At 65.7% G+C, this 57,671-nt stretch carries 49 protein-coding genes, 6 tRNA genes, 3 rRNA genes and 1 pseudogene (2 of these 59 only partly in view); 47 read left to right on the top strand and 12 right to left on the bottom strand.

All coding sequences use genetic code 11. The annotated features are described in order from the left end of the window. The 4 genes from FB459_RS16210 to FB459_RS16195 form a co-directional block, all read left to right on the top strand. A protein-coding gene (locus FB459_RS16210; RefSeq protein ID WP_275578163.1) for an amino acid permease crosses the window boundary here: on the top strand, nt 1–750 show its 3' portion. Its footprint begins 735 nt before the window's first position; only the last 750 of its 1,485 coding nucleotides appear in the window; its start codon lies beyond the left edge, outside the window; the stop codon is at nt 748–750. Between the two features lie 162 nt (nt 751–912). Beyond that, nucleotides 913–996: transfer RNA gene (locus FB459_RS16205), tRNA-Tyr, on the top strand. Between the two features lie 64 nt (nt 997–1,060). Continuing rightward, nucleotides 1,061–2,317, top strand: a complete 1,257-nt coding sequence (locus tag FB459_RS16200) for a multidrug effflux MFS transporter (protein WP_141929224.1) — start codon at nt 1,061–1,063, stop codon at nt 2,315–2,317. Then, a complete protein-coding gene (locus tag FB459_RS16195; protein ID WP_211345216.1) occupies nt 2,314–2,940 on the top strand; it encodes an IMPACT family protein in 627 nt (208 codons plus the stop codon). Before FB459_RS16200 ends, FB459_RS16195 begins: the two co-directional genes overlap by 4 nt. 7 nt (nt 2,941–2,947) lie before the next feature. Here the strand turns inward: FB459_RS16195 and FB459_RS16190 are convergent, their stop codons facing one another. Further along, complete coding sequence (locus tag FB459_RS16190; protein ID WP_141929223.1) at nt 2,948–3,316, bottom strand: VOC family protein; 369 nt, start codon at nt 3,314–3,316, stop codon at nt 2,948–2,950. Nucleotides 3,317–3,636: 320 nt separating this feature from the next. Between FB459_RS16190 and FB459_RS16185 the strand changes: the two genes are divergently transcribed. After that, nucleotides 3,637–5,016: an MFS transporter gene (locus FB459_RS16185; protein ID WP_170221976.1), complete on the top strand. Its 1,380-nt coding sequence runs from the start codon at nt 3,637–3,639 to the stop codon at nt 5,014–5,016. A 47-nt stretch (nt 5,017–5,063) separates the two neighbouring features. On the opposite strand, the gene FB459_RS16180 is transcribed toward FB459_RS16185, so the two are convergent. From FB459_RS16180 to FB459_RS16170, 3 genes are all read right to left on the bottom strand, one after another. Continuing rightward, complete coding sequence (locus FB459_RS16180) at nt 5,064–6,581, bottom strand: AAA family ATPase (protein ID WP_141929221.1); 1,518 nt, start codon at nt 6,579–6,581, stop codon at nt 5,064–5,066. A gap of 106 nt (nt 6,582–6,687) precedes the next feature. Continuing rightward, nucleotides 6,688–8,637 carry an acyl-CoA dehydrogenase family protein gene (locus FB459_RS16175; protein WP_141929220.1) on the bottom strand — a complete coding sequence of 650 codons (1,950 nt, stop codon included), beginning with the start codon at nt 8,635–8,637 and terminating at the stop codon, nt 6,688–6,690. Nucleotides 8,638–8,665: 28 nt separating this feature from the next. Next, the gene (locus tag FB459_RS16170; protein ID WP_129624549.1) at nt 8,666–9,361 is read right to left on the bottom strand and encodes a TetR/AcrR family transcriptional regulator; all 696 of its coding nucleotides are present in this window, start codon (nt 9,359–9,361) and stop codon (nt 8,666–8,668) included. A 107-nt stretch (nt 9,362–9,468) separates the two neighbouring features. On the opposite strand from FB459_RS16170, the gene FB459_RS16165 reads away from it, so the two are divergent. From FB459_RS16165 to FB459_RS16125, 9 genes are all read left to right on the top strand, one after another. Next, nucleotides 9,469–10,761, top strand: coding sequence for an acetyl-CoA C-acetyltransferase (locus FB459_RS16165; protein WP_141929219.1), 1,293 nt, complete (start codon nt 9,469–9,471; stop codon nt 10,759–10,761). Beyond that, on the top strand, nt 10,758–12,122 hold the full coding sequence (locus tag FB459_RS16160) for a 3-oxoacyl-ACP reductase (protein ID WP_211345215.1): 1,365 nt from the start codon (nt 10,758–10,760) through the stop codon (nt 12,120–12,122). The genes FB459_RS16165 and FB459_RS16160 overlap by 4 nt, the downstream gene beginning before the upstream one ends. Before the next feature lie 4 nt (nt 12,123–12,126). Beyond that, nucleotides 12,127–13,014 carry a MaoC family dehydratase gene (locus FB459_RS16155; RefSeq protein ID WP_141929218.1) on the top strand — a complete coding sequence of 296 codons (888 nt, stop codon included), beginning with the start codon at nt 12,127–12,129 and terminating at the stop codon, nt 13,012–13,014. 80 nt (nt 13,015–13,094) lie between these two features. Further along, nucleotides 13,095–13,167 (top strand) — tRNA-Thr (locus FB459_RS16150). 51 nt (nt 13,168–13,218) lie between these two features. Further along, nucleotides 13,219–13,295 (top strand) — tRNA-Met (locus FB459_RS16145). Between the two features lie 46 nt (nt 13,296–13,341). Beyond that, nucleotides 13,342–13,512, top strand: a complete 171-nt coding sequence (rpmG, locus tag FB459_RS16140) for a 50S ribosomal protein L33 (RefSeq protein ID WP_141929217.1) — start codon at nt 13,342–13,344, stop codon at nt 13,510–13,512. A gap of 225 nt (nt 13,513–13,737) precedes the next feature. After that, on the top strand, nt 13,738–14,184 hold the full coding sequence (locus FB459_RS16135) for an FAS1-like dehydratase domain-containing protein (RefSeq protein WP_141929216.1): 447 nt from the start codon (nt 13,738–13,740) through the stop codon (nt 14,182–14,184). Then, entirely contained in the window at nt 14,184–14,603 is a 420-nt protein-coding gene (locus tag FB459_RS16130; RefSeq protein WP_141929215.1) for a MaoC/PaaZ C-terminal domain-containing protein, read from the top strand. The genes FB459_RS16135 and FB459_RS16130 overlap by 1 nt, the downstream gene beginning before the upstream one ends. After that, entirely contained in the window at nt 14,603–15,676 is a 1,074-nt protein-coding gene (locus tag FB459_RS16125) for a UDP-N-acetylmuramate dehydrogenase (protein WP_141929214.1), read from the top strand. Before FB459_RS16130 ends, FB459_RS16125 begins: the two co-directional genes overlap by 1 nt. 87 nt (nt 15,677–15,763) lie before the next feature. On the opposite strand, the gene FB459_RS16120 is transcribed toward FB459_RS16125, so the two are convergent. Then, entirely contained in the window at nt 15,764–16,825 is a 1,062-nt protein-coding gene (locus FB459_RS16120) for an adenosine deaminase (protein ID WP_141929213.1), read from the bottom strand. A 137-nt stretch (nt 16,826–16,962) separates the two neighbouring features. Between FB459_RS16120 and FB459_RS16115 the strand changes: the two genes are divergently transcribed. The 5 genes from FB459_RS16115 (at nt 16,963) to rplA (ending at nt 19,693) form a co-directional block, all read left to right on the top strand. Further along, nucleotides 16,963–17,035, top strand: a tRNA-Trp gene (locus FB459_RS16115). 34 nt (nt 17,036–17,069) lie between these two features. Further along, the gene (secE, locus tag FB459_RS16110; RefSeq protein WP_170221975.1) at nt 17,070–17,315 is read left to right on the top strand and encodes a preprotein translocase subunit SecE; all 246 of its coding nucleotides are present in this window, start codon (nt 17,070–17,072) and stop codon (nt 17,313–17,315) included. A gap of 54 nt (nt 17,316–17,369) precedes the next feature. After that, nucleotides 17,370–18,281 carry a transcription termination/antitermination protein NusG gene (gene nusG, locus FB459_RS16105; protein ID WP_168990126.1) on the top strand — a complete coding sequence of 304 codons (912 nt, stop codon included), beginning with the start codon at nt 17,370–17,372 and terminating at the stop codon, nt 18,279–18,281. A gap of 97 nt (nt 18,282–18,378) precedes the next feature. Continuing rightward, nucleotides 18,379–18,810, top strand: coding sequence for a 50S ribosomal protein L11 (gene rplK / locus FB459_RS16100; protein ID WP_129624539.1), 432 nt, complete (start codon nt 18,379–18,381; stop codon nt 18,808–18,810). A 157-nt stretch (nt 18,811–18,967) separates the two neighbouring features. Then, nucleotides 18,968–19,693, top strand: coding sequence for a 50S ribosomal protein L1 (rplA, locus tag FB459_RS16095; protein ID WP_129624538.1), 726 nt, complete (start codon nt 18,968–18,970; stop codon nt 19,691–19,693). Between the two features lie 228 nt (nt 19,694–19,921). On the opposite strand, the gene FB459_RS16090 is transcribed toward rplA, so the two are convergent. After that, nucleotides 19,922–20,422: a MarR family winged helix-turn-helix transcriptional regulator gene (locus tag FB459_RS16090; RefSeq protein ID WP_141929211.1), complete on the bottom strand. Its 501-nt coding sequence runs from the start codon at nt 20,420–20,422 to the stop codon at nt 19,922–19,924. Nucleotides 20,423–20,486: 64 nt separating this feature from the next. Here FB459_RS16090 and FB459_RS16085 point away from each other — a divergent pair, with 64 nt between their 5' ends. The 3 genes from FB459_RS16085 (at nt 20,487) to FB459_RS16075 (ending at nt 21,757) form a co-directional block, all read left to right on the top strand. Then, nucleotides 20,487–21,281 (top strand): methyltransferase domain-containing protein, encoded by a 795-nt coding sequence (locus FB459_RS16085; protein ID WP_141929210.1) that lies wholly within the window; start codon nt 20,487–20,489, stop codon nt 21,279–21,281. Continuing rightward, nucleotides 21,278–21,637, top strand: coding sequence for a VOC family protein (locus FB459_RS16080; RefSeq protein ID WP_141929209.1), 360 nt, complete (start codon nt 21,278–21,280; stop codon nt 21,635–21,637). The genes FB459_RS16085 and FB459_RS16080 overlap by 4 nt, the downstream gene beginning before the upstream one ends. Nucleotides 21,638–21,678: 41 nt before the next feature. Next, nucleotides 21,679–21,757 (top strand) — tRNA-Gln (locus tag FB459_RS16075). Between the two features lie 120 nt (nt 21,758–21,877). Here FB459_RS16075 and FB459_RS16070 read toward each other — a convergent pair. After that, complete coding sequence (locus FB459_RS16070) at nt 21,878–22,894, bottom strand: SPFH domain-containing protein (RefSeq protein WP_141929208.1); 1,017 nt, start codon at nt 22,892–22,894, stop codon at nt 21,878–21,880. A 57-nt stretch (nt 22,895–22,951) separates the two neighbouring features. Continuing rightward, nucleotides 22,952–24,121, bottom strand: coding sequence for a CaiB/BaiF CoA transferase family protein (locus FB459_RS16065; protein ID WP_141929207.1), 1,170 nt, complete (start codon nt 24,119–24,121; stop codon nt 22,952–22,954). Between the two features lie 208 nt (nt 24,122–24,329). Between FB459_RS16065 and FB459_RS16060 the strand changes: the two genes are divergently transcribed. The 19 genes from FB459_RS16060 to FB459_RS15980 all read left to right on the top strand — a co-directional run bounded on the left by FB459_RS16060 (nt 24,330) and on the right by FB459_RS15980 (nt 41,867). After that, a complete protein-coding gene (locus FB459_RS16060; RefSeq protein WP_141929206.1) occupies nt 24,330–25,061 on the top strand; it encodes a hypothetical protein in 732 nt (243 codons plus the stop codon). 48 nt (nt 25,062–25,109) lie between these two features. Further along, nucleotides 25,110–25,340 carry a hypothetical protein gene (locus FB459_RS16055; protein ID WP_342771358.1) on the top strand — a complete coding sequence of 77 codons (231 nt, stop codon included), beginning with the start codon at nt 25,110–25,112 and terminating at the stop codon, nt 25,338–25,340. Beyond that, a complete protein-coding gene (locus tag FB459_RS17470) occupies nt 25,279–25,551 on the top strand; it encodes a hypothetical protein (protein WP_170221974.1) in 273 nt (90 codons plus the stop codon). Before FB459_RS16055 ends, FB459_RS17470 begins: the two co-directional genes overlap by 62 nt. Before the next feature lie 66 nt (nt 25,552–25,617). Then, a complete protein-coding gene (locus tag FB459_RS17465; RefSeq protein ID WP_170221973.1) occupies nt 25,618–25,776 on the top strand; it encodes a hypothetical protein in 159 nt (52 codons plus the stop codon). A gap of 178 nt (nt 25,777–25,954) precedes the next feature. Next, the gene (locus FB459_RS16050) at nt 25,955–26,200 is read left to right on the top strand and encodes a hypothetical protein (RefSeq protein ID WP_141929205.1); all 246 of its coding nucleotides are present in this window, start codon (nt 25,955–25,957) and stop codon (nt 26,198–26,200) included. 23 nt (nt 26,201–26,223) lie between these two features. Then, nucleotides 26,224–27,246: a hypothetical protein gene (locus FB459_RS17955; RefSeq protein ID WP_246092498.1), complete on the top strand. Its 1,023-nt coding sequence runs from the start codon at nt 26,224–26,226 to the stop codon at nt 27,244–27,246. Between the two features lie 509 nt (nt 27,247–27,755). Then, nucleotides 27,756–29,204 carry a bifunctional UDP-N-acetylglucosamine diphosphorylase/glucosamine-1-phosphate N-acetyltransferase GlmU gene (gene glmU, locus FB459_RS16040; RefSeq protein ID WP_141929204.1) on the top strand — a complete coding sequence of 483 codons (1,449 nt, stop codon included), beginning with the start codon at nt 27,756–27,758 and terminating at the stop codon, nt 29,202–29,204. A 4-nt stretch (nt 29,205–29,208) separates the two neighbouring features. Continuing rightward, the gene (locus FB459_RS16035) at nt 29,209–30,189 is read left to right on the top strand and encodes a ribose-phosphate diphosphokinase (RefSeq protein WP_141929203.1); all 981 of its coding nucleotides are present in this window, start codon (nt 29,209–29,211) and stop codon (nt 30,187–30,189) included. 245 nt (nt 30,190–30,434) lie between these two features. Continuing rightward, nucleotides 30,435–31,136 (top strand): 50S ribosomal protein L25/general stress protein Ctc, encoded by a 702-nt coding sequence (locus tag FB459_RS16030; protein ID WP_141929202.1) that lies wholly within the window; start codon nt 30,435–30,437, stop codon nt 31,134–31,136. Nucleotides 31,137–31,236: 100 nt separating this feature from the next. Further along, nucleotides 31,237–31,833: an aminoacyl-tRNA hydrolase gene (pth, locus tag FB459_RS16025; RefSeq protein WP_141929201.1), complete on the top strand. Its 597-nt coding sequence runs from the start codon at nt 31,237–31,239 to the stop codon at nt 31,831–31,833. A 135-nt stretch (nt 31,834–31,968) separates the two neighbouring features. Further along, nucleotides 31,969–35,520: a transcription-repair coupling factor gene (mfd, locus tag FB459_RS16020; protein ID WP_141929583.1), complete on the top strand. Its 3,552-nt coding sequence runs from the start codon at nt 31,969–31,971 to the stop codon at nt 35,518–35,520. 60 nt (nt 35,521–35,580) lie between these two features. Continuing rightward, nucleotides 35,581–36,093 carry a hypothetical protein gene (locus tag FB459_RS16015; RefSeq protein ID WP_141929200.1) on the top strand — a complete coding sequence of 171 codons (513 nt, stop codon included), beginning with the start codon at nt 35,581–35,583 and terminating at the stop codon, nt 36,091–36,093. A 12-nt stretch (nt 36,094–36,105) separates the two neighbouring features. Continuing rightward, nucleotides 36,106–37,071 carry a nucleoside triphosphate pyrophosphohydrolase gene (locus FB459_RS16010; protein WP_141929199.1) on the top strand — a complete coding sequence of 322 codons (966 nt, stop codon included), beginning with the start codon at nt 36,106–36,108 and terminating at the stop codon, nt 37,069–37,071. A gap of 101 nt (nt 37,072–37,172) precedes the next feature. Continuing rightward, nucleotides 37,173–38,459 (top strand): phosphopyruvate hydratase, encoded by a 1,287-nt coding sequence (gene eno / locus FB459_RS16005; protein ID WP_141929198.1) that lies wholly within the window; start codon nt 37,173–37,175, stop codon nt 38,457–38,459. A gap of 278 nt (nt 38,460–38,737) precedes the next feature. Continuing rightward, nucleotides 38,738–39,100 (top strand): FtsB family cell division protein, encoded by a 363-nt coding sequence (locus FB459_RS16000; protein ID WP_211345214.1) that lies wholly within the window; start codon nt 38,738–38,740, stop codon nt 39,098–39,100. Continuing rightward, the gene (locus FB459_RS15995; protein ID WP_246092497.1) at nt 39,097–39,621 is read left to right on the top strand and encodes a DUF501 domain-containing protein; all 525 of its coding nucleotides are present in this window, start codon (nt 39,097–39,099) and stop codon (nt 39,619–39,621) included. Before FB459_RS16000 ends, FB459_RS15995 begins: the two co-directional genes overlap by 4 nt. Further along, nucleotides 39,618–40,559 carry a Ppx/GppA phosphatase family protein gene (locus FB459_RS15990; protein ID WP_141929195.1) on the top strand — a complete coding sequence of 314 codons (942 nt, stop codon included), beginning with the start codon at nt 39,618–39,620 and terminating at the stop codon, nt 40,557–40,559. Before FB459_RS15995 ends, FB459_RS15990 begins: the two co-directional genes overlap by 4 nt. A gap of 180 nt (nt 40,560–40,739) precedes the next feature. Next, nucleotides 40,740–40,812: transfer RNA gene (locus FB459_RS15985), tRNA-Leu, on the top strand. Between the two features lie 128 nt (nt 40,813–40,940). After that, nucleotides 40,941–41,867: a Bax inhibitor-1/YccA family protein gene (locus FB459_RS15980; protein WP_141929194.1), complete on the top strand. Its 927-nt coding sequence runs from the start codon at nt 40,941–40,943 to the stop codon at nt 41,865–41,867. 59 nt (nt 41,868–41,926) lie between these two features. On the opposite strand, the gene FB459_RS15975 is transcribed toward FB459_RS15980, so the two are convergent. From FB459_RS15975 to FB459_RS15965, 3 genes are all read right to left on the bottom strand, one after another. Further along, nucleotides 41,927–42,160: a hypothetical protein gene (locus FB459_RS15975; RefSeq protein ID WP_141929193.1), complete on the bottom strand. Its 234-nt coding sequence runs from the start codon at nt 42,158–42,160 to the stop codon at nt 41,927–41,929. 41 nt (nt 42,161–42,201) lie between these two features. After that, the gene (locus FB459_RS15970; RefSeq protein ID WP_129624517.1) at nt 42,202–43,425 is read right to left on the bottom strand and encodes an acetyl-CoA C-acetyltransferase; all 1,224 of its coding nucleotides are present in this window, start codon (nt 43,423–43,425) and stop codon (nt 42,202–42,204) included. A 69-nt stretch (nt 43,426–43,494) separates the two neighbouring features. Further along, complete coding sequence (locus tag FB459_RS15965; RefSeq protein ID WP_129624516.1) at nt 43,495–44,565, bottom strand: SGNH/GDSL hydrolase family protein; 1,071 nt, start codon at nt 44,563–44,565, stop codon at nt 43,495–43,497. Nucleotides 44,566–44,711: 146 nt separating this feature from the next. Between FB459_RS15965 and FB459_RS15960 the strand changes: the two genes are divergently transcribed. From FB459_RS15960 to lysX, 6 genes and pseudogenes are all read left to right on the top strand, one after another. Next, a complete protein-coding gene (locus tag FB459_RS15960) occupies nt 44,712–46,088 on the top strand; it encodes a cystathionine beta-synthase (RefSeq protein ID WP_141929192.1) in 1,377 nt (458 codons plus the stop codon). 437 nt (nt 46,089–46,525) lie between these two features. Continuing rightward, a 16S ribosomal RNA gene (locus FB459_RS15955) occupies nt 46,526–48,048 on the top strand. A 426-nt stretch (nt 48,049–48,474) separates the two neighbouring features. Then, nucleotides 48,475–51,600, top strand: a 23S ribosomal RNA gene (locus tag FB459_RS15950). A gap of 103 nt (nt 51,601–51,703) precedes the next feature. Then, nucleotides 51,704–51,821: ribosomal RNA gene (gene rrf, locus FB459_RS15945) — 5S ribosomal RNA — on the top strand. Together the 16S, 23S and 5S rRNA genes form the textbook arrangement of a ribosomal RNA operon. A gap of 356 nt (nt 51,822–52,177) precedes the next feature. Further along, the gene (locus FB459_RS15940) at nt 52,178–53,719 is read left to right on the top strand and encodes an IS1634 family transposase (protein WP_246092496.1); all 1,542 of its coding nucleotides are present in this window, start codon (nt 52,178–52,180) and stop codon (nt 53,717–53,719) included. A gap of 27 nt (nt 53,720–53,746) precedes the next feature. Continuing rightward, nucleotides 53,747–56,146: pseudogene (gene lysX, locus FB459_RS15935) on the top strand (bifunctional lysylphosphatidylglycerol synthetase/lysine--tRNA ligase LysX); the annotation flags it as partial. Between the two features lie 6 nt (nt 56,147–56,152). On the opposite strand, the gene FB459_RS15930 reads toward lysX, so the two are convergent. Further along, a protein-coding gene (locus FB459_RS15930; protein WP_129625990.1) for an error-prone DNA polymerase crosses the window boundary here: on the bottom strand, nt 56,153–57,671 show its 3' end. It continues 1,904 nt past the right edge of the window; only the last 1,519 of its 3,423 coding nucleotides appear in the window; its start codon lies off the right edge, out of view; its stop codon occupies nt 56,153–56,155.

Raw genomic sequence — 57,671 nt, 5'->3', positions numbered from 1 at the left:
CCGAAGGCGATCCGCGCGGTGTTCTGGCGGATCCTGCTGTTCTACATCGGTGCGATCGCGATCATCGGCTTCCTCATTCCCTACACCGACAAGCGACTGCTGTCGGCGTCGGAGAACGAGGACATCACCATCGCCCCGTTCACGCTCGTCTTCGACCAGGCCGGCATCGCGTTCGCGGCCGCCGTGATGAACGCGGTAATCCTCACCGCGATCCTGTCCGCCGGTAACTCCGGTCTCTACGTCTCCAGCCGCATGCTGTTCGGCCTGGCGCGCGACGGCAAAGCACCGGCAATCTTCGGTCGGCTCAACAAGCGGGGCATCCCGATGCCGGCTCTGCTCGCGACCACGGCGATCGGTGGACTCTGTTTCATCACCAGTCTCGCCGGTGACGGCGTCGCCTACACCTGGCTGGTGAACGCGTCCGGACTCGCGGGCTTCATCACCTGGTGCGGAATCGCCTGGAGCCACTACAAGTTCCGCCGTGCGTACGTGGCCCAGGGTGGCGACGTGAACGACCTGCCGTTCAAGGCGCTGTGGTTCCCGCTCGGCCCGGTGCTCGCCCTCGGCATGTGTGTGCTCGTCATCATCGGTCAGAACTACGAGGCCTGGCTGACCTCGACGCCCGACATGAAGGGACTGCTGTCCTCCTACCTGGGCCTGCCGTTGTTCCTGGCTCTCTGGTGGGGGCACAAGCTGGCCACCAAGGCACCCAAGGTGAAGCCGGAAGATGCGGATCTCTCCCGCCACTGACCTGGACGGGTTGGTGGCTGAGTGCGGAGTTGGTGGCCGAATCGGGAGTTGGAACTGCGCCGATGGCCACCGACTCAGGCGGTGGCCACCAACTGCTCACCACGACGTCCGGATCCGATTGGCTCGGACGCGGGCGGATTGCTACCCTTACACGCGCACTACGCCAGGTTGCCCGAGCGGCCAATGGGAGCGGACTGTAAATCCGTCGCGAAAGCTTCGAAGGTTCGAATCCTTCACCTGGCACCACGTGCAGAAGGCCCCGGCTCCGTCCGGGGCCTTCGCCTTTTTCGAACCAGCATTGGGAGTGGACGTGGAGCGGGCGACGAAGGGCAGCATCTGGTTGCTGCTGGTCGTGTTGGCGGCGTTGTCGATGCTCGGCCCGTTCTCGATCGACACCCCTTTCCCGGCGTTCAGCAGGATGGGGCGCGAGTTCTCCGTCAGCACCGACGACATGCAGTTGGTCGTGACCGCCTACATGCTCGCTTTCGCATTGATGAGTCCCTTCCACGGGCCCATCTCGGACGCGGTCGGTCGCCGCCCGGTCATGCTCGCCGGCCTGTCGATGTACGCCGTCGCGTCGGTCGGTTGTGCCCTCTCGACCAGCTTGCCGATGCTGCTCGGTTTCCGTGTGTTGCAAGGGCTTTCGGCCGGTGGGGGAGTGATCGTCTCTCGTGCCGTGATCCGCGACATGTTCGAGGGCGCCGAGGCGCAGCGGCTGATGAGCCGAGTCACGATGATCTTCGGTGTGGCCCCGGCCGTCGCGCCGATCGTGGGTGGCTGGTTGCTGACGATGGGGTCGTGGCGCGCGATCTTCTACTTCCTGGTGGGCGTCGCTGTCGTGCTGATGGCGTTGGTGATCTTCATACTGCCGGAGTCGCACCCGCGTGAGCGGCGGACGGCGTTCACCCCCTCGGCGATCTTCGGCGGGCTGGTGGAAGCCGGACGTTCGCCTGCCTTTCACCGGGTGTCCTGGGCCGCATCGCTGAGCTTCGCCGGCCAGTTCCTCTACATCGGCGCCGCGCCGATCTTCGTGATGGACCTGCTCGGCAAGGGCGAGCAGGACTTCTGGATGTTCTTCGTGCCGATGATCTCAGGGGTCGTGCTCGGTTCGTGGATCAGTTCGCGAACGAGTGGCCACGTCACGATCAACCGATTGGTCAGTGCCGCAATGGCATTCGCGTTGTTCGGCGCACTCGTGAACCTGGCGTTCGCGGTCATCCCGGCGACCCAGGGTCTGCCCTACGCGGTCATCGGCCCGGCCCTGATCGCAGTGGGAACCGGCGCGTCCTACCCGGCACTGCAACTGACCCTGCTCGACATGTTTCCCGGCAGCCGCGGGGCGACGGTGTCCCTGTTCACTTTCTTCACCCTGGTGCTGAACGGCTCCATGGCGGGGTTCGTCGCACCACACGTCACGGGCTCGTTCGCGCAGATGGCCCTCATGGCGCTCGCTCTGGAGATCGTCGCGGTCTTGTTCTGGATGAGCCACCTGCGCCACAGGCCGGGCGCGGGAGGCAAGCTGATGCGCCCCAAGGTGCATCCCGTTCCGACTCCGTCGGGCCAGTGAGCAGCTACCTGACTCTCCCCTCGCGCACCGACCGGGTGGCCGAGATCGAGATCAAGCGCTCCCGCTTCCTCGCGGTGGTCCGCCGGGTGGGCGACGAGGACGCCGCCCGCGCATTGGTGGCCGACCTGCGCAGGAAGCACCACGACGCCCGACATCACTGCAGCGCATTCATCCTCGGGCCGACACCCTCTATCGAGCGGTCGAACGACGACGGCGAGCCTGCCGGTACTGCGGGTGGCCCGATGCTCGACGTGCTGCGTGGACGCGAACTCAGCGACGTCGCAGCGGTTGTCGTCCGATGGTTCGGCGGCACGCTGCTCGGAGCCGGCGGTCTCGTCCGCGCGTACGGCGATGCGGTCGCGGCGGCGCTCGACGGTGCACCGCTCGTCCGGCGGGCTCAGGACGACCTTTTCGACCTGTCGGTCTCCCATGCGGACGCCGGCAAGGTCGAGTCGGATCTGCGGGCCCGGGGCGTCGGTGTTCTCGGCGTCGACTACCTCGACCGGGCGTTGCTGCACCTGGCCGGAGACCTCGACGACCTGGCTCCCGCGGTCGCCGAGATCACCTCGGGCGCAGGCATATTGCAACCGGCCGGCACACGTTGGGTGGACCGCCCGACGTGACAGGCACTCAGCTGCCGGCGTCGGTGACACCCTCGTAGAGTCCGACATCGTTGCCGTCGGGGTCACGGAAGATCGCCCACCAACTCGTGTCGGAGATGGGGTTCTTCTCCATCACGACCTCGCCGCCGGTCTCCTTCACCTTCGCGAGGGTCTGCTCGATCGAGTCGACCTCGACGTACGAGCGCGGCTGGGTGAAACCGTCACTGCGAGGCGCGAGGCCGCCGCCGCTGATCTTGTTGGGTGCCTGCCACATCGGGTAGCCCTCGTAGCCGGGCACTTCCGCGATCTGCCAGCCGAAGAGGTTGCCGTAGAACTCCGAGGCCTTCTTCGTGTCGGCCACCGGGATGTCGATGTGCGTGATGTCGCCGTGGGGCATGTCGATCCCTCCGCTGAATGGACGCGCCGGTCGGCGACGCCCGAGCCTGCCGGTCCAAGGGTACGCGCTCCTTGCTGCGCCCGCTCTCATCATCGGTTCGTCGGTGATGCTGTTGTCCGGCGCGGACGCAGACGGTCAGGGCGGGAGCGTCCGGAACGCCTGGATGGTGCCGGTGGAAGTTCGCGTTCGGCTGCCCGCTCTCGATCTACCTTTGCGCGTGTGCCCTGCGCGCACTGCTTCACCAAGACCGTCCGCTATATCCGTAGTCGATGAAGGCGGTCGCACTGACGGCCGCTGCACGGCCGGTCTACGGTGCTTCGGTGTCCACCTCGCTGCGCCTGACCGATCGCGCCGGACGACGGCTGCTCGCGACCGCTGTGACTGGTTCCGGGCTCGTGTTCCTCGACGGCACGGTCGCCAATGTCGCGCTCCCGCGGATCGGCACCGAGCTCGACGCCGAACTCGCCGGACTGCAGTGGGTGGTCAACGGCTACACGCTGGCGCTCGCCTCGCTCATCCTGGTCGGCGGGTCGCTGGGTGACCGACTCGGACGCAAACGTGTCTTCGGCTGGGGCACAGTCGGATTCGCGCTGGCGTCCGTCCTGGTGGCTGTTGCGCCGACGATCGAACTGCTGGTTGCCGCGCGCGTACTCCAAGGCGTGGCCGCAGCGCTTCTGACGCCCGGGAGTCTGGCGCTGCTGCAAGCCGGCTTCCATCCGGACGATCGGATGAAAGCCATCGGCGCCTGGACCGGGATGCTCGGCGTCGCCACCGCGGGCGGTCCGGTGCTCGGCGGCTGGCTGGTCGGGATCGACTGGCGCATCGCCTTCTGGATCAACCTGCCGATCGCGGCGCTCGTGCTCTGGCTGCTACGTACTGCTCCGGAATCCAGGGACGCCGAAGCCGCCGGCCGGTACGACGTCGCCGGTCTGCTGCTGGCACCGATCGCGCTCGCCGGAATCACCTGGGCGCTGACGGCATGGCCGGGGCAGGGCGCTCCCGCCGCAGCGGTGGTGGGTGTGGTCGCGGGGGTCGCGTTCGTGGTGGCGCAGCGGCACGCGTCCCACCCGATGACGCCGCCGAAGTTGTTCGCCAGTCGGGTGTTCACGGTGATCAACCTCGTCACGTTGTTCGTCTACGCGGCGCTCGCGGGAAGCATGTTCTTCCTCGCCGTCTACCTGCAGGTGACCGCCGGGTGGACGCCGCTCGAAGCCGGGGCCGCGACCGTTCCGGTGTCGGTCGTGATGCTGTTCCTCGCCTCCTGGTTCGGCGGGTACGCCACCAGGCACGGAGCTCGGACGCCGATGGTCGCCGGCGCCCTGGTGCTCGCCGCCGGACTCGCACTGCTCGCCCTCGCCCCCGACCGACCGAACTTTCTGCTGCACATCCTCCCCGGCGTCCTGCTGCAGGGCTTCGGACTGTCGATGTTGGTCGCGCCACTCACCGGCACGGTGCTCGCCGCCGTTCCCGACAGCCGGTCCGGGGTCGCGTCCGGCATCAACAACGCGGTCTCGCGGACCGCGGGGCTCCTCGCGATCGCGGCGCTGCCACTCCTGGTCGGACTGTCCGGGGACGATTACCGCATCCCGCACCAGGTGGCGGACGCCTACCGCGCGTCGATGTGGTGGTGCGCCGGGTGGGTGCTCGTCGGCGCTGCACTGACGTTCGTCGGCTTGCGTCCGGACAGGCAGCGCCGATGACGGATCCCGGCCGCTGTTGCGACCGGGATCCTTTACTACGGGTGTAGTCAGCAGTCACTGTCGGGCGCGTAGGCGAACCAACCTGCACCGCCCGGCTCTCCACCGAACCGTGCACGACCGTCGAGGTTCTGGACGCCGGGGAAGTGCTCCTCCTGGACCTCGTCGTCGGAGTCGCGGATGTGCTCGTCACCGGCTCCGAGCAACGCACGGGTGACACCCTGGGAGGAGTCGAGCAGATCCGCCAGCGCGGATCGGACGTCGTCGGCAGAGACGGACGGCAAGGACGAATCCCGCTGTGCTGCAGTCAGAACACTGCGGCGAACGAGCTCCTTCAGGAAAGAAGCGGTGACGCCCTCGGTCGCTTCGCTGACCTCGTCCGCAAGTTTCGTCGTCACTTCCAGCGGTGCGTTCGCGGCATACAGGCGGAACAGTTGGGCGCGGGCCTGCGCGTCCGGACGGTCGATGTGCACCGCCACGTCGATACGTCCGGGACGCGCGACAAGCGCTTCTTCGAGAACTTCCACGCGGTTGGTCGTGAGCAGGAACATCAGGTCGCTGTCCGCGGCGGCGCCGTCCATCGCGTCGAGGAGTTCGAACAGGATGGGATTGTCGCCCGAGCCGAACGAGCGGTCCCTCGCGACCAGGTCGACGTCCTCCAGGACGACGACCGCCGGGGCGAGTTTGCGGGCCATTTCCGTCGCCGGGCCGATCCCGTGCAGTGCCGCACCCTGCAGCAACAACCGCGTGTACCGGGGCAGCCGGCCGAGCAGGTAGCGGACGGTGTGCGTCTTGCCGGTGCCGGGCGGGCCGTACAGCAGGATGCCGCGCTTGAGGTGTTGGCCGGCCCGGCGCAGCGCCGCACTGTGTGCTGCCACGTCGAGAGCCTGACCCTCGATCCGGCTCAGGATGTCGTCCGGGAGGATCAGTTGCTCACGGTCCATCGGTGTCGGGTCGAGGAAGCCCAACCGGATTCCGCCCATCGGCTGGGCGTGTGCCTGCACCAGCTGTCCGCGGTAGACGTTCAGTTCGTCGCGCAGGGCGTCGAGGGACGCGAACACGGCCTGCGCCTTCGCGACCGAAAGTCCCGCGATCTCCAGTTCGAGCACCGGCTCGTGCTCACCGGTCGTCACGAACAGTGCGTAATCGCCGTCGGCGTCGCTCACGAGCAGCAACGCCCGGGTGAAACACGCCCGGGTGCTCGAAGGGCCGTCCGGCAGGTCGGTCATCGCCGGGGCCACGAGTTGAACCGGTGAACCGGTACCGGTGATGAGACCGGTGAGGTCTGCCGACCCGTGGTGCTTCGGCACGAAGATGCCGTGCACGTCGACCGTTCGTCCGTCCTGCCTCATCCACGCGTCCAACGCGACCTGCAGATTGACCTGCTCCATGAGCGGCAGATTGCGGCTGACGACCGACTGCGCGGCGCCGTCGCCGAGGCGCTGCTGCAGCATTCGTTGGATCTCGGTACGCGACTCGGTGGCGGCTCCGTTCTGGTGGACCCATTTCATGAATCGGTTTGCGTTCGTTGCCAGTTCGCGCATCGCGCGATCGTTGTCCCCCGTCATGGAAACACACTAGTGAGCGGCTCGGGTTCCTGCCGAGCAGTTTCGGCGACGGGTATGGAACGGGGGACGGGACCGTCCGGTCCCGTCCCCCGTCATCGACGAATGCTCAGGCGTAGCTGGTGGTCTGCTCGCCGGTGGCGATCGGGGCGGTGATGAGTTCTTCGGGAATGCCCATGCCGTCGACGAGGGTGTGCACGTGCGGACGCAGCTCCTTGCACAGGTCGTTGACCGCGGAGGTCACCGCGCGCGATCGGACGGTGTTGAGGCGTCCGTGCTCGAGGAACCATGCCTTGTCGTCCTCGATCGAGGACAGGGCGTAGAGCGAGAGCACCTGGGCCATGAGGTCCTTCGCCTCGCCGTCGGGCATCTGCTCCATCGACTCCAGCGCGTCCTCGAGGATGCACCGGTCGATGTGCGCGCGGGCTGCGAACAGCACGTGGTCCTGGGCGTCGTTGAACAGCTCGAAACCGTTCTCCTTGTTCGCTCGGCGCAGCCGCTTGCCGACGGTCTCGAGCGCGTGGTCGGCGCGCTGCTCGAACATCGACAGGTGCCAGCCGGAGTCGTCCATCGCGGACTCGTGACCCCGACCCTTGGCGATGTCACGCAGGCGCTGGATGCCGGCGCGGCCGGCGGTGCGCTCGACGAGGCCCTCGGCGACCTGCTTGGTGACCAGACCGGCGAGCTCGGCCATCGCGAGGTCGCCGAACATCTCCTTGTACTCGGTCAGCAGACCCTTGGCGACCAACTGCAGCAGCACGGTGTTGTCGCCCTCGAAGGTCGCGAAGACGTCCACGTCGGCCCGGGCCTGGGTGAGCTGGTTCTCGGAGATGAAACCGGCGCCACCACAGGCTTCGCGCGCCGCCTGCAGCGCGTCGACCGCGTGCCAGGTGCTGATCGCCTTGAGGCCGGCCGCGCGGGTTTCCAGCTCGCGGATATCTTCCTTCGCCGGCGCATCACCGTCGGCGCGGGTGTCACCGTGCAGTTCCTGCAGCGACTCGGTGATCGCGTTCTGCGCGAAGCTCAACGCGTACGCCTTGGCCAGGCGCGGGAACAGCTTGCGCTGGTGGGCCAGGTAGTCCAGGACGACGATCTCCTGGTCGTGGCCCGGCGCCTCGAACTGGCGGCGTCGTGCGCCGTACCGCAGCGCGATCGCCAAGCCCTTCTTCGCGGCGCTCGCGGCCCCGCCACCCACGCAGATGCGTCCGCGAACCAGGGTGCCGATCGTGGTGAAGAAGCGGGCATTCTCGTTCTCGATGTCGGACTGGTAGTTGCCCTCGTCGTCGATGTCGGCGAACTTGTTGAGCAGCGCCGAGCGGGGGATGCGGACGTTGTCGAACGCGAACGTGCCGTTGTCGACTCCGGGTAGGCCGCCCTTGACACCGTTGTCCTCGATCGTGACGCCGTCGACGACCTTGCCGGATTCGTCACGCACGTCCATCAGCACGGCATGGACGCCGTGCCCGACGAACTCATTGTTTGCGGGAGTGAGCAGTTGACCGAAGACGACAGCCATCCGGGCGTCCTTGGCGGCGTTGCCGATGTAGGTCTTGACCGAACTCGGGGTGGGGGAGTTGACGACGAGCTCGTTCGTCTCGGGGTCGAAGGTGATCGTGGTCTCCAGGCGCTGGACGTTGGAGCCGTGGCCGATCTCGGTCATCGCGAACGAGCCGAGGATCTTTGCGTCCATGATGTCGGTGAGCACCTCGTCGTGGTGGCGCTCGGTGCCCAGGCGCGACACCGCGCCGCCGAACAGGCCGAACTGGACGCCGAGTTTCACCAGCAACGACAGGTCGCCGTAACCCTGCATCTCGAACAGTGCGCACGATGCGCCGTAGTCGTAGGTGCCGCCGTACGCCTCCGGGAAGCCCACCCGGCCATGGCCCAGCGACGCCAACCGAACCAGCTGACTGGTCACCCGATCACGCTGAGCCTCAATGGATTCCCCGGGCGTGCCGAGCAGCATGTCGGGTTCGATCTGGTCGCGGAAGTCCTGCCGGACCTGCTGCCACGGACCGTCGAGGGCCTTGCGCAGTTCGAGTGCGATCGGGTCGTTCATGAAAGTGCTCCGTTCATTTCGAGGAGTCTCAGAGGGAAGACTTGGGGGCGGTGTCTTGCGGGGAGCCGAGGACGCCGGCAAGTCCGACGGACGCGAATTCGGCGAGGTGCTGGACGACGTCCGCCCGAGGGGGACGATCGGGGTCGGCGAGCCAGCGGTCAGCTGCTTCCCGCACGTAGCCGACAAGGGCGTGACCCCAGGTCGCGGCGGGGGCCGGGTCGCGATCAGCCGCGATCAATGCGGCGGAGAAGATCTCTGACAGGCGGCCCGCGATGGCGTCGGTCAGGCCGGCGACGGGGTCGGAGTCGGCGTCCAGATCGACCAGCGGACGCCGGACGACGAAGCGGTAGAGCTCCGGGTCGCTCTCGACGAGTGAGAGATAGCTGTCGATCACTGCGACGAGCACGGCATGCGGGTCACTGCTGCGCAGGGACGCCGGATCGTCGAGGTCGACACCGGTCGAGATGGCCTTGTCGAAGTCGTTGAGGATCAGCGAGTCGACCGCTTCGACGACGGCGAGATAGAGCCCGAGCCGGTCGCCCAGGTGGCGGTAGATGACGGTCTTGGAGGTGCCGGCGGTCGCTGCGATCTCGTCCATGCCCACGGTCGCACCGTGCTTGCGGATCGCTTTGATCGCCGATTCGACCAATTGACGACGCCGCTGGACGCGGTGCGTGGTCCAGCGGGTGTCGCGGCCGTCGAGGCGCTCGGTGTGCGAACTCATGATGCTTCGACAGTATCCGAAACTCGGCGTACCTGCTACTGTCGGTATCGGTAAATTTAGGCGAGTTCGACACTCGCCTCCTCGATCGAACCACGGGAGAGTCCTCCATGAGCCTCACCGCAGGCCCGCGTGACGTTTTCGTCCTCGGCGGCAACCGCATTCCGTTCGCCCGCTCGGGCGGCAAGTACCTGAAGGCCTCCAACCAGGACATGCTGACCGCCGTCATCGACGGCCTTGTCGCACGTTTCGGTCTGGGTGGCGAGCGCCTCGGTGAGGTCGCTGCCGGCGCCGTCATCAAGCACTCGCGCGACTTCAACCTGACCCGCGAGTGCGTGCTCGGTTCGCACCTCGACCCGACCACCCCTGCGTACGACGTCCAGCAGGCGTGCGGCACCGGTCTCCAGGCAGTTGTGTTGGTGGCCAACAAGATTGCGCTCGGTCAGATCGACTCCGGCATCGCCGGTGGTACCGACACCACCTCCGACGCACCGCTCGCGCTGAACGACAACCTGCGCAAGACGCTGATGAAGGCCAACTACGCCAAGACCCCGCAGCAGCGCATCCAGGCGCTGCTCAAGGTGCGCCCCAACCAGCTGACTCCGGAGCAGCCGAAGAACGGTGAGCCGCGTACCGGTCTGTCGATGGGTGACCACATGGCGATCACCGCCAAGGAGTGGGGCATCAGCCGCGAGGCGCAGGACGAACTGACGGTCAAGAGCCACCAGAACCTCGCCGCCGCCTACGACCGCGGGTTCTTCGACGACCTGGTCACCCCCTACCTCGGCGTCACTCGCGACAACAACCTGCGTCCGGACTCCTCGGTCGAGAAGCTCGCCACCCTCAAGCCGGTGTTCGGCAAGGGCGAGGGGGCCACCATGACCGCCGGTAACTCCACCCCTCTCACCGACGGTGCGTCCGCGGTGCTGCTGGGTTCGAAGGACTGGGCGGCCGAGCACAAGCTCACGCCGCTGGCGCGGTTCGTCGACGCAGAGACCGCTGCGGTCGACTACGTGCACGGCAACGAGGGTCTGCTGATGGCTCCGCCGTACGCCATCGCGCGACTGCTCGAGCGCAACAACCTCGCCCTTCAGGACTTCGACTTCTACGAGATCCACGAGGCGTTCGCGTCCACCGTGCTGTGCCACCTGGCCGCCATGGAGGACCCGGAGTTCTGCAAGAACAAGCTCGGTCTCGACACCCCGCTGGGTTCGATCGACCGCAGCAAGCTCAATGTCAACGGTTCGTCGCTCGCGGCCGGCCACCCCTTCGCCGCCACCGGCGGACGCATCGTCGCCTCGCTGGCGAAGATGCTGCACGAGAAGGGGGAGGGCCGCGGCCTGATCTCCATCTGCGCTGCCGGTGGCCAGGGCGTCGTCGCGATTCTGGAGGCTGCCAAGTGAGCGGTATCGACGGTTACACCAAGTTCGTGAACGGCGGGTTCGGCAAGAAGATCGCCGGCACCGTGGGCCTACCGCAGCCGACCGTGTTGCGCCGCTACGCGGTCGGGCAGCAACTGATCGAGGGCCCGGCCGCGATCGCCGGCATCGGCGATGCTCCGGCGCTCGACGCCGTCCGCTCCGTCCTTTCGGATGCGGGTGCGAATCTCGTTGATGCGCAGTCCGACTCGGAGTACAACGAGAAGCTGTCGGCGGTCGTGTTCGACGCCACTGCGGCCCGCACGCTCGACCAGCTCCAGCAGCTGCGTGCCACCGTCGGACCGGCGATGAAGAAGCTCGGCAAGAACGGTCGCATTGTCGTCCTGTCCGCCGTGCCCGCCGAGGAGACCGACGTCGAAGCAGCGGCCACTCAGCAGGCGCTCGAAGGCATCACCCGCAGCCTGGGCAAGGAGATGCGGGCCGGCGGCACCGCCAACCTCCTGCGCATCAGCCAGGACGCGCCCGACGAAGCTCTGGAGGGGCCGCTGCGGTTCTTCCTGTCCAGCCGTTCGGCCTATGTGTCCGGTCAGCCCGTCACGATCGGCGCCGGCGACGTGCCCACGATCGCTGATGTCCACGTCCCGCTCAAGGGTGAGGTCGCGGTGATCACCGGCGCTGCTCGCGGTATCGGCGCGGAGATCGCCAAGGTCTTCGCTCGTGCGGGCGCGAAGGTGATCGCGGTCGACATCCCGGCCGCGGGCGATTCGCTTGCGAAGGTCGCCAATTCCATCGGTGCGGTTGCGCTCCAACTCGACATCACCGCGCCGGATGCCGGTGAGCGCATCGCCAAGGCCGTGGCTCAGCACGCCGACAAACTGGACGTCATCGTCCACAACGCCGGCATCACCCGCGACAAGTTGTTCGTCAACACTGACGAAAACCGCTGGGGCTCAGTGCTGGACGTCAACCTGCAGTCGCAGTTCCGGATGAACAGGGTGCTGCTCGACCCCTCCGTCCAGGGTGGGCTCAAGGACGGCGGCCGCATCGTCTCCGTCGCATCCATCAGTGGCATCGGCGGCAACCGCGGCCAGTCGAACTACGCCGCGTCGAAGGCCGGTGTCATCGGAATGGTGCGCCAACTCGCCAAGGAGCTCGAGGGACGCAACATCACCGTCAATGCCGTCGCCCCCGGCTTCATCGAGACCGAGATGACCGCGAAGATCCCGATGGGGACCCGCGAGGTCGGCCGACGCCTCAACTCCCTGCTCCAGGGTGGCCAACCCGTCGACGTGGGCGAGGCCATCGCCTTCTTCGCCGAGCCCGCATCCGCCGGTGTCACCGGTCAGGTGCTGCGGGTCTGCGGCCAGTCCCAGCTGGGAGCATGAGTCCATGACGCGCACCATCGAGCTCGACGCCACGCCGACCCTCGGGCCGGTGCTGGCGAAGGCCGCGGCCACCGGGTTCGCCCGCAAGGGCCGCACGCTGCCTGACGTCCGCGTCGTCCAGCGCGGGGTGAAGGTCGACCAGGGCGCGCTCGCCGCCTACGACCAGGTGTGCGGCTTCCCGGTCACACACCTGCTGCCGGCGACCTACCTGCACGTGCTGGTGTTCCCGCTGCAGGTCACGCTCATGGCGGACAAGGAGTTCCCCTTCCCGCTGATGGGCAGCGTGCACCTGTCCAACACGATCACCCAGCACCGTCGGGTCGGAGCCCTCGAGGTGCTCGACCTGGAGGTGGGCATCGAGAACCTCCGCCCACACTTCCGCGGCGCGCAGGCCGACCTCGTGTCCACGATCAAAGTGGGGGACGAGGTCGTCTGGGCCGAGACGTCCACCTACCTGTTCCGCGGGCAGAAAGTTCCGGGCGAGGTGCCGTCGAAGTCGGACGAGCCGGAGCCGGCCGACGGAGCGGGCGTCACCTGGGCGCTGACTGCCGACCTGGGACGCCGCTACGCCGCCGTCTCCGGTGACGTGAACCCGATCCACATGCACCCGTTGGCCGCGAAGGCGTTGGGCTTCCCGACGACCATCGTCCACGGCATGTGGAGCAAGTCGAAGATGCTCGCCGCCGTCGAGAACCGGCTGCCGGAGAAGTACACCGTCAGCGTCGAGTTCAAGAAGCCGGTGCTCATCCCCGGCAAGGTCCGTTTCATCGCGGACGAGGCCGAGAACGGCTGGGATCTGGTGCTTCGCGCGGCCCGCAAGGACACCGTGCACGCCGTCGGATCAGTGGTCGTGGAACACATCGGGGAGCACGGGCCCGACTCGATTTCGTGAATCGAAGAGGTGTCCGGTAACCTCTTCGCTGCGCTACCGAACGGTTCGAAACGCAAGGTTTCGACGGTCGGTGGAGGCAGGCCCCTATAGCTCAGTCGGTAGAGCGTCTCCATGGTAAGGAGAAGGTCAACGGTTCGATTCCGTTTGGGGGCTCTGGTCCACGTCAGGGCCTGGAATGATTTTCAGGCGAGACGTGTTCCCCAAGGCGGGGTAGCTCAGCTGGTTAGAGCGCACGACTCATAATCGTGAGGTCGCGGGATCGAGCCCCGCTCCCGCTACCAATCCCAAGTAGTACCCACATTCATCGTTTCGAGAGCAGGTTGCCCCGTGGCTAGCAAGAGCGCAGACATCCGTCCCAAGATCACCTTGGCGTGCGTGGATTGCAAGGAGCGCAACTACATCACCAAGAAGAACCGCCGCAACAACCCCGACCGGGTCGAGCTGGCCAAGTTCTGCCCGCGCTGCGGCAAGCACACCGCGCACCGCGAGACGCGCTGATTGCATCTGCGGCTCCTTCGCAGTTCGAGCCCCTGACAGGCCACTTCGTTCCTGTCAGGGGCTCGATGCGTCCCGCCGCGTGTGCCCTCCGCGGGAGTCGTCCAGGTGCCACCACCACGCCTTGCGTAACTCCTCGGCAGCCGAAGCGGCCGGCCCATCCGGGTCCGGCCGCATTTGTTTCATCTGCGCTCGGGGCCGTCGGCTGCGCCGGATAGGCTCGCGGTCATGCCGGTCAACCCAGAAGTCGAGGGCCGTACCTACCCGAAGATTCCGACGTATGTCGTGTCCCGGGTGAAGGTGGCCGAGTTCGCCGCCGCCGTCGGCGCCAAGGACCCCGTCCACACCGATGTCGAGCACGCCCGTTCGCTCGGCTACTCCGACGTCGTCGCGCCGCCGACCTTCGCGGTCATCGTGGCGCAGCAGGCCGAAGCCGCCGCGATCACCGACCCCGAGGCCGGCATCGATTTCAGCCGATTGGTTCATGGCGAAGAAGGCTTCACCCATCACCGCCCGTTGGTGGCCGGTGACGAGATCACCGCTGCAACGACCGTCGACCGGGTGCGGTCGGCGGGCGGGCACTCGATGGTGACCTTGAAGACCGCGATCACCACGACCGAGGGTGACCCCGTCTGCGACGTGAACTGTGTCGTCGTGATTCGAGGTGAAGCGTGATGCCGCAGATTTCCGAACTCGCCGTCGGCGACTCGATAGGCAGCACCGAGATCGCCGTCGACCGCGCGACCTTCGTCCGTTACGCCGGCGCGTCCGGTGACTTCAACCCGATCCACTGGGACGAGAAGTTCGCGACCTCGGTCGGCCTGCCGAGCGTGATCGGCCACGGCATGTGGACGATGGGCGCCGCGGTCTCGCTGGTCGGCGAATGGGTGGGCGACCCGGGACGAGTCGTCGAGTACGGAGTGCGCTTCAGCGCACCGGTCGTCGTCGAGTACGACTCGGCCACCCCGCTCGCGGTGACCGGCACGATCAAGAAGATCGACGGCGACCGCGTCACGGTCGAACTCACTGCCACCCAGGGCGGGACGAAGGTGCTCAGCCGCGCGCTGGCCACCGTCGACCTGAGCGAGCGCTGATGCAGGAGGCACACGACGTCGCGCTCGCGACGCTCACCACCATGCGCGTCGGTGGGCCGGCGCGCCGGCTGGTCACTGCGGAATCCATCGACGACATCGTCGATGCCGTGCGTGAGGTCGACGACGCCGACGAACCCCTCCTCATCGTCTCGGGGGGCTCGAACCTCGTGATCAGCGACGACGGTTTCGCCGGCACGGTCGTCCACATCGCCAACAGCGGTATCCAGGTCGAGTCGAGCGACTCCTGTGGGGGCGCGATGGTGCGGGTCGCAGCGGGGGAGAACTGGGACGAGTTCGTCGCGCGTGCGTGCGCCGAGGGCTGGTCGGGCATCGAAGCGCTCTCCGGCATTCCCGGTCTGGCCGGCGCGACGCCGGTGCAGAACGTCGGCGCGTACGGACAAGAGGTCGCGCAGACGATCGCCCAGGTGCGCACTTTCGACCGCGACACCCAGCAGATCCGCACCTTCACCAACCAGCGCTGCGACTTCACCTACCGGCACTCTGTCTTCAAGCAGACCGGACGCTTCGTCGTCCTCGACGTGCTCTTCCAGTTGACGGTTGCCGACCTGTCGCAGCCGGTCGCGTACGCCGACCTGGCCGCCCAGCTCGGGGTCGACCAGGGCGCTCGGGTGTCGCTCGCCGATGCACGCGAGGCCGTGCTGGCCCAGCGCCGCAAGCGCGGCATGGTGCTGGACACGTCCGATCACGACACCTGGTCCTGCGGTTCGTTCTTCACCAACCCGATCCTGTCCCCGAAACGGTTCGCGGACCTGGAGAAGCGCGCCGCAGAGCGGCTCGGTGCCGACGGCCCGAAGCCGCCGCAGTTCCCGGCCCCCGACGGCATGGTCAAGACGAGCGCGGCATGGCTGATCGACAAGGGCGGCTTCGGCAAGGGCTTCGGGATGCCCGGCCCCGCTGCGCTGTCGACCAAGCACACGCTCGCGGTGACCAACCGCGGGAAGGCGACTGCTCACGACGTCGCCGAGTTGGCACGCGCGGTGCGCGACGGCGTCCGGGAGGCGTTCGGCGTGGAACTGGTCAACGAACCCGTCTTCGTCGGCCACGACCTCTGACTCGAGAGTCCGCAGAACTGGCGCGTCAACGCGGCCACCTTGCGGACATTCAGGAGCGGGTGTCCGCAGAACGCGCGGGTCAGCGTGTCAGTTCTGCGGACTTTCGGTGAGCCAGGCGTCGACCTCGGCGAACATCTCGCGCTTGCTGTCGTCCGGTGCGAATGATGCGCGGATCGAGTGCCGGGCGAGTTCGGCGAGTTCCTCGTCACTGAAGCCGTGCACCGTCCGAGCCGTCTCGTACTGCGCGGCGAGCCGGTTGTCGAACAGCAGTGGGTCGTCGGCCCCGAGCGCGATGGTCGCGCCCGCGTCGAACAATTGGCGAAGCGGCACGTCCTCGGGGCGGGAGTAGACGCCGAGGGCGAGGTTCGATCCCGGGCACACCTCGAGTGCGATGTCGTTGTCGAGCACCCGCTCCAGCACCACGTCCGATTCCGCTGCCCGGACGCCGTGACCCAGCCGCTGCGGGCCGAGTGAGTCGATGGTCTCGCTGATCGCCTGCGGTCCGAGAAGCTCGCCGGAATGGGGTACGGACGCCAAGCCGCCGGCATGGGCGATGCGGAACGCCGGGGCGAAGTCCTCGGTGTTGCCGCGGCGCTCGTCGTTGGAAAGACCGAATGCCAGGACGTCGCCGGCGTGCTGCACGGCCAGGCGGGCAAGGGTCCGGGCGTCGTAGGGGTGCTTGATGCGGGACGCGGCCACCAGCACTCCGACGCCGATCCCGAGATCGCTCGAGGCGGCCTTGGCCTCGTCGATGACGATCTCGAGCATCGGCGTGATGCCACCGACGAAACCGGCGTACGAGGTCGGGTCGACCTGGATCTCCAACCATTTCGAGCCCTCGGCAGCGTCGTCCTGCGCAGCCTCCCGGACGATGCGTCGCATGTCCTGCTCGTCGCGAACGCACGCGCGGGCGGCGTCGTACAGTCGCTGGAACCGGAACCAGCCGCGATCGTCCACCCCGGACAGCTGAGGCGGGTAGTCACGGGTGAGTGCGTTCGGCAGCCGCAGACCGTGCTTGTCGGCCATCTCGCGCACCGTCTCGATGCGCATCGAGCCGGTGAAATGCAGGTGCAGATGCGCCTTCGGCAACGTGAGCAGCGAGCGTCCGCGAGTGGTGTCGTCCGTCGTCGCATCCTTCGTTGCAGCCATGGCGGAACGCTAGTGGCCGAGCCGGGTTGGCTTCCGTAGCGGGGTCTGACGTAGACTCGTCCTTCGGTTGACTGTCAGCCACGCTCAGTCGTGTCCGCAGGCGGCCACCCGGTCAGGATTTCCAACATCCCGACCACAGGGCACTAGCTCAATTGGTAGAGCACCGGTCTCCAAAACCGGGGGTTGGGGGTTCGAGTCCCTCGTGCCCTGCGCATACGTGATCGATCAGGAGAGAGGCGACACCGTGGCCGACACGAGCACCGCGAGCGCTCGCGACACGGAGCAGTCCTCCAAGGGATTCTTCGGTCGGATTCTGTTGTACATCCGGCAGGTCCTCGCCGAGATCCGCAAGGTGGTCCGTCCCACCCGCGACGAACTCACCCAGTACACCATCGTGGTACTGGCTTTCATCGTGTTCATTATGTTGTTCGTCCTCGGCCTCGACTGGGTCTTCAGCCGTGCCGTGTCGTTCGTCTTTGGCACCAGCTGACCCGCCGCGACGTCCGCACCGACGCAAACGAAAACGAATCAAGGAAGCAGGTCCATGACTGAGCAGCACAGCCCTGACGTCGACGCACAGGAGACGGCCGAGTCCGTCGAACTGCCCGACGCTGCCCAGGACGTGACCTCGCCGGCACCGGGTGCCGACGCCGACGACGACCTGCGCGTGGCCGATGCCGAGGACGAGGGCATGCCCGCGTACGCCGACGACGTCGACGGCGAGGGCACCCAGGTTGACGCAGAGGCCGAGGACGCTGCCGTCAAGGCTGACGATGTCGCGGATGCCGAGTCCGAGACTTCCGAGGACGAAGGCGCGGCCGAGGCTACGAAGCCGGCCGTCGACCCGCGCGAGGAGTACATGCGCGAACTGCGTTCGCAGTTCGGCGACTGGTACGTCATCCACTCGTACGCCGGATACGAGAAGAAGGTCAAGGCGAACCTGGAGAACCGCATTCAGAACCTGTCGATGGAGGACTACATCTTCCAGATCGAGGTTCCGATGGAAGACTTCACCGAGATCAAGAACGGCCAGAAGAAGATGGGCACCCGTGTCCGGATGCCCGGATACGTGCTGGTGCGTATGGACCTCACCGACGAGAGCTGGGGCGCGGTGCGCCACACCCCAGGTGTCACCGGGTTCGTCGGCAACGCGCACGCGCCGTCGCCGCTGAACCTCGACGAGGTCGTGACGATGCTGAACCCGACCTTCGAGGAGCCCGAGACCGAGGCCGCCGCAGGTCAGAAGACCGGTGGTGCTGCGAAGAAGGCTGCCACGCCGGCCGAGGTCGACTTCAACGTCGGAGAGTCCGTCACCGTCATGGAAGGTCCCTTCGAGACGCTTCCGGCGACGATCTCCGAAATCAACACCGACACCCAGAAGCTCAAGGTGTTGGTCTCCATCTTCGGCCGCGAAACGCCGGTCGAGCTGGGCTTCAACCAGGTCGCCAAGATCTGAGTCGTCGCTCAACCCCTTGCCCGGGCCTCGGGTGAGGACATGCAACCGGGTCATCGCCCACGGCGTAGGCCCACACTGAAAAGAAAGAGGAAGCTACATGCCTCCCAAGAAGAAGGTCTCCGGCTTCATCAAGCTGCAGATCCAGGCCGGTGCGGCCACCCCGGCTCCGCCCGTCGGCCCGGCCCTCGGTCAGCACGGCGTCAACATCATGGAGTTCGTCAAGGCCTACAACGCCGCGACCGAATCCCAGCGTGGCAACGTCATCCCGGTCGAGATCACGGTCTACGAAGACCGCTCGTTCACCTTCATCACCAAGACCCCGCCCGCCGCTGAGCTGATCAAGAAGGCTGCCGGCGTCGCCAAGGGTTCGGGTGAGCCGCACAAGACCAAGGTCGCCAAGCTGTCCAAGGACCAGGTGCGCGCCATCGCCGAGCAGAAGATGCAGGACCTCAACGCCAACGACATCGACATGGCGTCGCGCATCATCGCCGGCACCGCCCGTTCGATGGGTATCGACGTCGAGTCCTGATCGACCAGCAATAACGTTGTGCAGCAACGGGGCTGACGCGATTTCGCGTCAGCCCCGTTCATGCGCGACAATGGACAGGTTGCCTACTGGCAACAGGTGGTTGGGCCGGCGCTGGTCCGCAGAACCACAACTCCCACATCATTCACGAGGAGCACTCATGAAGCGCAGCAAGAACTACCGCGCGTCCGCGGAGAAGATCGGCGAAGGCTCGGTCTACGCGCCGCTGCAGGCCGTCCGTCTGGCCAAGGACTCGGCGAACACCAAGTACGACTCGACCGTCGAGGTCGCGTTCCGCCTCGGTGTCGACCCGCGCAAGGCCGACCAGATGGTCCGCGGCACCGTCAACCTGCCGCACGGCACCGGTAAGACCGCCCGCGTGCTGGTCTTCGCCAACGGTGACAAGGCGGCCGCTGCTGAGGCTGCAGGCGCCGACTTCGTCGGTTCCGACGACCTCATCGAGAAGGTCGCCGGCGGTTGGACCGACTTCGACGCCGTCGTCGCCACCCCCGACCTGATGGGCAAGGTCGGTCGTCTCGGTAAGGTCCTCGGCCCGCGTGGTCTGATGCCGAACCCGAAGACCGGCACCGTCACCATGGACACCGCGAAGGCTGTCAGCGACATCAAGGGCGGAAAGATCGAGTTCCGCGTCGACAAGCACAGCAACCTGCACTTCATCATCGGCAAGGCATCCTTCGACGAGAAGTCGCTCGTCGAGAACTACGCCGCCGCGCTGGAGGAGATCCTGCGTCTGAAGCCGGCCTCGTCGAAGGGTCGCTACATCACCAAGGCGACCATGTCGACGACGATGGGCCCCGGTATCCCGCTGGACTTCACCAAGACCCGCAACCTCACCTCCGAGGAAGCCACCTCCGAAGAGGCCTGAGCCTGATTCGATCGCTCGACGGCCGTCCACCCGCAGGGTGGGCGGCCGTTTTGTTGTGCGGGGTGTGCTGGGCATATGACTGAACTGCTGGTGCTGGATACCGCTGGTATCTTCCGTGGTCGTTGCCACCCGAAAGGAGCCGGCGAGTTCTTCCGCGTCAACATCGCGACGGAGTTCACCGGTGACGGCTGGTCACCCACGGGTGACCAGCCGCTTCGCCGTAGGTGCTCAGCTTTCGAGGGTTGCCAGCAACCGCTGCAGGCTGGACGCGAGTTGGGTGCGTTCGCGAGCCGGGAGTGCTGCAAGCAGGGCGCGTTCCTGGCAGAGAAGGTCCTCGAAAGCTGCGTCGACGACTTGCCGGCCACGTTCGGTCAGCCGCACCAGGACACCGCGGCGGTCGTTCGGTGCGGGGCGTCGTTCGACGTAACCGCGCCCGGCGAGCCGATCGACCCGGTTGGTCATCGTGCCGCTGGTGACCAGTGTTTGCTGGCCGAGGGCGCCGGGGGAGAGTTCGTAGGGTTCCCCCACTCGGCGCAGCGCCGACAACACGTCGAACTCCCACGCTTCCAACTGGTGAGTGCTGAAAGCAGACGATCGAGCCTGATCGAGGCGGCGTGCCAGGCGCGTGACGCGGGACAGGACAAGAAGCGGGTCGACGTCCAGATCCGGACGCTCGCGACGCCAGGCGTCGACGATGACATCGACCTCGTCGGTGCGCTGGTTGCCCATGGTGCCACCATACTTGATGTAAAGTATCTTGATATCAAGATATTCGATCTGCGAGGGGAAGCCGATGCGCTGGGACGCTGTGCAGTACGAGAAGTTCGATGATCACCGCACTCGCCCGTTCGTCGATCTGTTGAGTCGGATCCCGCTCGCTGACCCGGGTTCCATCGTCGACCTCGGCTGCGGGAACGGGCTGGCCACATTGTCGATGCTCGAACGCTGGCCGGACGCAAGGATCATCGGGATCGACTCCAGTTCGGAAATGCTCGAGCAGGCGCGGGCGCATGACGGCGACGATCGAGTGTCGTGGCTGAATGCCGATGTTGTGCAATGGGATCCGGCTGATGTGTCTGTCGATCTGATCGTCACCAACGCCACGCTCCAGTGGGTGCCGGATCATGCATCTTTGATCGAGCGTTGGCTTGACGCTGCGTCGCAGGGAGCGGTGTTCGCGATGCAGGTGCCCGGGAACTTTGCCGCTGACTCGCATCGGATCATCCGGGAGGTCGTCTCGTCGCATTCACGAGCGCAGGAGCTGACGCCGCTCCTGCGGCACGACCCGGTCCTCGAACCCGAGGAGTATGCGGATCTGCTCTCGACGCCCTGTGGTCACGTGGACGCGTGGGAGACCACCTATGTGCAGATCTTGGATCCCGCTGGAACGCAGGAGAATCCGGTGCTCGAGTGGGTGAAGGGCACGGCGCTGCGTCCGATCCTCGGTGCGCTTCGACCCGACGAGGTCGACCCGTTCCTCGCGAGCCTGGGTAACGAGTTGGCAGTCGCCTACCCGCGTCGCCCGTACGGTGTGCTGTTCCCTTTCCGACGCATCTTCGCGGTCGGCGCGAAAGGCGGTACACGATGACCGTTCTAGGCCTTCATCACGTACAGATCGCTTGCCCCGCAGGGGCGGAGGATCGTCTGCGCGCGTTCTACGGCACCGTGCTGGGTCTGCCCGAGATCCCCAAGCCCCCGGTGCTCGCTGCGCGCGGGGGAGTGTGGTTCCAGGTGGGACCACAGGAGTTGCATTGCGGCGTCGAGGACGGCTTCATTCCCGCGCGCAAAGCGCACCCGTGCTTCCTGGTCGACGACCTGGACGCGATTGCCGCCCGGATCGAAGAGGTCGGCGGCCCAGTGCGGCCGGACACGAACGTCCCGAACGTTCGCCGTTTTCACACCGACGATCCGTGCGGCAATCGGATCGAGATTCAGCAGGTCTGACCTCGTCGGATACCCTGGACGCCGCGCCCGCTCGGGCGCATTCCCCGGTTGCTCTGCTGGCAGGGGCCGCCTGACTTTGAATCAGGATTAGCGACGAAGGTTCGATTCCTTCCCGGGGAGCGCGCGCAGCCAGCGCCGTACACGCCTCACGAGCCCCGCGAGCAAGGCTCGCGAACTGTACAAGTCGCGAGCAATGCACGCGCCGTCCGCGAGATGTGCACGCCTGCCCGTGGAGTAGTCCTACTTCGCCGAGCTCGGCACCACGACGGAAGATCCCGACGACGGCCAGCAGCTGAATCCGGCCGGCGGGGTGAACTTGCCCGACTCCAGCAGGTCGAAGCACTTACTCACCAACACGTTCGGGTCCTTGCTCACCGAGTCGGCGAGCGTCTTGTTCGCCTGAGCCTGTTGCTTGCTGGTCTGCACCGACTGCGCCGCGATTCGCGTCTGAGCCACCTGCGAGAGCAGCGCGTTGACCTTCGACTGGGTATTGGCATCGAAGTGCATCACCGGGATGATCACCGACAACACCTCCACCTGGTCGCCGATCGTGCCACTCATCTCCTTCTGCACCTGCTGCGACAACGCTGCGAGTGCCGGAGCCTGCGAGACGCCGTTCTCGTCGACGGCCAGCGGGTCGTAGGAGTCCATCGCGGTGTTCAGCGCCGAACGCAACTCGCGCACGATGAGCGAGCTGCGAATGTTGCCGAAGTCGCGGTAGTCCTTGAACAACGCCTCCGTCGCCTGCTGCTTGATCCGCCAACGGATCGACACGTCGACGCACGCGGTCGCCTGGTGCGCAATGCGCACCTGCACGCAGGTCGAACCCTTGTCGGACTGTTCGTAGCTGTCGGTCTGGATCGCCGCGTCGATATCAGTGACCTTGTGCCAGGGCGCCTTGAGGTGCAGGCCGTTCGGCAACACGTTGACGGGTTTGCCGAAGCTGGTGACAACGCCGTACTCCTTGGTCGGCACCTGCACCAGGCACGACGAACCTGCCACCAGGAGGGTCAGCAATCCGCACACCGCGCTCGCCGCGAAAGCCATCCGGCTTCGGCTGCGGAGCATTGCGCGTTCGCTGGGCGACTGGTGCTTGATCGGTAGGCTCTTTCGCCGTTCGCCGGCGGCGCGCGGAGCATCATCCGAACCGTCGACCTCATCGGACGCCGATTTCGCTCGCCGACGCAAGCTCAGCCCGACCGCGAGCGCGATGACGGTCAGCAGCGCGAACAGGACGATGAAGATGGTGCTGCCCATCGAAGCCCCCCTTGGTGTGTGGATCTCAGCTGAATCCTGCCTCACGGCCGAGGCAGATCAGTGCTCCCGTGCGGACGAAGGTGGCTGCGCTAGGTCGGGGGGCGGGGATGGGGTGCGAATCCCGCTGCGCGAGAAGCTGATCGGGTGACGCACCTGGCGCGGGTGGTCAGGACCGAGATGGACGGTGGGGTTGAGGCCCAGTTGCTCCGCGAGCTCGATCGCGGAGCCGATGTCGCCGACCTCGCCGGCCGGCACCCCGGCAGCCGTCAGACGCCTCACCCAACCGGATGCAGTGTCGCCTGCGAGTCCGGCTTCAAGTTCGACAACCAGCTCAGCCCGGTGCGCTACCCGGGCGGGGTTGCTCGCAAACCGCGGATCGGTCGCCAGCTCCGGTCGGCCGATCTGCGCCGCCAACCGCGCGAACTGTCCGTCGTTCCCGCACGCAATCGCGATCGAACCGTCCGTGCACCGCAGCGATTCGTACGGTGCGATCGAGGGGTGGGCGTTGCCCATGCGGCCGGGTGAGCGGCCGGTCGTCAGGTAGGAGGACGCTTGGTTCACCAGCGAGCCGAGCAGGCTGGTCAGCAGACTGACCTCCACGAGTTGGCCCCGCCCGCTACGGTGGCGCTCCTGAAGCGCGGCGAGCACTCCGATCACCGCGTCCTTGCCGGTGAGCACGTCGACGAGTGCGACACCGACCTTCGTCGGTTCTCCGTCAGCCGCACCGGTGATGCTCATCAACCCGCCCACGGCCTGCACCAGAAAGTCGTAGCCCGCCATGCGAGCGCCTGCGCCCGAACCGAATCCGGTGATCGAGCAGTAGATCAAACCTGGGTTTTCGGCAGCCAACTGCTCGTACCCGAGACCGAGTCGATCCATCGTCCCGGTCGTGAAATTTTCCACCACAACGTCTGCTTCAAGAGCGAGTTGCCGTGCGATCTCCAGATGAGAGGGGTTCTTCAGATCGAGCACGACGCTCCGCTTGCTGCGATTGACGCTCTCGAAATACGCCGAACCACGTGGCGTCCACGGCGGCCCCCACTGGCGCGTGTCATCGCCCGTGCCCGGACGCTCTATCTTCACCACCTCGGCGCCCAGGTCGGCGAGCATCATCGTGGCCAGCGGTCCAGCAAGCACCCGGCTGAAGTCCGCGACCTTGATGCCCTTGAGCGGTGGGGTGGCGTCGAGCCCGGTCGTCGGCCTGGGGGAATCGTCCAACTCACTCATGCTGTCCTCCACGCGTTCGGTCTCGGAGTGTCAGCCTGCCGCAGACATGCCGGTCGACGCGAACCGGCGGAGGGTGGCCGAAGTGCCACCCGGACGGGTGCCTCCCCCGGCCGACGCGGCCTGCGCCGCGCCAATAGGCTCGCGAGCGACCGGACGCGTGAGCCGGGCAGGTAGTGGCAGGTGTGGCAGGTGGTGGCAGGTGGTGGCAATGAACTCGAAATCTTCCGCGCGCGCGCTCGACCAAGATCCGCCCGATGACCGAAGCGGCGGCGAGCACCGCATCCCACCGGCGCTCGCGGTCGTGCTCGCGGCGGTCGCTTACGCCACCTTGCCCAGTAAAATCCGCTTCGGGCCGCGCCTGGTCGTGCCCGGCCTCGAACTGCTGCTGCTCATGGCGCTGCTTTGGACCAATCCGTTGCGGATGAACCGGCACACCCGCTTGTCCAGAGCCGTCTCGGTGGTCCTTGCCTGCCTGATCATCGCCGCGAATTTGACCGGCCTCGGTCTGCTGCTCGCCACGCTGCCCGACGAAAAGGCGTCCGGCACTGCCCTGCTCATCGGCGGCATGCAGGTGTGGTTGACCGGCGTCATCGGCTTCGCCCTTTTGTACTGGGAACTCGACCGCGGTGGGCCGGTAGCGAGACGGCGGGTGACGCGCGAGGAACTCCCGCCCGCCGACTGGCGCTTCTCTCAGGACGAGAACCGGGAGACGGTCGCTGAAGTGCGCGCCTCGTCGAGCGAGACCGCAGGTTGGATGCCCACCTTCGTCGACTACGCCTACATGTCCCTCACCAACTCCAGCGCATTCAGCCCGACCGACACGATGCCGTTGTCGGCGCGGGCGAAATGTCTGATGGGTCTGCAGGCATCGGCCGCGTTGTTCACCAGCCTGCTGGTTGTGGCCCGGGCCGTCGGATCACTCGGCGGCGGGGGCGGCTGAGCGGGGTCACCGTCTGCCTCGGGGAGGTAGCGCGACCGCGTCGTCCCGGTGGTGCAGCAGACCTGGCCCGACGCGGTCATCGCCGACCACGACGAGATCAAGGGCACCGGCCGCGCCGCCGAGTGCGCGCTGGAGGCGTTGCCCGCCGACCTGGACGGCACCGTGATCGTCACCTACGGCGACATCCCGCTGCTGACCACCCAGACCCTGCTGCACCTTGAACGACGCCCTCGACCAGGTGCGCGAGGTCCGTGCCGCGCTCGACCACCGGCAGGCTGAAGCGACCGCGCTACGCGTGTCGAACCCGCTCGCTGAACGCACCGCCCGAGACGTGACCGTCGCGACCCTCGCCGCGCTCACGCCCGACGATGACCCGTTCGGGCTCGCGCCCGTTCGTGCCGAGCATGGCCGCATCGTGCGTGACCTCGACCCGGCATCGATCGGCCTGTCGACGTGCTCGTATCCCGACCCCGCCACGGGTCGACCCTGAGCCGCTGACCGGCCGCGCCGTCTCCTCCCGGTGCGCGGCCGGTCAGCCCAACCGAAGGAACCACCCATGACCGACCCGACCGCAGCCGCTGAACTCGCAGCGTTGCCGTACTACGTCCGAGCGCACGTCCAGATAATGCGCGGGTGCTTCGTGTGGACGGGTGCCATGACCGGGCCCGACGCGTCGCAGCCCCGCGCATGGATCCCGAGCTTCGCCGGCTCGTGACCTTCTCGCGCCACGTCTTCGAACTCACCCGGGGCCGACCCGTCGACCGCGCCCTTGTCGTCCTCCGACGTTGCGGCAACCCGCGATGCGTCCGACCTCGGCACCTCGTGACCGCTTGGCGTGGCGAGCACCGGGCACCGATCATCGTCGGTCGTGCGTTGGCCGGAAGGTGGCCGTCGTGACCGCATCGACGCTGACCGAGTCGCAGCAACGCGCCGCCGAGATGCTTGCCGTTGGTGGCGACCCGGAATCCGTTGCCGTCGCCGTGGGCGTGTCCGCGCGGACGCTGCGACGGTGGCGGGCCATGCCCGAGTTCGCCGAAGCGATCGGAATTGCTGCCGCTGACACGTTCGCCGAAGCCCGAACGGCCGTGCTCGGTGCCGCCGTTGCCGTAACGACAACCGCCCGCGCGCAATCGAACTGATCCTGGCGACGAGAACCCACCCGGTGGCCAGGCTCAGGGTCAGCGAGACCGACCTGCTCCCGCGGCACGGAATGCGTGGTGTTCCGGCTGTGGTCCACGGTCCGGTCGCCGACGGCGGCTGGGTCAGCATCACGACCGAAGCCGGTGTGCTTCCGGTGGCCGGAGCGGTGCAGCCGCTTCGCCGCTGGAGTTCGCTCGGCGACGAGGGAACCGCCGGAGTGGGTCGTCGTGTCGGGCGTCCCTCACGCGTCGTCGATGCCTTGGTTCAGGTGGTGATGTTCGGGCTCGGCGTGGCCGTTCTGGGGTTCAGCGTGCAGGATCTGAGTCCGTCGTGGGACGCCGCCCATGGGCGCGGTGTGCCTGGTCACTTCACCGTGACGTCCGCGGAGTGTGGCGGTAGGGGCGGGTGCATGTATCTGGGCACCTTTCGCAGCACTGACGGCAGGTACACGTTCTCCGACGTCGAGTTGGTGGGAGATTCGGGAAAGGTCGGCGATTCGGTCCCCGTTCTGTACGAAGGGGACGGTGAAACGCCGTACGCCGTCTACGCGCGCGGCTGGTCCGCCTTCGTCGGGACAATGTTCCTCGCCGTCGTCAGCCTGGCGATGATCGGCGAATCGATCCGCCGGGTGCTGACCTGGCGGCGTCGACCGTCCGGACGGCAGAAGGCCGCCCTGGAGAAGTTCGCCGGTCAGAAGATGACCACCGGCGACCAGGCCAAGGCTTTCGCCGACCAGTACATCCTCGTCCACATGAACACTCAGTCGAACAACAAGACCTACGAAGAGGTCAGCGGCGAGTACATGAAGGCCAACAAGTCGGCCCCGAACGCCGAAGAGACCAAGAAGCTCGGCGAACTGCGCCAGTCGCTGTTCATGGGCAACACCCTGCGCGGCATGCTGCTGAACGCCTACGCCTTCGGCACCATGGCCAAGGTCGCCCTGTGGGCCGCGATCGGCGCCTTCCTCGGAGCGCTCGTGTTCCTGGTGCTGGCCCTGATGGGTCTGCGTCACGCCAAGCGCGTCGCGCGTCCGGCCACCGCCTGATCAGCAGGACGCCGAACGGTCCGGCCCCCCACTCGGGGGCCGGACCGTTACTCATTGTTCGAGGATGCCTGGTCCGTCTCTTCGCCTGATGCAGTGCGGTCCGTGGTTCCGTAGTCTCGCGGACCTTCGTGCGGCTCGTGTCCCGAGTCGGCTGCTGACGGGGTACCTTCCTCGGTTCCCGGAGTCTGGTCGGCGCCGGCGTCCGGCACCGCCATCGAGGTCTCCGAGATCTGGCCATCGTTGTCGCTGGACACCATGTCTGCTCCTGTTCGTCGGTCGGTCCAGCCAACTACATCGACCGGCACAGATGTGCTCGCGCAGACACTCCGATCGCTGCCTGGCTGCAGAAATCGAAGAAGTCCTTGCACGAACGACCGGGATGCCGACTCCACTCGCTGCGTGATCGGGCATGACCCGACCGACCGAGCGCGAACGAACGGCAGGTGACGGAGCGGTAGCATCGGCCTCGGAACGACACCACCCTCCCGACCGCATTCAGGAGTCTCCGCGTGCGCGCACCCCTTGCAGCCGTCATTGTCATGTCCGCCGGTGACGGCACTCGGATGAAGTCGAACATCAACAAGGCTCTGCACCGCATCGGTGGACGCACCCTCGTCGGTCACGCGGTGAGCGCGGCTTCCGGTGCGGGCGCCGAGCACGTCGCCGTCGTGGTCCGGGCTCAGGGCGAGAAGGTCGCCGCCGCAGCTCGTGAGGCTCTGCCCGAGATCGTGGTCGCGTTCCAGGACGACATCTACGGCACGGGGCGCGCAGCCGAGTGTGGTCTGCTGGCGCTCCCGGAACACCTGCACGGCACCGTCATCGTGACCACCGGTGACACCCCGTTGCTCGAGGCCGGCACGCTCCGCCGCCTGGCCGACACCCACGCCGACAACGACGCCGCCGTCACCGTGATCTCCGGAATCCTCAGCGACGCAACGGGATACGGGCGAATCGTGCGCGATGAGTCCGGCGACGTCGTCGCGATCGTCGAGCACAAGCAGTGCACCCCGGAGCAGTTGGAGATCCGTGAGTTCAACTCGGGCATCTTCGCCTTCGACGCCGATCTGCTGCGAGAGGCGCTCGCGAGCCTCGGGATCAACGAAGCCGCGGGGGAGAAGTACCTGACCGACGTCGTCGAGTTCGCCGTCTCCCGGGGGCGGCGCGTGATCGCCGACGTGCTGACCGACCTCGTCCAGGCCGAAGGCGTCAACGACAAGGCCCAGCTGGCCAAGCTCGGCCGCGAACTCAACCGCCGCCTGCTCGACAAGCTGATGCGCGAGTCGGGTGCGATCGTGGTCGATCCCGAGTCCACCTGGATCGACGCGGACGTCACCGTCGGACGCGACACCGTGATTCACCCCGGCTGTCAGTTGCAGGGCGCCACCACCGTCGGCGAGAACTGCGAGATCGGTCCGGACACCACGCTCAAGGACGCCGAGGTCGGTGACGGCGCCAGCGTCGTCCGTGCGCATGTCGACCTCGCGGTGATCGGCGCGGACGCCACCGTCGGTCCGTACTCCTATCTGCGTCCGGGCACCGAACTGGGCACCGGCGGCAAGATCGGCGGGTTCGTCGAGACCAAGAACGCCAAGATCGGTGACGGCGCCAAGGTGCCGCACCTGACCTACTGCGGCGACGCGACGATCGGTAAGGGCGCCAACATCGGGGCGGGCACGATCTTCGCCAACTACGACGGAGTGGCCAAGCACCACACGAACGTCGGGGCGCACAGCTTCGTCGGATCCGACTCGGTGCTGATCGCGCCGGTCACCATCGGCGACGGCGCGTACGTCGGTGCCGGTTCCGCGGTCGAGAAGGACGTCGAGCCCGGACAGATCGCGGTGGCCCGCGGACGCCAGCGCAACATCGACGGTTGGGTGGAGCGCCGCCGTGCCGGAACCAAGACGGACAAGGCTGCCAGGGCCGCCCGTGCACGCAGCACCAGTGAAGGGAACTGAACACATGAGCGGAATGAAGGCCACCACCGAGAAGAACCTGATGGTCTTCTCCGGCCGTGCTCACCCCGCGCTGGCGCAGGCGGTCGCCGACTCGCTCGGCACGACGCTCGTGCCGACCGAGGCGCGCGACTTCGCCAACTCCGAGACCTACGTGCGATTCGACGAATCGGTCCGTGGCTGCGACGCGTTCGTCATCCAGTCGCACACCGCACCGATCAACCACAACATCATGGAGCAGCTGATCATGGTGGACGCGCTCAAGCGCGCCTCCGCCAAGCGCATCACGGTGATCACGCCGTTCTACGGCTACGCCCGCCAGGACAAGAAGTCCCGGGGTCGTGAGCCGATCAGTGCGCGTCTGATGGCCGACATGTTCAAGGTCGCCGGAGCGCACCGTCTCATGGCGGTCGACCTGCACACCGACCAGATCCAGGGCTTCTTCGACGGTCCGGTCGACCATCTGCAGGCGCTGCCGATCCTCACCGATTACGTCGGCAAGAAGTACGAGGGCGAGGACCTCGCGGTCGTCTCCCCGGACGCCGGCCGCATCAAGGTCGCCGAACAGTGGAGCAAGCGTCTCAACGGGGCGCCGCTGGCGTTCATCCACAAGACGCGCGACGTCACGCGTCCGAACCAGAGTGTCGCCAACCGGGTGATCGGAAAGGTCGAGGGCCGCACCTGCGTGCTGGTCGACGACATGATCGACTCCGGCGGCACCATCTGCAACGCGGCCGAGGCTCTCATGAACGACGGGGCGGCCGGCGTGATCATCGCGGCTACGCACGCCATCTTCTCCGGTCCCGCGGTGGAGCGACTGCGGGACTCGGTGGCCCGCGAGGTCGTCGTCACCGACACCCTGCCGATCACCCCGGAGAAGCAGTTCGACAAGCTCACGGCGCTGTCGATCGCGCCGTTGCTGTCCGAGGCGATCCACCAGGTGTTCGAGGACGGCTCGGTCACCTCGATGTTCGACGGACTCGGCTGACCGATCGTATTTGGGCGTATTTGGCGGGTGCGGGCCGCGCCCGTAGGATGGTCGGCGTTGCCTCGGCGAGGGACGTCGCGTGCGTATGCAGGCGGTCCGTGATCGACGCGGTGGAATCCGCTCCATCGAGCAGTGCTCGACGTCGAGCCTTCTACCCGTAGCGTCACGGAACCCACCTGTGTCCCGCGCGAGCTTCCCGTGCCGAGGGGACGACCCTCATCCCGACTCCCGCTAAGGAACAGATCATGGCCAAGGAAATCAGCCTCCGCCTCGAGGCGAAGGACCGTACCGAGTTCGGCAAGGGCGCGGCTCGCCGCATCCGTCGCGCCGACCAGATCCCGGCCGTCATCTACGGCCACGGCGCCGACCCCGTGCACATCACCCTTCCGGGCCACGCCACGATGCTCGCGCTGAAGAACCCGAACGCCGTTCTGACCATCGTGATGCCGAACGGTGAGGAGCAGCTCGCTCTCGCCAAGGACGTCCAGCGTGAGGTGCTGCGTCCGTTCATCGAGCACATCGATCTGGTCACCGTCCGCAAGGGCGAGAAGGTCACCATCGACGTCCCCGTGCACGTCGAGGGCGAGGCTGCTGTCGAGACCAACGTCATCGTCGAGAACAGCGTCCTGTCGGTCGAGGCCGACGCGCTGGCCATCCCGGAGTCGTTCACCGTCTCCGTCGAGGGTCTCGAGGCCGGCTCGCAGATCCTGGCCAAGGACGTCGAGCTCGGTTCGGGCGTCACCCTGATCGCCGACGAGGAACTGCTCGTCGTCAACGTCACCCAGCAGGTCTCCGCCGAAGCTCTGGAAGCCGAGCTTGCCGAGGCCGAGGCCGAGGCCGGCATCGAGCACGAGGAGTCCGACGAGGAGGCCGCCGAGGGCGAGTCCACCGAGGGCGAGGGCGAAGAGAAGTCCGAGGACGAGGGCGACAAGGGCGAGGACGCCTGACCTTCACCTCATCAGCTGCGGCCCGGGTATCCACTGGACGCCTGGGCCGCAGTGCATTTCGGGTGCGCGTTCGGCGCTCCCCACCCACCCGGCATACTGACTGCCCGTGGAACCTTGGCTCATTGTCGGACTCGGCAACCCCGGCCCCGGATACGCCGGCAACCGGCACAACGTCGGCGTCATGGTGATCGAGGAGATCGCCCGACGCACCGGCTCCACCCTCAAGGCGCACAGGGCGCAGGCCCTCGGTGCGTCCGTGCGTCTCCCGCAGCCCTCCGGTGCTCCTGGTGGTCCGGCCGCGATCATCGCCCGTCCGACGACGTACATGAACGTGTCCGGCGGCCCGGTCAAGTCACTGATGAACTTCTTCAAGGTGCCGGTCGAGAAGCTGGTCGTGATCCACGACGAACTGGACATCGACTTCGCCGACGTGCGCCTGAAGAAGGGTGGCGGTGAAGGCGGGCACAACGGATTGCGTTCGATATCAAGCGCATTGGGCACCAAGGACTACCTGCGGGTGCGCGTCGGTATCGGCCGACCGCCCGGACGACAGGATGTCGCCGGCTTCGTGCTGAAAGATTTCAACGCCACCGAGAAGAAGGAACTGCCCTTCCTCATCGACGATGCAGCGGACGCCACACAGACCTTGGTCGACCTCGGGCTCGCCGACGCGCAGAACAAGGTCCACGCACGCTGAGCCGGCCGTTCCGGGCTGCCTGTTCACCCGGCTGACAGGCGTAGAATGGGTGCTCCACCCCTGGTCATTTCCTGATCCGGGGCGTTCTGTGTTGTCTGCCCGAAGGGTCCCCACGCTGTGAGTGCGCTGCAACCGATGCTCGACCTGCTCGCTCAGGACGAGGGGGTCAAGCGAGTTCTGGGTCATCGCGGCAACGCGAACATGGTCGACATCGCATCGGCACCCGGCCTGCGTCCGCCGTTGCTCGCGCTGATGAACACGACCGGCGCGCGGACGCCGCTGCTCGTCGTGACCGCCACCGGCCGTGACGCGGGCGACATGGTGACCGCGCTGCGTGGCCTGATCGGCGCGGACAAGGTCGCAGAGTTCCCCAGTTGGGAGACCCTCCCGCACGAGCGGCTGAGCCCACGCTCTGACACCGTCGGACGCCGATTGGCCGTTCTGCGCCGGCTCTCGCACCCCGACCAGAACGACGTCACTCACGGAGCCCTCGACGTCGTGGTCGCGAGCGTGCGGGCGGTCATGCAACCCATCGCCAAGGGCCTGGGCGACCTCGTGCCGGTGAGCCTTGTCGCCGGTCAGGACGCCGAACTCGAGGACGTCGTCAAGGCGCTCGTCGACGCGGCGTACACCCGCACCGACCTGGTCGAACGCCGTGGCGAGTTCGCGGTGCGCGGAGGCATCCTGGACGTCTTCCCGCCCACCGAACAGCACCCGTTGCGCGTCGACTTCTTCGGGGACACGGTCGATGAGATCCGTTGGTTCAAGGTCGCCGACCAGCGTTCGATGGAGATCGCCGAACAGGGACTGTGGGCGCCGCCGTGCCGTGAACTGCTGCTCACCGACGACGTACGCGAGCGGGCCTCGGTGCTCGCCAAGCAGTTGCCCGGTGTCGCCGACATGCTGCACAAGGTCGCCGAGGGCATCTCGGTCGAGGGCATGGAGTCACTGTCGCCGATCCTGCTGGGCGACAAGATGGAGACCATGCTCGACGTGCTGCCGCAGGGCACTCACGTCGTGCTGTCCGACCCCGAACGCGTCCGTACCCGTGCACACGACCTCGTCGCGACCAGCAACGAGTTCCTGGAGGCCAGCTGGTCCAACGCCGCTGCCGGCAACGTGATCCCGGTCGACCTGCAGAGCGTGCTCGGCACCGCGTCCTACTGGTCCTTGGTCGAACTGCGCGACCACGCCCTCGATCACGGACTGCCGTGGTGGTCCATGTCGTCGTTCGCGACGGATGAGGAACTCACCGAGTTCAGCGAGGACGAGATGCCGGGGGAGCGGGTCACGATCCGCACCGAGGAGGTGCCGCAGTACCGCAGCGACACCGAGGCCGCCATCGCCGATATCCGCGCCTGGGCGGCAGCGGGTCTGCGGACACTGATCCTCACCGACGGTCCGGGGCTTGCCAAACGCGTCCGCGAATTGCTGATCGAACACGAGGTGCCGCTCGACGAGCACCTCACCGAGGGACGCGTCACGACCGCTGTGGCTACCCTCGGGCGTGGATTCGCGCTGCCGTCAAGCGAATTCGTGTTGGTCACCGAGTCCGACCTGATCGGTTCGAACCAGCCCGGAGGCGGTTCCACCAAGGACATGCGCCGCATGCCGTCGCGTCGACGCAACCAGGTCGACCCGCTGCAACTTCGCCCAGGAGACTTCGTCGTCCACGAACAACACGGTGTCGGCAAGTTCGTCGAGATGATGCAGCGCACTGTCGGCGGCGCGACCCGCGAGTACCTCGTGCTGGAGTACGCGCCGTCCAAGCGCAACCAGCCCGGGGACCGGTTGTTCGTCCCGACCGACCAACTCGACCAGATCACCCGGTACGTCGGCGGCGAGGCGCCCACCCTCAACAAGATGGGCGGATCTGACTGGCAGACAACCAAATCAAGGGCGCGTCGACACGTCCGTCAGATCGCCGGCGAACTGATCCGGCTCTACTCGGCACGCATGGCCACCCCCGGCCACGCATTCGCCACGGACACCCCGTGGCAGCGCGAACTGGAGGACGCGTTCGCGTTCGTCGAGACGCCCGACCAGCTGTCGTCGATCGACGAGGTCAAGGCCGATATGGAGAAGACCGTGCCGATGGACCGCCTGATCTGCGGCGACGTCGGCTACGGAAAGACCGAGATCGCCGTCCGCGCCGCGTTCAAGGCGATCCAGGACGGCAAGCAGGTCGCTGTGCTCGTGCCGACGACGCTCTTGGTCAAGCAGCACTTCAGCACCTTCTCCGAGCGGTACGCCGGCTTCCCGGTCACCGTCAAGGCACTCTCGCGTTTCCAGAGCGACAAAGAAGCGCGCGAGGTCATCGACGGATTGGCAAGTGGCGCAGTCGATCTCGTGATCGGTACACACCGGTTGCTCAGCAAGGAGATCCAGTTCAAGGATCTCGGTCTGGTTGTGGTCGACGAGGAGCAGCGCTTCGGGGTCGAGCACAAGGAGCAGCTCAAGCAGATGCGGACGGCGGTCGACGTGCTCGCGATGTCGGCCACGCCGATCCCCCGAACGCTCGAGATGGCGGTCACCGGGATCCGTGAGATGTCCACGCTCGCAACGCCGCCCGAGGAGCGGCACCCGGTGCTGACCTTCGTCGGTGCCTACGACGAGAAACAGATCGTCGCCGCGATCCGACGTGAACTGATGCGCGAGGGACAGGTCTTCCTGGTCCACAACAAGGTGCAGACGATCGAGAAGGCCGCCTCTCGACTGCGCGAGCTCGTGCCCGAGGCCCGCATCGGTACCGCCCACGGAAAAATGTCCGAGAACCGTCTCGAGGACGTCGTCGTCGACTTCTGGGAGCGGCGCCTCGACGTACTCGTCTGCACCACGATCGTCGAGACCGGGCTCGACATCTCCAACGCCAACACCCTGATCGTCGAACGCTCCGACGTCCTCGGTCTGTCCCAGCTGCACCAGTTGCGTGGACGCGTCGGACGCGGGCGCGAGCGCGCGTACGCCTACTTCCTCTACCCGACCGAGAAACCGCTCACCGAAACTGCGCACGACCGGTTGCAGACCATCGCACAGCACACCGACCTCGGGGCCGGCATGCAGGTGGCGATGAAGGACCTCGAGATCCGTGGCGCGGGAAACCTGCTCGGCGGCGAACAGTCGGGCCACATCGCGGGCGTCGGGTTCGACCTGTACGTCCGCATGGTCGGTGAGGCCGTCGCCGATTTCCGCGGGGACGAACCCGATCGCGGCCCGGCCGAGATCAAGATCGAACTCCCGGTCGATGCCCACCTGCCGCACGACTACGTGCCCGGGGAGCGGCTGCGTCTGGAGGCGTACAAGAAGCTCGCGACGGTCACCACCGAGGACGAACTCGCCGAGATCGCAGAGGAACTCCTCGACCGTTACGGTGCACCGCCCGAGCCCGTGCAGCACCTGCTCGAGGTCGCACGACTGCGCGTCCTGGCCCGTCAGGCAGGTATCGGCGACGTAGGGACGCAGGGCAAGTTCATCCGGTTCGGTCCGGTGGAGTCGCTTCCGGAGAGCCGGCAGCTGCGGCTCGAGCGGCTGTACAAGGGCGCGAAGCTCAACCCGGCACTGAAGACCATCCTGGTGCCGGCGCCGATGACCAGCCCGGTCGGCGGCAAGCCGGTGCGCAACACCGAAGTGCTGCAGTGGGCCGCGCACCTCATCCGCAGCATCCTGCTGGACGACCCCAAGGGCTGATCGGTGCAATCACACCTTCGTGGCAAGATGAACCCGCTCGATCATCCCGGAGAGGAACCCATGTCTCGTCGCACGATGCGCGTCACCACCGCTGTTGCAGCTCTGGCTGTCGCGACCGCACTTTCCGGGTGCGGCACGTCCCCCGGCACTGCCGCCAGTTACCAGGGCGAGAAGGTCACCACCGAACAGGTGCAGGACGCGGTCACCGACATCACCAAGGAAGCACCGAGCTCCAACTTCGACGGCACGTCCGCCGCTGTGTTCATGGTGCTCGGTCCGCAGATGGAACAGATCGCCAAGAAGTACGGCGTCTACTCCTCGATCGATGCCGCGAAGGCAGCGTTCAAGACCGTCAAGGACCCTTCGCAGTCCGCGATCCGCACCGTCCAGGGAAGCATGCACTTCTCCAATCTGCGTGAGTCCCAGCAGGGCGGCCCCGCGCTGCAGAAGCTGTTCAAGGACGCCGACGTGAAGCTCAACCCGCGCTACGGCACGTGGAAGAAGGGCGAGGGTCCGGTCTCCCAGACCGGCAACTGGATCAAGCAGGTCGCACCGCAGGAGCAGGCGCGCTGATCGGGCAACCCGGTGCCCGGTGACAACACCGGCAGCCTGACGCTGCTGGTCACGAGTCCGCGTGTCCCGGCCGGCGTGCTGACGCGAGACGCCTGGCGTGCACTCGACGACGCCGACCTCGTGCTGGCCGCCTCGGTCGACGACCCGGTGGCGAGCGCGATCGCGAGCTCCGGTGTCGCCGTCGAGCATGCACAGACCGCATCGACGATGGAGCTCGGTCGCGAGCTCGCGCAGCGCGCAGTCGGGCAGAAGGTCGTCTGGATCGTCTCCCCGGACGGAGATCCCGGGCTCACCGATGCCCTCGCCGGCGAACTGACCCGGGCGGCCGATCCTGCCCCGGTCGAGATGCTCGTCGGCTCGTGGGACCAACCCGGCGCTCGCCTTGCCGATGCCGTGGCCGTGATGGACACCCTTCGCTCGCCCGGCGGTTGTCCCTGGGATGCGCAGCAGACCCACGAGTCCCTGGCCAAATACCTGCTGGAGGAAGCTCACGAGGCCGTCGAGGCCATCGACTCCGCGGATCGAACACATCTGCGCGAGGAACTCGGCGACGTCCTGCTGCAGGTGCTGTTCCACTCCCGTATCGCCGCCGACGACCCGGACGACCCTTGGGACATCGACGACGTCGCAGCAGGCTTGGTGGACAAGCTGATTCGGCGTCACCCCCACGTTTTCGCCGACGGGGACGCGTCCACGCCCGAAGAGGTCGAGGCGGCCTGGGAGCAGATCAAGGCGGCGGAGAAGGCCGAGCGTGCGGACAGTGAGACGCCGCTGCTCGAAGGCATCCCCAAGTCGCTGTCGACCCTCATCGTGGCCGACAAGGTGCTCGCGCGTCGCGAGCGCGCCGGTCACCAGGATGTGCCCACGGGCGACGGAATCGGCGACCGGCTGCTCGCTCTCGTGGCTCGGGCGCGCGCCGAGGGCGTCGACGCCGACCAGGCTCTGCGGATCGCCGTCCGCCGCCTCGCTTCCGGCTGAGCCGGCTGCCACAGGCATCGAGCCTGTCGCTACCTGCCCGTACAACCGCACGCCGCTAGGGTGGAGTCGTATCCGTGACTTCCATAGTTCAGGAGCCTGTCTTGGCCAGCATTGACGCCATCATCGCCCGCGAGATCCTCGATTCCCGCGGCAACCCGACCGTCGAGGTGGAGGTCGTCCTGGACGACGGCGCCCTCGGCCGCGCTGCGGTCCCGTCCGGAGCGTCCACCGGTCAGTTCGAGGCCGTCGAGCGCCGCGACGGGGACAAGAAGCGTTACCTCGGCAAGGGTGTCGAGGACGCCGTCGACTCCGTCGTCGAGCAGCTTGCGCCGGCCCTGCTCGGTTACGACGCCGACGAGCAGCGCCTCATCGACACCGAGATGATCGAACTGGACGGCACCCCCAACAAGGGCAAGGTCGGCGCGAACGCGATCCTCGGCGTCTCGCTCGCGGTCGCCAAGGCGGCAGCGGAGTCGGCCGGCCTGCCACTGTTCCGTTACGTGGGCGGCCCGAACGCCCACGTGCTGCCGGTCCCGATGATGAACATCCTCAACGGTGGAGCGCACGCCGACTCCAATGTCGACATCCAGGAGTTCATGATCGCCCCGATCGGCGCCGACTCCTTCCGTGAGGGTCTGCGCTGGGGTACCGAGGTCTACCACGCCCTCAAGAAGGTGCTGCACGACAAGGGGCTGTCCACCGGCCTCGGCGACGAGGGCGGCTTCGCCCCCAACCTGGAGTCCAACCGCGCCGCACTCGACCTCATCATCGAGGCGATCAAGGCCGCCGGTTACGAGCCGGGTAAGGACATCGGGCTCGCGCTCGACGTCGCGGCCAGCGAGTTCGGCGACAAGAAGGGCTACACCTTCGAGGGCAAGAAGAAGTCCTCGAAGGACATGATCAAGTACTACGCCGAGTTGGTCGACGCGTACCCGCTGGTCTCGATCGAGGACCCGCTGGACGAGGAGGACTGGGACGGCTGGGCGGCCATGACCGCCGAACTCGGCGACAAGGTGCAGCTGGTCGGCGACGACCTGTTCGTCACCAACCCCGAGCGCCTGCAGCGCGGTATCGACACCGACACCGCGAACGCGCTGCTGGTGAAGGTCAATCAGATCGGCTCGCTCACCGAGACGCTGGATGCCGTCGACCTGGCCCACCGCAGCGGCTACCGCTGCATGATGAGCCACCGCAGCGGTGAGACCGAGGACGTCACGATCGCCGACCTCGCCGTCGCCACCAACTGCGGCCAGATCAAGACCGGCGCTCCGGCCCGTTCCGACCGCGTCGCGAAGTACAACCAGCTGTTGCGCATCGAGGAGGAGCTGGACGACGCCGCGAGGTACGCCGGCGCCGCCGCCTTCCCGCGTTTCGCCAAGAAGAAGTGATGAACCGGCTCGGGCGTCGTTCGCGGCGCCCGAGCCGAGTCACACCCTGACCCGACCGACCCAGAGATTCGACGAAAGTTGTTCCGATGACTCGCGATTCGCGACCCGCCGGTCGAAACACCGGCCGTGACCGCGGTAGGTCGACGTCTCGTCCTGCCGCCGCGCGGCGGGGCAGCACGCGTCCGGAACACCGCGACGCCTCGCGCGGCAGTTCGGCCACCGGTCGTCTCGCCGCGATACGCGAGCGCACTCGTCGGCGTCCGCAGTCGATGAAGAGGATGACGATCCTCGGTGTCCTGCTGCTCTTCCTTGCCGTGATCATCACGCCCACGCTGAACAGTTACCTGCAGCAGAAGCACCAGATCAACGAGCTCGGTGCGCAGGTCACCCAGAAGCAGAAGGACGTCTCCACCAAGGAGACCGAACTCAAGAAGTGGACGAACGACCCCAAGTTCGTCAAGCAGCAGGCACGTGACCGCCTCGGCTTCGTCAGCCCAGGAGAGACGCTGACCGTCCTCGTCGACGAGAACGGCAAGCCGGTCGGCACCGTCGACCCGTCGGGCAAGAAGGTCTCCACCAACCCCTGGTACGGCCAGGTGTGGCAGTCGACACTCGCGGCCAACCGGGGCGACAAGAAGTGACCGCAGAGAGCCACCCCGACATCGACCGAGCGGATCTGGACGCCGTCGAACGCCAACTCGGACGCCTCCCGCGGGGTGTCGTCGAGATCGCCGGACGCTGCCCGTGCGGCTGCCCGACCGTCGTCCGCACCCTGCCGCGGCTGCCCGACGGCACGCCGTTCCCGACCTCGTTCTACGCGACTTGCCCGCGCCTGACCGGAGCGATCAGCACGCTCGAGGCGAATGGGATGATGCGCGAGATGACGCAGGAGCTCAAGGACGATCCCGAACTCGCCTCCGCCTACCGTGCGGCCCACGACGACTATCTGCGTCGCCGCACCGAGCTCGGTCAGGTCGAGGAGATCGACGGCATCTCCGCCGGCGGGATGCCCGACCGGGTGAAGTGTCTGCACGTGCTGGTCGCTCACTCGATCGCCGTCGGACCCGGCGTGAATCCATTGGGGGACAAGGCTCTTGCCGCACTGCCGAACTGGTGGGAGAACGGCTGCTGTTCCAACATCGACCACCGGGAGAACGCATGAGGGTCGGCGCCGTCGACTGTGGCACGAACTCGATCCGACTGCTGGTCGCCGACATCGACGACGGCGTGCTGACCGATGTCGAGCGCACGATGCGCATCGTGCGCCTGGGGCAGAGCGTTGACATGACCGGTCGCATCACCGATGACGCGATGGAACGTACCCTCGACGCCGCGAACGACTACGCCAAGGTCTGCGAACAACTCGACGTGGAGGCGGTGCGCTTCGTCGCGACATCCGCCTCCCGTGATGCGTCCAACGCGCAGGACTTCATCGACGGAGTGCGCGCGGCCTTCGCCGTTTATGGCATCGATCCGGAGGTCGTCTCCGGGCTCGAAGAAGCCTCGCTGTCCTTCCGTGGCGCCACCGGCGATCTCATCGCCCAGGACGCTGCGTCGCCATACCTCGTCGTCGACCTCGGCGGCGGCTCGACCGAGTTCGTGCGCGGCACCGACGAGGTGGAGCGTTCGATCTCGATGGACATCGGATGCGTCCGGATGACCGAACGCCACCTGAAGTCCGACCCGCCCACCCCGGACGAGATCGAGGGCGCGTTGCGCGACATCAACGCCGCGATCGACGAGGCGCAGGACGCGGTCGGATTCGACGGCATCGGGTCGCTGGTCGGTCTCGCCGGGTCCATCACCACGATCACCGCGAACGCGTTGCACCTGCCGACCTATGACAAGTCAGCGATCCACGGCGCACGTATCCCGATCGGGGACGTCGAACGCTCCGCCACCGAACTGCTGACCGCGACCCGGGAGCAGCGAGCGGCCATGCCGTTCATGCATCCCGGCCGGGTCGACGTCATCGGCGCCGGGGCCCTTATCTGGCGCACCATCGTGCAGCGGGTCAGTGAGCACAGCGCGATCGAGCACACGGTCACCAGCGAAAAGGACATCCTCGACGGAATCGCCCTCTCCGTTGCGAACAACTGAGTGTCCCCGACCGGACTCGAACCGGGATGTTTTCTACCGGCTCCTGCGCCGGTCGTGGTCGGAGCTCGTTCCTCGCGGGAACCACCAGACGCCCCGCCTGCGCGAGCCTGGCCGTGTGGTCATCCAGGTGCCACCACTGGCATGGCAGGGCAGCTCGCACTGACCGTCTAATCTGTGTCTGCCCCCGTAGCCCAATGGCAGAGGCAGGCGCCTTAAAAGCGCTTCAGTGCGGGTTCGAGTCCCGTCGGGGGCACTGTCTCGAGGCGGTCACGATCCACAATCGCGGTGTGCGTGGGGATGATTTCGCCCATCCGAACGCTTTACTTGTGTAGAGGACTGAGCCCACACCCCGTGGGACGCGATCGTCGACGGAGGAGAGCGATGGCAACCAACCCGGTGTTCGACCGGTTCGAGAAAGACATGCAGCGCGGTGAGTATGCCGGTTTCGGCAACCGCCAGCAGCCGCAGTACGGACAGTACGGCCAGGGCGACCCCTATGCGGGTCCGCAGAACAGCCAGCAGGCTTACGGAACGCCGGGCCAGTACGGCCAGATGAACCCGAACGCGATGCAGCAACCGCAGGCTCCCGGCTACGGCAGCCCTGAGTTCGGAGCGCCGATGGCACCGGAGGCCACCGGTCGGCGGATGACGCTCGACGACGTCGTCGCCAAGTCGCTCGGCCTGTTCGGTCTGCTGCTGATCAGCGCCGGTGCGGGTTGGATGGTCACGGCCAACAACCGTCCGGCCGGCATGGCGATCTGGATGGGCGGCATGATCGCCGGCATCGTCCTGGGCTTCGTGATCAGTTTCAAGAAGACGATCTCGGTGCCCCTGATCGTGGCCTACGCGGTCATCGAAGGCGCTTTCCTCGGTGCGATCAGCCAGTTCTTCAACACGATGTTCGACGGCGTCGTCCCGCAGGCGGTGCTGGCGACCCTGTGCGTGTTCGCCGGCATGTTCGCCGGCTGGAAGTTCGGCCTGATCAAGGTCAACGACCGCACCCGCAGGATCTTCGCCTTCGCCGCGCTCGGCTACTTCCTGTTCGCCATGGTCAACCTGGTGCTGCAGTTCACCGGTGTCCTCGACCAGTTCGGGTTCTTCAGCATGGGCACCTTCGGCATGATCCTGTGCCTGCTCGCTGTCGCCCTTGCGTCGTACTCGCTGGCGATCGCCTTCGACACGATCCAGTATGCCGCCAATGCCGGTGTGCCGGAGAAGACCTCGTGGCTGCTGGCTCACGGTCTGATCGTGTCGATCGCGTGGCTCTACCTGGAGTTGCTGCGGCTGCTCGCGATCAGCCGCGACTGATCACCACCGCATCAAGAAGGCCCGCACCATTTTGGTGCGGGCCTTCTTCGTCGGTGCGTTCAGCCAATGACGTGACGCAGTCGGAGGAGTTCCTGCGCCGCCGCGTCGCCGTGCCCGGACGCGGACGCGTCGTACGCCGCGACCTTCAACTGGTCCATGGTCGCGACCGGTCCCAGCTCCGCGAAGTCGTCGGTCGGGCCGCTGAGGTCGAACAACGCACGTGCCGACGCACGAACCCGCGGACACAGCGCGGACGCGCGGTCCAACGGCAGCTGTTGCCACCGTCGGACCACGCGTCCGAGTTCGAGGCGTACCGCCTCGGGTCTGGGGTCGATCAGGACAGACGCTCGTAGATGATCGCCATGCCCTGGCCGCCACCGACACACATGGTCTCCAGACCGTAGGTGCCGTCGACGGTCTGCAGGCCGTTGAGCAGCGTCGTCGTGATGCGGGCGCCGGTGGAGCCGAACGGGTGGCCGAGGGCGATCGCGCCACCGAACTTGTTCAGCTTGTCGAAATCCATGCCTAGGTCGTCGGCCGAGGGCAGCACCTGAGCGGCGAACGCCTCGTTGATCTCGTAGAGGTCCATGTCGCCGATCGTCATACCGGCGCGCTTCAGCGCCTGCTTGGACGCCTCGACCGGGCCGAGGCCCATGATCTCGGGGGAGAGGCCCGAGACGCCGGTGGAGATGACGCGAGCGAGCGGCGTCAGACCCAGTTCCTTGGCCTTGGTGTCGCTCATGACGACGACCGCTGCGGCGCCGTCGTTCAGCGGGCAGCAGTTACCTGCGGTGACGGTGCCGTTCTCCCGGAACACCGGCTGCAGGCTCGAGACCTTCTCCAGGGTGACGCCGGCACGTGGACCGTCGTCGGTGGAGACGACAGTGCCGTCAGCCAGGGTCACCGGCGCGATCTCGCGCTCGAAGAAGCCGTCCTTGATGGCCTGCTCTGCACGGTTCTGGCTCGAGACGCCCCACTCGTCCTGCCGCTCGCGGCTGATGCCGCGGGAGGTCGCGACGTTCTCGGCGGTCTGGCCCATCGCGATGTAGACGTCGGGCAGCATGCCCTCGTCGCGCGGGTCGGTCCAGGGGGTGTTCTCGGCTGCGATCTTCGCCGTGCGAGCCACGGAGTCCTTGAACTTGGAGTTCTGGATGTCCTCGCGCGACGAACCGGCGCTGGAGAAGTCGAGGTAACGGCTCACGCACTCGACGCCCGCCGAGACGAAGATGTCACCTTCTCCGGCCTTGATCGCGTGGTACGCCATGCGTGTGGTCTGCACCGATGAGGAGCAGAAGCGGTTGACGGTCGCACCGGGAACGGTGTCGAGGCCGGCCAGCACCGCGACGACGCGTGCCATGTTGTTGCCGTGCTCGCCCCAGGGCTCGGCGCAACCGAGGTAGAGGTCGTCTATTAACGTCGGGTCGAGATTCGGCACCTTGGCCAGTGCGGCCTGGACGACCTGGGTCGCGAGGTCGTCCGGGCGGACGTCCTTCAACGAACCCTTGAATGCGCGACCGATCGGCGTGCGGGCGGTCGAGACGATGACTGCTTCGGGCATGGGTCCTCCGATGTCGGTGGGTTCACGGCACGCGCGGGCGGCGCGGTGGTGCCGGGGCTTCCTCCGAGTCTACGACTCGGTAACGTCCGATGTGACGGGCGTCTCGTGGTCGCTCATCCCGGTCACGGATGCGTCCGGCGCAGGCGGTTCGACGGCGGCCGGAAGCGGTTCATGGTGGCGTCGCAACAGCACCGCCCAGCGTCCGCGGTGGCCCGACTCCTGTCCGCCGATCGCGGTGGCGCTGACCTCGGTTCCCGGATCTCGCACGGCTCGCATCGCCGCGACGGAGACCGGACCGATGCTCTCTCCGCGGCGGCGATCGGGCGCACGGCCGGTGTCGGTCGAGGCCTGGCCGAGCGCGTCCAACACGGAGGGGATCAACGCCGATGCCGCGCGCGCGTAGCCGGCTGCGGAGGGATGGAAGCGGTCCTTGCTGAACATCACCGACGGCGTCTGCTCGAACTCGTGACCGAGCAGGTCGCCGAGGGACACCGTGCGGCCGCCGTGCTCGACGACCGCGACGGTCTGGGCTGCGGCGAGGTCACGCGACCACTTGCGGGTCAGGAAACGCAACGGTTGGGGGACGGGTTCGATCACTCCGAGGTCGGGACAGGTGCCGACGACGACCTCGCACCCGACCGCGCGCAAGGCTGCGACGGCCGCGGCGAGGTGGCGTATCGAGGTGGCGCGCTGGACACTGCGCGTGACGTCGTTCGCGCCGATCATGATCAGCGCGACGTGCGGTCGGTCGACGAGTTCGAGGGCGCGCTCCACCTGGGCGCCGAGGTCGGTCGAGATCGCTCCGACGGACGCGACGTTGGTCAAGTGCACCGGACGTCCCGCAATGGCGGCAACCGCGGTGGCGACGATCGCACCGACGGTCTGGGTCGACCGGTCGGCACCCATCCCTTTGGCGGTGGAGTCGCCGACGACGAGCAACTCGACCGGCGCGCCGGGTGCGTGCCCGTAGGTGCCGGAGTCCTCCGGCGCTCCTTCGAAGGGCTGGCCGACGACCCGACGGGCGATCATCGCCTCGATCCGCAGCAGCCCGTACGCGCCAAGACCGACACCTGCCAGGCCGGCGGCCCCGATCGATCCTGCGTACGCCGCAGTGGAAGCGATCTTGCGTGCCCCGGTCATGCCTCACCCCGTTCGATTCGGTTGCTTCGCTTTCGGTGGATCCTCTCACCACGGGTCCCCGGACGCGTGCTCACAGGTCAACCTCCCGCAGCCGGGCGACGTGACCGCTACTTCGTATTCCGACCACGATGTGAGACATTCCCGGCATGAAGTATGCGGAGCACATCGTGGACCTCGTCGGCGGCACACCCCTGGTCAAGCTCAACAGCGTCACGGACGGCATCGCGTGCACGGTGCTGGCCAAGGTCGAGTACATGAACCCGGGCGGGTCGGTGAAGGACCGCATCGCGCTCAAGATGATCGAGGCTGCCGAGGCGTCGGGAGAGTTGCAGCCGGGTGGCACCATCGTCGAGCCCACCTCAGGCAACACGGGGGTCGGTCTGGCCCTCGTCGCCCAGCGCAAGGGCTACAAGTGCATCTTCGTCTGCCCGGACAAGGTCAGCGAGGACAAGCGCAAGGTGCTGCGCGCCTACGGGGCGCAGGTCATCGTCACCCCCACGTCAGTGGCGCCTGAGCACCCGGACTCCTACTACAGCGTGTCCGACCGCATCGCCCAGGAGACCGAGGGCGGTTGGAAGCCGGATCAGTACTCCAACCTGAACGGGCCCGCGTCGCACTACGAGACGACCGGCCCGGAGATCTGGAACGACACCGACGGCAGGATCACCTCCTTCGTCGCCGGCATCGGCACCGGAGGCACGATCACCGGCACCGGCCGCTACCTGAGTGAGATCTCCGCCGCTCGGGAAGGCGGACGGGTCCGGATCATCGGCGCGGACCCCGAGGGCTCGGTGTACTCCGGGGGCACCGGACGGCCGTATCTGGTGGAGGGCGTGGGTGAGGACATGTGGCCGCGTGCCTACGACCCGAAGGTGGTCGACGACGTGATCGCCGTGAGCGACGCCGAATCCTTCGAGATGACGCGCCGGTTGGCCCTGGAGGAGGGCCTGCTGGTCGGCGGGTCTTGCGGCATGGCCGTCGTGGCCGCGTTGCGTCACGCGAAGGACTTGCCCTCCGACGCGGTCGTGGTCGTCCTGCTTCCCGACTCCGGGCGGGGATACATGTCGAAGATCTTCGACGACAACTGGATGTCCTCGTACGGTTTCATGCGGGGGCAGGAGAGCCGCACCGCCGGCGATGTGCTTGCGGCCAAGAGCGGCGACATGCCTGCGCTCGTCCACACCCACCCGAACGAGACCGTGCGGGACGCCATCGAGATCCTGCGCGAGTACGGCGTCTCGCAAATGCCGGTCGTGAACGCCGAGCCGCCCATTATGGCCGGAGACGTCGCCGGCGCCGTGAGCGAGCGTGTACTGCTGGATGCGATCTACGCCGGCAAGGCCCATCTCGCCGACTCCGTCGAGAAACACATGGAGCCGGCGCTTGCGTTGGTCGGTGCTGGCGAACCGGTCGAGCACATGCGCGCACAGCTGGCCGAGAACGACGCCCTGATGGTCGTGGACGGCGGTAAACCGATCGGCGTGCTGACCCGTGCGGATCTGCTGGGCATCCTGGCCGACTGACGTGCTGGTTTCGTCGGTGTGCGCCCAGGCGCGATCAAGCGAAAACAGCCTCTGACCTGCGGATTTGGAAGTTTCCGCGATGGTCACCTAGTGTTTACCACGTCAGCCCGACAGGGAGGCGGAAACACCGGAAGGTGGGGCCGCGCCGCAGGCTGGCAGGCCGGCTTGACTCTCGCCTGGAGCGGAGCTAAACTGGTCACTCCTTCCGGAGCCAAGCGCGCGAGGATCCACGGATCTGACGCCCAAGAGTCGGGGGAGCCAGAAAATCAGCTCGGAGAAGATGCCTCATCGTATTTTCGACGATGCCTGATCGTTTCTTGAGAACTCAACAGCGTGTCGAGTGATTGATGCCAAATGTTTGTTTGGTTGAGATTGTACTCAGTAGCATTTTTTTGGATGCTCTTGATCAATTTCGGCCAGGATGGTTTTTCTGTTTTTTTACGGAGAGTTTGATCCTGGCTCAGGACGAACGCTGGCGGCGTGCTTAACACATGCAAGTCGAACGATGAAGCTCCAGCTTGCTGGGGTGGATTAGTGGCGAACGGGTGAGTAACACGTGAGTAACCTGCCCTTCACTCTGGGATAAGCCTTGGAAACGAGGTCTAATACTGGATATTCATACATGGTCGCATGGTTGTGTGTGGAAAGATTTTTTGGTGAAGGATGGACTCGCGGCCTATCAGCTTGTTGGTGAGGTAGTGGCTTACCAAGGCTTTGACGGGTAGCCGGCCTGAGAGGGTGACCGGCCACACTGGGACTGAGACACGGCCCAGACTCCTACGGGAGGCAGCAGTGGGGAATATTGCACAATGGGCGAAAGCCTGATGCAGCGACGCCGCGTGAGGGATGACGGCCTTCGGGTTGTAAACCTCTTTCAGTAGGGACGAAGCGAGAGTGACGGTACCTGCAGAAGAAGCACCGGCTAACTACGTGCCAGCAGCCGCGGTAATACGTAGGGTGCGAGCGTTGTCCGGAATTATTGGGCGTAAAGAGCTTGTAGGCGGTTTGTCGCGTCTGCTGTGAAAGACCGGGGCTTAACTCCGGTTCTGCAGTGGGTACGGGCAGGCTAGAGTATGGTAGGGGAGACTGGAATTCCTGGTGTAGCGGTGAAATGCGCAGATATCAGGAGGAACACCGATGGCGAAGGCAGGTCTCTGGGCCATTACTGACGCTGAGAAGCGAAAGCATGGGGAGCAAACAGGATTAGATACCCTGGTAGTCCATGCCGTAAACGTTGGGCGCTAGGTGTGGGACTCATTCCACGAGTTCCGTGCCGCAGCTAACGCATTAAGCGCCCCGCCTGGGGAGTACGGCCGCAAGGCTAAAACTCAAAGGAATTGACGGGGGCCCGCACAAGCGGCGGAGCATGCGGATTAATTCGATGCAACGCGAAGAACCTTACCAAGGCTTGACATACACCGGAAGCATGCAGAGATGTGTGTGCCTTTTGGCTGGTGTACAGGTGGTGCATGGTTGTCGTCAGCTCGTGTCGTGAGATGTTGGGTTAAGTCCCGCAACGAGCGCAACCCTCGTTCCATGTTGCCAGCACGTGATGGTGGGGACTCATGGGAGACTGCCGGGGTCAACTCGGAGGAAGGTGGGGATGACGTCAAATCATCATGCCCCTTATGTCTTGGGCTTCACGCATGCTACAATGGCTGGTACAGAGGGCTGCGATACCGTGAGGTGGAGCGAATCCCTTAAAACCGGTCTCAGTTCGGATTGGGGTCTGCAACTCGACCCCATGAAGTTGGAGTCGCTAGTAATCGCAGATCAGCAGTGCTGCGGTGAATACGTTCCCGGGCCTTGTACACACCGCCCGTCAAGTCACGAAAGTCGGTAACACCCGAAGCCGGTGGCCTAACCCTTGTGGGGGGAGCCGTCGAAGGTGGGATTGGCGATTGGGACTAAGTCGTAACAAGGTAGCCGTACCGGAAGGTGCGGCTGGATCACCTCCTTTCTAAGGAGCGACAGTGGCCTTTCATCACCGCGTGTGTGGTGGGGTCCTGCTCAAGGGTGGAACATCAATCATGGTGCCCGTGACCGGGTGGCTGTCTCGACCAAGTACGAACCGGTGGTTCGGCTGATGTGAGTGATCATGGATGCTGGACTGGGTTGTGGAAAGGTGTTGGGGTGGTTGCTGGGTGTGGGGTGTCGGCACGTTGTTGGGTCCTGAAGAAACGATCTTCGGCGACTGGTACAGCTCCTTCGTGGGTTGTGGTGGTTGGTTGGGGTTGTTTTTTCTGGGTTGGCAGGCTGTTCGCCGGCTGCACTGAATAATCTGGGCTTGTGGGTCTGGGTTGGTGTGGGTGGTGGTGGTGCTGTGTGTTGTTTGAGAATTGCATAGTGGACGCGAAGCATCTGTAGTGCTCTGTGAAGTTTTTTTGTGTAAGTTTTTAAGAGCGTACGGTGGATGCCTTGGCACCAGGAACCGATGAAGGACGTAGGAATCTGCGATAAGCCTCGGGGAGTCGATAACCAGACTGTGATCCGAGGATTTCCGAATGGGGGAACCCCGCACCATTCATGTGGTGTGACCCATACCTGAACTCATAGGGTATGTGGAGGGAACGTGGGGAAGTGAAACATCTCAGTACCCACAGGAAGAGAAAACAAGAGTGATTCCGTGAGTAGTGGCGAGCGAAAGCGGATGAGGCTAAACCGCGGTTGTGTGATACCTGTCAGGGGTTGCAGTCGTGGGGTTGTGGGATCGTTCTTACCAATGCTGACATGTTGGTGGGCAGTTAGAAATGGCGCGTGTAGGCGAAACATCTTGAATGGTGTACCGGAGAGGGTGTAAGTCCTGTAGCCGAAACATGTGTCACTGTCTTGGACGTGTTCCCAAGTAGCACCGGGCCCGTGAAATCCGGTGTGAATCTGGCAGGACCACCTGCTAAGCCTAAATATTCCCTGGTGACCGATAGCGGACTAGTACCGTGAGGGAAAGGTGAAAAGTACCCCGGGAGGGGAGTGAAATAGTACCTGAAACCGTGCGCTTACAATCCGTCAGAGCCTCCTTGTTGGGGTGATGGCGTGCCTTTTGAAGAATGAGCCTGCGAGTTAGTGCTCAGTGGCGAGGTTAACCCGGGTGGGGTAGCCGTAGCGAAAGCGAGTCCGAAGAGGGCGCCCATAGTCGCTGGGTCTAGACCCGAAGCGGAGTGATCTACCCATGGCCAGGTTGAAGCGACGGTAAGACGTCGTGGAGGACCGAACCCACTTAGGTTGAAAACTGAGGGGATGAGCTGTGGGTAGGGGTGAAAGGCCAATCAAACTCCGTGATAGCTGGTTCTCCCCGAAATGCATTTAGGTGCAGCGTCACGTGTTTCTTGCCGGAGGTAGAGCTACTGGATGGCTGATGGGCCTCACCAGGTTACTGACGTCAGCCAAACTCCGAATGCCGGTAAGTGAGAGCGTGGCAGTGAGACTGTGGGGGATAAGCTTCATAGTCGAGAGGGAAACAGCCCAGATCACCAGCTAAGGTCCCTAAGCGTGTGCTAAGTGGAAAAGGATGTGGAGTTGCTGTGACAACCAGGAGGTTGGCTTAGAAGCAGCCACCCTTTAAAGAGTGCGTAATAGCTCACTGGTCAAGTGATTCCGCGCCGACAATGTAGCGGGGCTCAAGCACACCACCGAAGCTGTGGCAATCACACGACACCCTGATTTCAAACCTTGTGTTTGTGGTCCAGGGGTGTGGTTGGGTAGGGGAGCGTCGTGTGGGCAGTGAAGCGCCGGAGTGATCCAGGTGTGGAGGCCACACGAGTGAGAATGCAGGCATGAGTAGCGAATGACGGGTGAGAAACCCGTCCGCCGAATAACCAAGGGTTCCAGGGTCAAGCTAATCTGCCCTGGGTAAGTCGGGACCTAAGGCGAGGCCGACAGGCGTAGTCGATGGACATCCGGTTGATATTCCGGAACCGGCGAAGGACCGCCCATATCGAACCAAGGGATGCTAACCACCCGAACCATCATGTTCGTACGCCTTCGGGTGTGCGTGTTGGTGGGGAGCGTGGGACCCGATCTTGTAGTAGGTAAGCGAGGGAGTGACGCAGGAAGGTAGCCTCCGCGGGGCGATGGTTGTCCCCGTCTAAGACTGTAGGCCGACTGGTAGGCAAATCCGCCAGTCATTGAGGCTGAGAGTTGATAGTGACCACATATGTGGGAAGTAGGGTGATCCTATGCTGCCGAGAAAAACTTCTAGCGAGGTTCGAGCCGCCCGTACCCTAAACCGACTCAGGTGGTTAGGTAGAGAATACTAAGGCGATCGAGTGAATCGTGGTTAAGGAATTCGGCAAAATGCCCCCGTAACTTCGGGAGAAGGGGGGCCCAATCCTTGAAGTGACGTGCTCACTAGGGGTGAGGGCCGCAGAGACCAGGGAGAAGCGACTGTTTACTAAAAACACAGGTCCGTGCGAAGAAGTAATTCGATGTATACGGACTGACGCCTGCCCGGTGCTGGAACGTTAAGGGGACCGGTTAGCCTTTGGGCGAAGCTGAGAACTTAAGCGCCAGTAAACGGCGGTGGTAACTATAACCATCCTAAGGTAGCGAAATTCCTTGTCGGGTAAGTTCCGACCTGCACGAATGGCGTAACGACTTCTCCACTGTCTCAACCGCGAACTCGGCGAAATTGCACTACGAGTAAAGATGCTCGTTACGCGCAGCAGGACGGAAAGACCCCGGGACCTTTACTACAGCTTGGTATTGGTGTTCGGTACGGCTTGTGTAGGATAGGTGGGAGACTGTGAAGCATGCACGCCAGTGTGTGTGGAGTCAACGTTGAAATACCACTCTGGTCGTTCTGGGCTCCTAACCTCGGTCCGTGATCCGGATCAGGGACAGTGCCTGGTGGGTAGTTTAACTGGGGCGGTTGCCTCCCAAAAGGTAACGGAGGCGCCCAAAGGTTCCCTCAGCCTGGTTGGCAATCAGGTTTTGAGTGTAAGTGCACAAGGGAGCTTGACTGTGAGACAGACATGTCGAGCAGAGACGAAAGTCGGGACTAGTGACCCGGCGGTGGCTTGTGGAAGCGCCGTCGCTCAACGGATAAAAGGTACCCCGGGGATAACAGGCTGATCTTGCCCAAGAGCTCATATCGACGGCATGGTTTGGCACCTCGATGTCGGCTCGTCGCATCCTGGGGCTGGAGTAGGTCCCAAGGGTTGGGCTGTTCGCCCATTAAAGCGGTACGCGAGCTGGGTTTAGAACGTCGTGAGACAGTTCGGTCCCTATCCGCTGTGCGCGTAGGAAACTTGAGAAGACCTGTCCCTAGTACGAGAGGACCGGGATGGACGAACCTCTGGTGTGTCAGTTGTTCCGCCAGGAGCACCGCTGATTAGCTACGTTCGGAAGTGATAACCGCTGAAAGCATCTAAGCGGGAAGCACGCTTCAAGATGAGGTTTCCATGCCCCTTTGTGGGTGAGAGGCTCCCAGTAGACGACTGGGTTGATAGGCCGGACGTGGAAGCACAGTAATGTGTGTAGCTGACCGGTACTAATAAGCCGATAACTTACTCAAACCCTTCACAACAAAGGGTTCCTGCAGTTCATGCTTTAGCGTCCACTATGCGATATCTGAAACAACACGCAACAAACCTGTTGGCGTCATAGTTTCATAGTGTTACGGCGGTCATAGCGAAGTGGGAAACGCCCGGTCACATTCCGAACCCGGAAGCTAAGCCCTTCAGCGCCGATGGTACTGCACTCGGTAGGGTGTGGGAGAGTAGGACACCGCCGGACTTCTTTTTAAAGGCAAAGGGCCGCCCTCAGGGGCGGCCCTTTGTGCATTCCTCGGCTGGTTCTGGCGTTCATTTTTCGCCCCAAGAACGCGGATCGCACCGGCGTCCTGCAAGATGGATATCGGGCCTCGGGAATGAGGGTGCGAGAAGCAGAATGCGGAGGCCGCTGGGTGAGCGTCAGCAGGGTGTTCAAGGGCTCGATCAATTCGTATGGCGGATCCGCCGGATCGGTGCGTCCCAAGACCTGACTTGCACAGGTGATGCCGATTGATGGCACCTGACGCGGTGTTTGTGCTGGTCAGCGGGTTGCCGGGTTCGTGAACCACACACTAACGGTGGGCCGGTAGCGTCTCGTTCGTGGTGTTCGTGCGGAAGGTGAAGACGGCTTCGGGAGCCACGGCGGTTCAGCTCGCGGAGTACGCCGGCGGCCGCGACCGCGTGATCGAGCACCTCGGCTCGGCGCACACCGAGGCCGAGTTGGCCGTGCTGCTGGACCTCGCACACGCGAAGTTGCACGAGGGCCAAGACGAGCTTGACCTCGACTGGGCACGCCCGGTTAGCGGGGCGCCCGTGGTGCAGGCACAAGCCTCACAACTACTGATCCACGCGATCCGGTCAGCATGGAACCGGTTGGGATTCAACGAGATCGGTGACGAGGCGTTCTTCTCGTTGGTGCTCGCGCGGCTGGTGGAACCGACCAGCAAAGTTGACTCGCTGCGCGTGCTGACCGAACTCGGATACGAGGCACCGCACCGCAACACCTTCACTGCGACGATGAAACGCTGCGCGACCCGCGGATACCGGGACGTGATCGCGACCAAGTGTTTCGCGCATGCCGCGACTGCTGGTGATGTGACGTTGTGCCTGTACGACGTCACCACGCTCTACTTCGAGGCCGAGCACGAGGACGACCTACGCAAGGTCGGCTACTCCAAAGAACGCCGCGTCGACCCCCAAGTCGTCGTCGGGCTACTCGTCGACCGGCACGGGTTCCCGTTGGAGATCGGCTGCTTCGAAGGCAACCGGGCAGAGACGGCCACGATCGTGCGGCAGTTCGCTGACCGGCACAACCTGGCCGATATCGCGATCGTTGCCGACGCGGGCATGCTGTCCGCGACCAACCTCCACGCCTTGGATGAGGCGGGGTTGCGGTTCATCGTCGGGTCCCGCCTCACCAAAGCACCGCAGGATTTGGAATCGCACTTCCGGTGGCACGGTGACGCGTTCACCGACGGGCAGATCATCGACACGATCACCCCACGCACCGCCACCCACGCAGCGCGAGCCGTCAATGATGTGAAGCTGAAGTCCGAGCCGGTGTGGAACCCAGCGGTGCACACCACTGCGTGGCGGGCGGTGTGGGCGTACTCGGCCAAACGTGCGGCCCGAGACGCCAGGACCTTGACGTTGCAGGAGAACCGGGCGATGGCCGTTGTGGAGGGTGAGCGGGCCCCGCACAAGACTCGGTTCGTCAAGACGGACAACGGCGCCCGATCCTTGGACGAGGCGTCGCTGGCGCGGGCGCGGCGGTTGGTCGGGTTGAAGGGGTACGTCACGAACATCCCGGTCGACCTGGCGACCGCCTCGGAGGTCATCGGGAACTATCACGACTTGTGGCGGGTCGAGCAGTCCTTCCGGATGTCCAAAACCGACCTGCGAGCACGGCCGATGTTCCACCACACCCGCGACGCGATCGAAGCCCACCTCACGATCGTGTTCGCTGCCCTCGCGGTCGCCCGCTACCTGCAGAACGAAACCGGGCTCAGCATCAAACGCATCGTCACCACCTTGAGGCCACTACGCGAAGTGCAGGTCAGCATCGCTGGACACCTCATCACCGCCCAGCCACAACTCACCCCCGAAGCCGAGCAGATCCTCCGTCTTCTTGGCACACACTAAAACTGTGCAACTCGGGTCGAAGCCTGGCGCAAGCAGTGCCGTGAACTCGGTCTGTACAGCGCGGTTCTTTCCAGTGGTGACAAGGCGTCCCAGATGTATGTCGACGCCGGCCTGCGGGCCTTCCCATTGGGCGACGAAGCGATCATCGACGTCGACTCCTTCAGTCTGCGGGGTCGGTCCATGCGTCCGGTGCGACAGGCGGTCACCAGGATCAACCGGGCCGGATACACCGCCGAAGTTCGTCGACACGGTGACCTGAACCCCGATGAACTCGCCGAGATCGAACGCCTGGCCACCGAATGGCGCGGCAACGAGACCGAGCGTGGTTTCTCGATGGCGCTCAACCGACTTGGTGACCCGGCCGACGGTCGATGCGTACTCATCACGGCCCGAGACCGCGAAGGTGTCATTCGTGGTTTTCTGTCGTTCGTGCCGTGGGGCGTGCGCGGTGTGTCCCTGGACCTCATGCGTCGAGACCGCTCCGCGGAGAACGGTCTCAACGAGTACCTGGTCGCCAAGCTGATCGAACTCGGCGGTGACCTGGGCATTCGCCGGGTGTCGCTGAACTTCGCCGTGTTCCGCAACGTGTTCAGCACAGCCGATCAGGTGGGTGCCGGTCCGGTCACGAAGCTGACGGATGCTGCGTTGTCGTTCGCGTCCAGGTTCTACCAACTCGAGACGCTCTATCGGTCCAACGACAAGTACCGCCCGACGTGGGTTCCACGGATGCTCTGCTACGACCCCGCCCTCACCGTGGCCCGCGCCGGGCTGGCGATGGGTATCGCCGAGGGCTTCGTGCGTCCGGTCGGTCCTCGCTTCCTCATCGGACCTCGTCCGGGTGAGAGCCAACCGGTGCGCACCGAGGAGGGGTTCAACGAGACCGTGCGTGAGCAGGAACGCGATCTGCTCATTCCGGAACCGGACGCCGTGCAACTCAGCGAGCAACAGCGCGTCCGTCGAGGCAAGCTGGAACTGCTGCGGGAGGCGGGTTTCGAGGGCTACCCCGTGTCGGTGCCGCGCACGCATCGCGTGGCCGAGCTTGTTGCAGCACACAGGGGGATGGCCCCCGACACGACGACCGACGTCGCCGTGTCGGTCAGCGGACGCATCCGCGCCTGGCGCAATCTGGGCGGCGTCACCTTCGCAGTCCTCGACGACGAGGGCTCACGGATCCAGGTGATGGTCACCGTCGAAGGAACACCCCGCCAGGCGCGTGAACTTTGGCGCCGGACGGTCGACCTGGGCGACCTGGTGAGCGTCACCGGCGTGGTCGCGACCTCCCGCAACGGAGAACTGTCGGTGCTGATGCACTCGTGGCGCATGGCGTCCAAGTGCTTGAGCCCCATGCCGGTGATGCATACCCGACTGTCGCAGGACCTCCGGGCGCGCAACCGTTCCCTCGACCTGCTCCTCGACCCGAACTCACTCGCGATGCTGCAGCGCCGGTTCATCGGCGTGCGAGCCATGCGTGACGTCTTCACCGACAAGGGGTTCGTCGAGGTGGAGACGCCTATGCTTCAGGCGATCCACGGCGGCGCGGCCGCGCGTCCGTTCAAGACGCATATCAACGCCTACAACATGGGCCTGTACCTGCGTATCGCACCTGAGCTCTACCTGAAGCGGCTAGCGGTCGGCGGGATGCAGCGGATCTTCGAACTGAACCGCAACTTCCGCAACGAGGGCGCGGACGCGACCCACAACCCGGAGTTCACCTCGCTGGAGGCGTACGAGGCCTACGGCGACTACGACACCATGCGCGAACTCATGCGGGAGGTCGTGCTGCGCACCGCGGTTGCCGTGAACGGCCGTCCGGTCGCCTTGCGGCCCAACGCTTCAGGGGGAGTGGACGAGGTCGACCTGGACCGTCCGTGGCCGGTCGTGACCGTGCACGAGGCGGTGTCGAAGGCGGTCGGGCAGACCGTCACCAGCGCTTCGCTGCTCGCCGACCTCGCGCAGATCTGCGCCGCCCACGGTGTAGGTGCGCCGGCCGGGGCCGGTCCGGGCAAGCTGGTGATGGAGTTGTACGAGGCACTGGTCGAGAAGGAGACCACGTTCCCGACCTTCTACAAGGACTTCCCGGTCGAGGTCTCGCCGCTGGCGCGTCCGAACCGCAACGACCCGAAGTTGGCGGAACAGTGGGACCTGGTGGCGTTCGGCGCGGAGATGGGCACCGCGTACAGCGAGCTCATCGACCCCATCGATCAGCGCGAGCGTCTGACCCGTCAGTCGATGGCCGCTGCCGCGGGCGACCCGGAGGCGATGGAGGTCGACGAGGCCTTCCTCGGGGCACTCGAACTCGGCATGCCGCCGACCGGTGGCCTGGGATTCGGTGTCGACCGACTGATCATGATGCTGCTCGGCACCAACATCAAAGCCACGCTCGCGTTCCCGTTCGTGCGTCCGAGTGTTCACGGCGACGACGACTGAACCTGTTCAACGGAAGTCGCGCGACCCGGTACGCACGCTGATCGTGAGCGGTTCCAGCCGGTCGGCGACCAGATTGGTGATCGCCATACCGTCGGCGGCCGAACTTTCGAGGATGCCGCGGATGACCATGGCGGGCGCCGTGCGAGCGATCCGTCGGTAACGGTGCCACACGCCACGACTGACGATCACGTTGAGCAGGCCGGTCTCGTCCTCGAGGTTGAGAAAGGTGATGCCGCTCGCGGTGGCCGGACGCTGCCGGTGGGTGACGACGCCGGCCACCTCGATCCGGCGTCCGGACTCGACCGTCCGGCAGGACTCGATCGGTCGAACTCCTCTGGCGCTCAACGCCTCCCGGTTGTGCCGGATCGGGTGATCGTTCGGGCTGATGCCGGTCGATTGCAGATCGTGCTGCAGGATCTCGCCCGGAGTGAGCAAGGGGAGCAGCGGTGGTTGGTAGGGCACGGTGAACTCCAACTGGCCCTCGCGGACGGTCGCCGCCTCCGCGGACCGCCACAGGGCATCACGCCGCGAGCCGGCGATGCAATCGAGCGCGCCGCTGAGCGCCAGAGCCTCCAGTTGGTCGGCGTCCAGCACCGCCCGGCGGGACAGATCGGCCAGATCGGTGAACTCGCCGTCCTTCTGCCTGGCGGCGACGATGCGTTCGGCGGCTGCCTCGCCGAGGTTCTTGATCTCGTCGAACCCGAGCCGTACGGCGAACGGGGCATCACGCCGGTGCTCGGCGGTGTCGTCGGGCCGGCTCGGGTCGAACAGTCCGATGTCGTCCTCGCTGTGGTCGCACAGACAGTCGGGGAGTCCGGAGGGGGAGGCGGGGGAGGTGATGGAGTCGTCGATCGGTTCGAGTCCGGCGTACACATCGGAGCGGTGCAGATGCGGCGGACGCACCTGCACACCGTGGCGGCGGGCGTCACCGACGAGAGTCTGCGGTGCGTAGAAGCCCATCGGTTGCGCGCGCAGCAGGGCGGCGAGGAAGGCGGCGGGGTAGTGCAGTTTCAGCCAGGAACTGGCATAGACCAGCACCGCGAAACTGAGCGCGTGTGACTCGGCGAACCCGAAGTTGGCGAACGCCTCGATCTTGTTGTAGATCTCGTCGGCCACTTCGGGACTGATGCCGTTGGCATACATACCTTCATAGAGCCGGGTCCGCAGGGCGTCGATCCGTTCCACCCCGCGCTTGGAACCCATCGCCCGGCGCAGCAAGTCGGCGTCGGCGGGGGAGCAGCCGCCGACGCTGACCGCCATCTGCATCAGTTGCTCCTGGAACAACGGGACGCCGAGGGTGCGTTCGAGCACGTCCTTCACCAACGGATGTGGGTAGGTGATCTCGTCCTCGCCGGTGCGCCTGCGGATGTAAGGGTGGACGGCGCCGCCCTGGATCGGGCCGGGACGGATGAGCGCGATCTCGACCGCGAGGTCGTAGAAGCAGCGGGGCTTCAGGCGGGGAAGGGTGCCCATCTGAGCGCGGCTCTCGACCTGGAAGACGCCGATGGAGTCGGCTCGGGCGAGC

The sequence above is a fragment of the Yimella lutea genome, from assembly GCF_006715095.1.
In the GTDB taxonomy this organism is placed as follows: domain Bacteria; phylum Actinomycetota; class Actinomycetes; order Actinomycetales; family Dermatophilaceae; genus Yimella; species Yimella lutea.
This window is presented reverse-complemented; position numbering and strand designations above follow the sequence as displayed.

Excerpts from the sequence above, each read along its gene's own strand:
- FB459_RS16190 (WP_141929223.1), bottom strand. The coding sequence starts at position 3,316 with ATGCCCCACGGCGACATCACGCACATCGACATCCCGGTGGCCGACACG.
- FB459_RS16180 (WP_141929221.1), bottom strand. The coding sequence starts at position 6,581 with ATGACGGGGGACAACGATCGCGCGATGCGCGAACTGGCAACGAACGCA.
- FB459_RS16175 (WP_141929220.1), bottom strand. The coding sequence starts at position 8,637 with ATGAACGACCCGATCGCACTCGAACTGCGCAAGGCCCTCGACGGTCCG.
- FB459_RS16170 (WP_129624549.1), bottom strand. The coding sequence starts at position 9,361 with ATGAGTTCGCACACCGAGCGCCTCGACGGCCGCGACACCCGCTGGACC.
- FB459_RS16165 (WP_141929219.1), top strand. The coding sequence starts at position 9,469 with ATGAGCCTCACCGCAGGCCCGCGTGACGTTTTCGTCCTCGGCGGCAAC.
- FB459_RS16155 (WP_141929218.1), top strand. The coding sequence starts at position 12,127 with ATGACGCGCACCATCGAGCTCGACGCCACGCCGACCCTCGGGCCGGTG.
- FB459_RS16135 (WP_141929216.1), top strand. The coding sequence starts at position 13,738 with ATGCCGGTCAACCCAGAAGTCGAGGGCCGTACCTACCCGAAGATTCCG.
- FB459_RS16130 (WP_141929215.1), top strand. The coding sequence starts at position 14,184 with ATGCCGCAGATTTCCGAACTCGCCGTCGGCGACTCGATAGGCAGCACC.
- FB459_RS16125 (WP_141929214.1), top strand. The coding sequence starts at position 14,603 with ATGCAGGAGGCACACGACGTCGCGCTCGCGACGCTCACCACCATGCGC.
- FB459_RS16120 (WP_141929213.1), bottom strand. The coding sequence starts at position 16,825 with ATGGCTGCAACGAAGGATGCGACGACGGACGACACCACTCGCGGACGC.
- nusG (WP_168990126.1), top strand. The coding sequence starts at position 17,370 with ATGACTGAGCAGCACAGCCCTGACGTCGACGCACAGGAGACGGCCGAG.
- rplK (WP_129624539.1), top strand. The coding sequence starts at position 18,379 with ATGCCTCCCAAGAAGAAGGTCTCCGGCTTCATCAAGCTGCAGATCCAG.
- rplA (WP_129624538.1), top strand. The coding sequence starts at position 18,968 with ATGAAGCGCAGCAAGAACTACCGCGCGTCCGCGGAGAAGATCGGCGAA.
- FB459_RS16090 (WP_141929211.1), bottom strand. The coding sequence starts at position 20,422 with ATGGGCAACCAGCGCACCGACGAGGTCGATGTCATCGTCGACGCCTGG.
- FB459_RS16085 (WP_141929210.1), top strand. The coding sequence starts at position 20,487 with ATGCGCTGGGACGCTGTGCAGTACGAGAAGTTCGATGATCACCGCACT.
- FB459_RS16080 (WP_141929209.1), top strand. The coding sequence starts at position 21,278 with ATGACCGTTCTAGGCCTTCATCACGTACAGATCGCTTGCCCCGCAGGG.
- FB459_RS16070 (WP_141929208.1), bottom strand. The coding sequence starts at position 22,894 with ATGGGCAGCACCATCTTCATCGTCCTGTTCGCGCTGCTGACCGTCATC.
- FB459_RS16065 (WP_141929207.1), bottom strand. The coding sequence starts at position 24,121 with ATGAGTGAGTTGGACGATTCCCCCAGGCCGACGACCGGGCTCGACGCC.
- FB459_RS16060 (WP_141929206.1), top strand. The coding sequence starts at position 24,330 with ATGAACTCGAAATCTTCCGCGCGCGCGCTCGACCAAGATCCGCCCGAT.
- FB459_RS17465 (WP_170221973.1), top strand. The coding sequence starts at position 25,618 with ATGACCGACCCGACCGCAGCCGCTGAACTCGCAGCGTTGCCGTACTAC.
- FB459_RS16035 (WP_141929203.1), top strand. The coding sequence starts at position 29,209 with ATGAGCGGAATGAAGGCCACCACCGAGAAGAACCTGATGGTCTTCTCC.
- FB459_RS16030 (WP_141929202.1), top strand. The coding sequence starts at position 30,435 with ATGGCCAAGGAAATCAGCCTCCGCCTCGAGGCGAAGGACCGTACCGAG.
- mfd (WP_141929583.1), top strand. The coding sequence starts at position 31,969 with ATGCTCGACCTGCTCGCTCAGGACGAGGGGGTCAAGCGAGTTCTGGGT.
- FB459_RS16015 (WP_141929200.1), top strand. The coding sequence starts at position 35,581 with ATGTCTCGTCGCACGATGCGCGTCACCACCGCTGTTGCAGCTCTGGCT.
- FB459_RS16000 (WP_211345214.1), top strand. The coding sequence starts at position 38,738 with ATGACGATCCTCGGTGTCCTGCTGCTCTTCCTTGCCGTGATCATCACG.
- FB459_RS15990 (WP_141929195.1), top strand. The coding sequence starts at position 39,618 with ATGAGGGTCGGCGCCGTCGACTGTGGCACGAACTCGATCCGACTGCTG.
- FB459_RS15980 (WP_141929194.1), top strand. The coding sequence starts at position 40,941 with ATGGCAACCAACCCGGTGTTCGACCGGTTCGAGAAAGACATGCAGCGC.
- FB459_RS15970 (WP_129624517.1), bottom strand. The coding sequence starts at position 43,425 with ATGCCCGAAGCAGTCATCGTCTCGACCGCCCGCACGCCGATCGGTCGC.
- FB459_RS15965 (WP_129624516.1), bottom strand. The coding sequence starts at position 44,565 with ATGACCGGGGCACGCAAGATCGCTTCCACTGCGGCGTACGCAGGATCG.
- FB459_RS15960 (WP_141929192.1), top strand. The coding sequence starts at position 44,712 with ATGAAGTATGCGGAGCACATCGTGGACCTCGTCGGCGGCACACCCCTG.